The sequence below is a fragment of the Amycolatopsis sp. NPDC051128 genome (genome assembly GCF_040682715.1).
Taxonomy (GTDB): Bacteria; Actinomycetota; Actinomycetes; order Mycobacteriales; family Pseudonocardiaceae; genus Amycolatopsis.
The window spans coordinates 71,285-128,955 of record NZ_JBFBBN010000024.1 but is presented as its reverse complement, the minus strand read 5'-3'; the positions used below and the strand labels follow the sequence as shown (position 1 = coordinate 128,955).

Genomic DNA, 57,671 nt, shown 5'->3' with positions numbered 1-57,671 from the left:
TTTGACCGGATAGTAAAGGGCGCCGGGAGCAAGTCCCGGCGCCCTTTCCGTGTGGCCGTGCTCAGGGCGTGAGAATCGTGAAGCCGTTCGCCGGGTGGGTGCCGTCGGCCAGGCTCCGGAACACCGCCGCGACCGCCTCGGGACCGCTGCCGGCCTCGACGGTCAGCCAGGACTCGGTGGCGTCGATGAACTCGTCCTCCGCGGCGTGGTAGCGGGCGAAGAACGCGTCCTCGCCCTCCGCCTCGATCGTCGCGCCCTCGACCGCGGGGGTGAAGAACAGTTCCGGCGCGGGGTCGTTGAGCTCGGGGGGCGGCTGCGCGCCGTGGGTCCAGCCCAGCAGCGCGATGTGCGCCAGGCCGGCCCGGAACTTCCCGTGGATGGCGGTCAGCACCTCGGCGTCACCGGCGAGGTCGACGCACAGGACCGGACCGGCGGGCACCGCAGGCAGCTCGTCGTAGGTGGTCACCTCGTCGAACAGCCCGAGGCCGGTGAGGAAACCGGTGTGCTCGCCGGAGGTGAGCCCGATGGTGCGTACGTTCGCGTTGCCGCGCAGGCGGTGCGCGATCCCGATGGCCACCTTGCTCGACGCGGAGGTGATGAGCACGGTGAGCCCGTCATCGCCCGCCTGGCCGGCGATGAAGCCGGCGACGTGGAACGACGCGGGGTAGACGGGCCGCAGCAGGGCCCGGCGGTCGTCGCGGTGGTCGGCCGCGCCGGCCGGCTGGAACGTCTGGTACCAGGGGTGGGCGAAGTACCGGCCGGGCGTGGTGTCCACGAACCCGCGCGAGGCCGGCTCCGGCCGGACCACGTGGTGGCTCGACGACGGCAGGAAACCGAAGAACCGGTCGCCTTCCGCGTAACCGGGGTGGTTCGACCGCGACACCCGGGCGAAGCCCCACACCGGAAGCCGGCCCAGGACCGGGTCCGGGGCGGGGAACGCGCTCCAGAAGTTCAGCGGCGGGATGGCGCCCCACCGCGCGTAGGTCACGTTGTTCATGGTCAGCGCCAGCCGCTCGACCGCGAGCTCGACCTCGCCCGCCCCGAGCTCCGCCGCCTCGACCTCGCGCACCTCCTTGACCGTGAGGTCGTCGCGCTTGAACAGCAGTTCCCATCTTGCCGCTTCGGTCATGCGTGGGTCTCCTTGCTGGATCGTCAGGCCGCGGTGGCCATCGGTGGGGTACGAGGGCGGCGAGGCCGGCATCGGGCTCAATGGTGTCTTCGGGCTCGGCCGCGGCGCATCTTCCGCGATGCGATGCCCGCCGACAACCGATTCCGCCCGGCGAACCGAGGTTCGCCGGGCGGAATCGGATGGTCGGGCAGGTCCGGCCGGGTCAGGTCCCGGCCTGGGCCGTGATGAACTCGGTGACCGAGCGCGGGCGCAGATCCACCCAGTTCTCCCGGATGTGGGTCATGCACTCCTCGCGGCGGCCCGGCCCGTGCACGACGGTCCAGCCGCCGGGCGCCGGCGCGAACGCCGGCCACAGCGAGTGCTGGTTCTCGTCGTTGCGCAGGACGACGTAGTTGGCGTCCGGCTCTTCGAACGGGTTTGCCATCGGTCTCTCCCTCCGGCTCAGGCCGCCGCGGCGGCGTCGTCGATGTGGTCGGCCAGCCCGGCCACCGTCGGAATGTCGAACAGCACGTTGATCAGCAGGTCGGCGTCCACCTCGGCCCGGATCCGGCTGAGCAGCCGCATCGCCTGCAGCGACTGGCCGCCGAGGTCGAAGAAGCTGTCGTCGATGCCGACCTGGGACACCTCGAGCACCGAGGCGAAGATCGCGCACAGCTTCTCCTGCAGCGGCGTCTCCGGGGCCCGGTAGGCCGACGCGGCCTCGAAGTCGGGCTCCGGCATCGCCTTGCGGTCCAGCTTGCCGTTCGACGTCAGCGGAAGCGACTCGAGCTGGACGATCGCGGCCGGGACCATGTAGTCGGGCAGCGACTCCCTGGCGTGCGCGCGCAGGGCGCCCAGGTCGATGTCACCGGCCTCCGGCACGACGTACCCGACGAGCCGCTTCTCGCCCGACTCGAGCTCACGCACCACGACGACGACCTGCGCGAGACCGGGGTAGCTGCTCAGCGCCCCTTCGACCTCGGCGAGCTCGACCCGGAAGCCGAGGATCTTCACCTGGCTGCTCGCCCGGCCGACGTACTCGATCAGGCCGTCGTCGTTGCGGCGCGCCAGGTCCCCGGTGCGGTACATCCGGGCGCCCGGCTCGCCGAACGGGTCCGCGACGAACACCTCCGCGGTCAGGTCCGTGCGGCCGAAGTAGCCCCGTGCCACACCGCGGCCGGCGATGTAGATCTCGCCCTCGATGCCCCTCGGCACCGGGGTGAGCCGCTCGTCGAGGATGTGGATCGTGACGTCGTTGAACGCGTCCCCGACCGGCACCAGCGTGCCGGGCCGGTAGGACGCGGTCAGCGGGTGGTGCGCGGAGAACAGAGAGCACTCCGTGACCCCGTACATCGCCCGGATCACGATGTCCGGGCAGGCGTCCAGCACCCGGCGCACCGCGTTCGGGGCGATCACGTCGCCGCCGGTGAGGATCTCGGTCAGGCCGGTGAACGTCTCGAGCGACTCCTCCGCGAGCACCCGGAACAGACCGGCCGTCAGGTGGATCCCGGTGATCCCCTCCGCCGCGATCAGCTCGCGCAGGGAGGCCGGCGTCAGGTGCCCGGGCGGCGCGACGACGATCCGGCCGCCGTGCAGCAGGGGCATCCAGATCTCGTAGGTGGACACGTTGAACGCGTACGGCGCCACCATCAGCACCCGCGCGTGCCGCTCGACCGTCCACTGGGTGTTGAAGATCAGCCGCACCACGTCCCGCTGCGTCACCGCGACCCCCTTGGGGTGGCCGGTGGAGCCGGACGTGTGGATCACGTAGGCCAGCTGGTCCGGGTGGATCGGCACCGACGGGTCGGTGGCCGGCTGCCCGGCGGTCTCCGGATCGTCGTCGACGACCACGACCGGCACCCCGGTCGGCAGGCCGCCGGCCAGCGTGGTGGTGTCGGCCAGCAGCACCGTCACTTCCGCGTGGTCCACGACCCACTGCCGCCGGTCGGGTGGGTAGTCCTCGTGCACCGGGACGTAGACCCCGCCGGCCTTGACGGTCGCGAGGATCCCCACCACCAGGTCGATCGACCGCTCCTGCAGCACCGCCACCCGGTCGTCCTGGCGGACGCCGAGCCCGATGAGCCGGTGCGCGAGCCGGTTGGCCCGCTCGTCCAGTTCGCGGTAGGTCAGCGCGTCCGCGCCGGCGGACACCGCCACCGCGTCCGGCGTCCGCGCCACCTGCTCGGCGAACCGCGCGGAGATGACAAATGATTCCATGTCCGTGTTCCCCATCCCTAGCCTGCCAGCGTGTCCGGCACGTCCGGCGCGTCGCTGTCGCGGAACGCCCGCAGCGCCAGGGGTCCGTCGAAGATGTCGCGCATGCCGGAGACCCCGGACAGCATCCGGGCGAAGTCGATCTTGCGCGGCCGCAGGCGCTTCGGGTCGATGCTCTGCTGCGCCGCCTCGAAGTAGTCCTCTTTGGACTTCGTGCGGTCGTAGAAGAACCGGACGAACTCCAGCAGCGAGTTGAGGAACTCGCGGTAGTTGCGCTCGTAACGCTCGTAGAGCGCTTTCTCCTGGTCCGGGTTGCGCAGCGCGAGGTTGGCCGTCTCGAACAGGCCGAGCGCACCGCGCAGGGTCAGGCCGACGCCGGTGGACAGCAGCGGGTCGATGAACGCCGCGGCGTCGCCGACCAGCGCCCAGCCGGGGCCGTAGAACTTCTTGCAGGTGTAGGACCAGTCCTTGATCGTGCGGTACCCGCTGACCCGGGTGGCGGGCGCGGTGAGCGAGGTGATCTCGTCGGCCGCGGCCAGTTCGCTGGCGTGCAGCTCCTCGAGCGACTTGCCCGCCTTCTTGTACTCCTCGATGGGCGTCACGTACCCGACGCTCACCGTGCTGTCCGAAAGCGGGATGAACCAGAACCAGCCGTGCGGGCGGTTCTCGGTGAGCGTGTCGCCCCACCGCGTCCCGCTGTAGCGGTTGCAGTTCTGGAAGTACGCCCAGACCGCGATGTTGCGCAGGTCGTTGTGGTACTCGATGAGGTCGAGCTTGCGCGGGATCAGGTGCTGCTGGCCGGACGCGTCGATGACGAGCTTGGAGCCGACGGTCGTCGCTTCGGCGTCACCCTTGCGCTGGAACCGCACGCCGACGGCACGCTCACCCTCGAAGAGCACGTCCTGGACCGTGGCTTCCTCGATCACCAGCGCGCCGAGTTCGCGGGCCCGCCCCAGCAGGACCGAGTCGAAGTCGGCCCGGCGGACCTGGAAGGTGTACTCGTACTCCGACGCCTCGGTGAACCGGAAGTCCCACGCTCCCTGGTTGCGTCCCCACATCAGCGTGCCGCCGTACTTGCGGACGTAGCCCATCTTGTCCAGCCGCTCACGCAGGCCGAGGGCCTCGATCGTCGGCATCGAACCGGTGATGAGCGACTCGCCGATGTGGTACCGGGGGAACTTCTCCTTCTCCAGCACGAGCACCTTGTGCCCCTGCTGCGCCAGCAGCCCGGCTGTCGCCGAACCTCCGGGACCGCCGCCGATGACGACGACGTCGAAGTCTTCCTTGTCAGCCATTACCGTGCTTCCTCCGTCACGTCACGTGCTTCGGTTTCCCCCAGGGCGACGCCGCTGGTTCTCGACCGCTTCGTACTGGACCTTCGTCCACCGTGGCGGAAAGCGCGGCCGGCTCGCATCTCCCGGATTGTCGAGCCCGGCGAGCCGCGCCGGAGAGGAGAACAGCGCGCTCCAGAAGACGTGCTCCGCGGTGGAGACCCGAGAGCATTCCGGGAGCGGACCTTGCGGACACCAATACTCAGGCCGCGCTTCGCGCGTTTCAGAGAGCGGGTTCATGATGACTTTCAGTCCTGTCGCGTATGCCAAGGAGCATGTCCCGCCGCCGGGACCCCAGCGGGCGTACGTCCTGGGCTTCGCCATGGGCATGCTGGCCAATGGCGTCTTCCTGCCGATCTACGTGCTCTACTGCACGCAGATCGTCGGGATCTCGAATTCGGGGACCGCGCTGGCGATCGCGGTCGGCGGACTGGTCGGCCTGCCGCTCACCACCTATGCGGGCGATCTGGCCGATCGGCTGGGGCCCCGCCGGGTGGTGCTGTTCGGGCTGGCCGGACAGCTGGCCGGGATGGGCAGCTACGTGTTCATCCAGGGTTTCTGGTCGCTGATGATCCTCATCGTGTGCATGAACATTTTCGCGTTCACCTACATGGCTTCCGAAGGGGCGCTGATGCGCCGGATCGGCGGTGCGGAAACGATCACGTTCCGCAGCCAGGTCCAGTCGATCGGGAACATCGGCCTCACCGTCGGCGCGCTCGTCTCCGGCATCGGCATTTCGATCGGCACTCCCTGGGCCTACCGCGCGATGTTCCTGTTCTGCGCGGCCGCCTACCTGGTGGACGTCTTCATCACGCTCAAGATCCCCGACTACGAACCGCTGCCGAAGCCGGAAAGCACCGGGGAGGCGAAGGCCCGCCGGTTCATCGTGTTCCGGGACAAGCCGTTCATCGCCTTCGCGCTGGTCTCCGGTGCGCTGTCGATGTCGATGCTCGTGGACAACATGCTCCTGCCGGTGTGGATCGTGGTGTACACGTCCGCGCCGCCCTGGACGGTCGCCGTCGTCTACGTGCTCAACACCGCGATGGCCATCCTGCTCCAGATGCGGCTCAGCAGGAACGTCAAGACCCTGCGCCAGGGCGGCTCGGCACTGCTCCGCTGCGGCGTCACGCTGATCATCGGGTACCTGATGATGGCCCTGATGCCCGGGCAGACCCCGGTCCTGGCGACGGTCCTGCTCCTCGGCGGGGTCGCGGTGTCCGCCATCGCGCAGATCTGGCTGATCTCCGGCCGGTTCGTGTTCGAGTTCAACCTGCCGCCGGCACACGCCCAGGGGCAGTACGACGGATTCCTGAACATGATCACCACGCTGAGCATGACGGTGGCGCCGCTGGTGCTGCTCGGGGTCGTGGCCAACCAGGGTTTCGCCGGGTGGATGGGGCTCGGCGTGGCCTTCCTGCTGCTCGGGCTGCTGTGCCCGGCCATCGCGGCCTGGGGACTCCGCACGCGCCCGCCGGCGGTGACCCCCGAGGAGACGGTGGCCGGGTCCGGTGCGGAGGAGGAAATCATGGCGACAGCCGGAATGGACGACAGCAAATGACCATCGAACAGCAACGGCCGAGCACCGGCGAAGCGTCGGCCAGCCGCCCGCTTTCGGCCAACGAGGAATTCCTGTACGCCTTCGACCGTGGTGACGACCTCGGCGTGTTCGGCCCGCGGGGGCTGGTGCTCGGCGGCTGGCGCCTGCACGGGCAGCTGGACCTGTCGAGCGTGCAGCTCGCGTTGAACGACGTCGTCGCGCGGCACGAGGCGCTCCGCACCGCCATCATCAGGGACGAGGACGCGCCCTGTGCCTGCGTCTACCCGCCGGGCCCGGTGGACCTGACCGTCGTCGACCTTCCGTCGGCGCCGGGGCAGGCCGACCGCGAGCACCGGGCGCACGAGTTCATCGAGGAAGTCGACCAGGCCGGCAGGCTCGGCGCCACGCAACGGCCGTTGCTGCAAGCCAGACTGGGCCGATTCGACGACGAAGACGCGGTGCTCGTGCTCGTCACCCATCACACGGTCAGTGACGGCTGGTCCATGAACGTCCTCATGCGTGACTTCGTCATCTGTTACGCGACACGTCGCGGGCTGCCCGCACCCGAACTGCCGGCGATGCGCCAGTACGGCGAGTACGTCGCCTGGCAGCAGAAAGCCCGCCAGAGCGAGTCCACGGCCGTCGCGCACGAGTACTGGAAGACCAAGCTGGCGGGTGGGACGTTCCTCACCCTCCCCACCGACCGGCCCCGGCGGCTGGACGTCCCGCCGGTCTATTCGGCGTACCGGTTCCTGTTCGACCAGGAGCTGACCCGCGCCGTCACCGCACTGGCCAAGTCGCTGCACAGCTCGCCGTTCATGGTTCTCTACGCCTGTTTCAACCTGTTCCTCCACCGCCGGACCGGCGTGAGCGACATCGTCTCGCCGATCCTCACGTCCGGTCGCGGGGAGCCCGAGTTCGAGCAGACGGTGGGGGCGTTGTTCAACTTCCTGCCGATCCGGACCGACCTGTCCGGCTGTGCGGACTTCGCCGGCCTGGTGCACCGCACCCGGGCCGCGTTGCTGGAGGCGTACTCCTACGAGCTGCCGTTCAACGACGTCATCGCCCAGTCCGACCCGGAACTGATGCGCGGTCCGGCCTCCAATGTGGACAGTGTCATCACCGGGTTCCAGATCTCCCAGTTCCCGCCGGAACTGGAAACCGAGGGCATCGGCGACATCCGCTACACCGGGCTCCGCCGCCGCCTGATTTCGTCCGACGACATCTCGGAGATCCCGGACGGCAACCTGTGGGACTTCTACCTGGACCCGGCCGGGGACGTGGTGGGGCACGTGCGGTTCAACAGCCGCGATTTCGATCGGCAGACCATCATCGGGATGGTCGACGAGTACCGGGAGCTGCTGCGCGCGTCGCTGAGGTCCCCGCGGTCGGCGCTGCCGCGGTAGCAAACACAGCACCGGACATGACGAGAACCCCGGCCCGGACAGGGCCGGGGTTCTCGTTTCGGTTACCAGGAAAGAAAAGAGGCGCTTCTCGCCCTGTCGGACGAGAAGCGCCTCTGTGTGGTCGCCTTGCGGCTCAGTAGCTGTCGACCTGGTCGAGCACGTGCTTGGCCAGCTCCGGCGTGACGGCGTCGGGTCGTTCCGCCGGGGGCGGCGGGGTGATCCGGCACCGTCCCGGCACGGTCCCGGGCACCACGAAGCCGGGCTCGTCGGTCAGCACCGAGATCGCGACCGCGTCGGAGGGCACCTTCACGGGTTGGTCGTTGCGGCAGGCCAGCAGGAAAGCGAGCCAGGTCCGGTACGACACCAGCAGCTCGGAGAACGCCAGGGGCGCCTTGCTGAGGCCGAGCCGCTTCGCCAGCCCCGCCAGCCCGTCCTGCATGAGCTGTTCCATCGCGGCGACGCAGGACCACGGATCGCCGTCCAGGTCAGGACAGGGGCGGCTGCCCACGCCCAGCTTTCCCTGGAACTCGGCGAACCGCTCGGTGACGTGGTCCGTGCCGGGCCACGTCGGCTGAACCAGGATGGCGGTGACTTCCCGATCGCCGGCCAGCCGGTCGGCGATCTGCAGGGACAGCGCGGCGGCGCTGCAGTGACCCACGACGAACACCCGCCGGTCGGGTGCCCCGGAGGATTCGGCGGCGCGGAAGAGCGCCGCCGTCTCGTCCGCCAGTTCCGGCACGGCGGCGTAGAGCCGGTCGCCGGAGAGCGCACCCCGGGGATCCACCTGGTGGACCGGGTGACCGGCGGCCGCGTCGCTCACCAGCTTGCTGAGCCGCGGCGCCGCGGTGAGCGGCTGGAAGTCGGCAACCAGGATCGGCGCTCCGTCCCCGGAGCTGAGCCGGCTGCAAAGTGGTCTGGTACCCACGACGGCCTGCATCGATGTTTCCTTCCCTCGGGCGCTTCAGCCCTTCAGCAGCAGCGGGACTTCCGCGGGCCCGTTGAAGATGAACGTCGGCGCGGGCTTCAGCTCGGTGGCCGGGACGGCCAGCTTGAGGTCGGGGAACCGCTCGAACAGCGCCGGCAGCGCGACCATCGCCTCCATGGTGGCCAGCGCGGGGCCGAGGCAGCGGTGCCGGCCGTAACCGAAGCCGAGGCTGCTCTTGTCCTCGCGGGTGATGTCGAACTCGTCGGCGGTGTCGCCGTACTTCGCGGGGTCGCGGCCGGCCGCGAGGTAGTTGATGAGCACCAGGTCGCCCTTGGCGATGGTCACCCCGCCGATCTCGATGTCCTCGAGCGCGCAACGGAACGGCATCGAGCCGACGGCGCCGTCCTTGCGGACCTCCTCGTCCCACGCCGCTTCCCAGCTCGCTTCCCCGGAGAGGATCGCGGCGAGCTGGTCCGGGTGCGTGAGCAGGTCGACCAGCGTGTGGCACAGGACGTTGGCCGTGGTTTCGGTGCCACCGCCGATGAGCAGGTGCACCGAGCCGACGACCTCTTCGTCGGTGAGGGGCGCCTCGTCGTCTTCGGTCGCCTTGATGATGATGGTGGTGAGGTCGTCGCCCGGCTCGCGCCGTTTGGTTTCGACCAGCCGGCCGAGCGCCTCGTGCCACTGGTGGAGGTTGGCCTCGGCCTCCTCGGCGGTGTTGTCCGTCTTCGCGTTCACCTGGGCGCCCTGCAGCATGGCCTTCTGGTCCTCTTCGCGGATCCCCAGCAGGTCGCAGACGAGGATGGTCGACAGCGGGTAGAAGAACCGGCCCTTGATGTCCACCACCTCGTCGGCGGGCACCGTCGCGAGGTCGTCGAGGAGGCGGTTCACGATGCCTTCGATGATCGGCCGGGACTTCGCCACCTGGCGGCTGGTGAACGCCCGCGCGACGAGCTTGCGGAGGCGGTCGTGTTCCGCGCCGTCCCGGGTCTGCATGTTGTCCATGGCGACCCAGGTGAAGAGCTCCCAGTCCTGCGGCACCCGGCCCGCCTGGAACTCGGGCCAGTTGTCCTTGGTGTTCTTGGCGATCCGGGGGTCGACGAGCAGCTGCCTCGCCTCTTCGTAACCGGTCACCGACCACGCGGTGTATCCGCCGTGCAGTTCGACGCGGGTGACCGGGCCGCGGGCGCGCAGGTTCTTGTTCTCCTGGTGGAGGTCACTGCCGCTCCGGTCCAGTACGTACGGGCACTTGTCCATTTCTTACTCCATACTGCCGGCGAGCACAGGAATCTCTTGAATCATCCGCACGTTCCGCGCCGCTGACGTCTCGTAGGCTGCTCCGGATCGGCGCAACAGGGAGGTTGCCGGAACGGCCGCCGCCCGGTTCGGCAACGTGGGATACGCGGGTGCGGGGACGCGGCTGGTTGACTCGGTGGCACCGTCGTTTTACGAGCCCCGTGAGGAGAGTGCTGAGCCTTGTTCACCACTGAGGCGATTGCCGCACCGGCAGAAGGTGCCCCGCTCGGGGCGGCGACGATCGACCGTCGCGAGGTCGGGCCGCGGGACGTGCTGATCGACGTGGCGTACTGCGGGATCTGCCACACCGACATCCACCACGTGCGCGGGGAGTGGGGGCCGCAGCCCTACCCGCTGGTGCCCGGCCACGAGATCATCGGGACCGTCACCGCGGTCGGCGCGGAGGTGACGCGGTTCTCGCCCGGAGACCGGGCCGGGGTCGGCTGCATGGTCCGGTCCTGCGGGGAGTGCGCGAGCTGCCAGGCCGGGCAGGAACAGGACTGCGCGAGCATGGTCGGCACCTACGGCGGCACCGACGCCGACGGCACCGTCACCCAGGGCGGCTATTCCGGGAAGATCGTGGTCGGCGAGGACTTCGTCCTCCGCGTCCCGGAGGGCCTCGACCCGGCCGGGGCCGCGCCGCTTCTGTGCGCCGGCATCACCATGTACTCACCGCTGCGCCGCTACGGCGCCGGTCCGGGCAAGAAGGTCGCCGTGCTCGGGCTGGGCGGGCTCGGCCACGTCGGCGTCAAGCTCGCCGTCGCGATGGGCGCCGAGGTCACCGTGCTTTCCCAGACGCTGAAGAAGCTCGAGGACGGCCTGCGTCTCGGCGCGGCCCACTACCACGCGACCAGCGACTCCGACGCCATCGCCGGGCTCGCGGGCCGGTTCGACCTGATGATCAGCACCGTCACCGCACCCCCCGACCTCGCCACCCTGATGTCCCTGCTCGCTCCCGGTGGCACCCTGGTCAACGTCGGTCTCCCCGCGGAACCCCTGGCGCTGCCCGCCTTCTCCCTCGTCATGGGCCGCAAGACCCTCGCCGGCTCCCTGTTCGGCGGCATCGCCGAGACCCAGGAAATGCTCGATTTCTGCGCGGCTCACGACATCACCGCGGACGTCGAGGTCATCACCCCCGACGCCGTCAACGCCGCCTACGACCGCGTCCTGGCTTCCGACGTCCGGTACCGCTTCGTCATCGACACCGGCAGCCTTTCCTGATCCAGCCGGGGAAAGCCCTGGGTGAGCAAGCTTCTCGCTCGCGCGAGTGCCTTCACTCCAAGGGCTTTCCCCGTTCGCGTCTGCGCGGTACGTCACTTTCGGCGCTCGTCCGGGCACCCCACGCGTGCAATTCTAGAAGGCGTCGAGGTGTGTTCCACCGTGCGAAACTCCTGGTGCTGCCAATCACGAAAGCAGGAGCAGGGAGTAGATCCATGTCGCAGGAAGCAACCCAATCCCGTACGGGGCCGGCCCCGGCGCGAAATCTGACCACGCGTTTGCCGTCGTTGACCGGACTCCGTTTCGTCGCGGCTTTGATGGTTTTTGTCTTCCACGCGATCGTATTGGCCCCCTTCGCCTCGGAAGGCGCTCAGACCGTCACGAACACGCTGTTCGGTGGGGGCGGCTTCACCGGCGTGACCTTCTTCTTCATCCTGAGCGGCTTCGTGCTCACCTGCGCCCTGCGGCCGCGGGACACCGCCCCGAAGTTCTGGCGCAGAAGGTTCTTCAAGATCTACCCCAACCACCTGATCACCTTCGCGGTCGCGCTCATCCCGGTGACGGCGATCACCGGCACGGTGCTCCAGGGCGGCGTGCTGAACGCTCTGCTGCTGCAGAGCTGGAGCCCCAGCCTCGACGTCCGCACCAGCTTCAACCCGGTCGCCTGGTCGTTGTCGTGCGAGCTGCTGATGTACGCCACGTTCCCGTTCATCATCAAGCTGATCAACAAGGTCCGGCCGGAGCGGCTGTGGCTCTGGACGCTCATTTCGGCCGCTTCGGTGTTTTCGCTGCCGAGCTTCGCCAAGCTGCTGCCGGCCGGCACGCAGTTCCCGCAGGGCTTCAGCGACCTGGAGCTGTGGTTCGTCTTCCACTGCCCGGCGGGACAGCTGCTGACGTTCATCTTCGGCATTTTCATGGCCAAGGTCGTGCTCGCCGGGCGACGGCTCCCGCTGAAGCTCGGCGGAGCGGTCGCCCTGACCGTCGGCGCCTACTTCGTCACCCCGCTGTTCGGGCCGCTCTACCAGTTCAGCGCGGTCATGCTGATTCCGCTCGGTCTGCTCATCGCCGCCGGCGCGAGGGCCGACCTCGACCGGTTGCCGACGTTCGCGGGCAACCGGCTGATGGTCTGGCTGGGTGACATCTCGTTCGCCTTCTACATGTGGCACCACCTGGTGCTCGTCACCGGCCACAACCTGCTGGGCCAGGGGGAGAACTGGAGCACACTGACCTCGGCCGCCGTGCTGGCGCTGTTGTTCGCGGTGACCCTGCTGCTGTCCTGGGCGACCTTCAAGTTCGTCGAACAGCCCATCATGAAACGGTTCGCCACTTCCCGCCGCGGGCGTGGCATAGCCGTGGTCACGTCCGTCCCGACCGGTGACCAGGTCGACCGGGCCGCTTAGCGCGCGGCCGCACGGAAAGGGTGTCCGGAGCGATCCGGGCGCCCTTTTCGTCAGTCGCGGCCCGGCGCCGGGATCCCCGCGGCCACCAGCGCCGCGGTGATGGGTTCGAGCTCGGTCACCAGCTCGTCGACCTCGGCGCGAGAGAGGGCGTCGTACGGCGGTCCGGCGAGTTCGTCGGTCAGGGCTTCGATGTGCTGCTTGGTCTTGCGGCCGGCGTCGGTGAACCAGCCCTCGGGGTCGACGAGCCCGCGCTCGCGCAAGCCGTCCATGACCGCGGCCAGCCGGGCCTTCGGCAGGTGGTGGACGCGCCCGAACGACTCCGGCGGGTGGATGCCCATCTCCAGCGCGGACAGGATGTGGGCCTCCGTGCCGCCGATGCGCTCGCCGACGAGAGCGGCGATGTGCCCGTCACAGCGGTGCTCGCGCAGCATGGTCGCGGAATGCCACAGCCGGGCGACCGGGTCGCCCGGCACCGGGAGGGTGCGCATCCCGGCGTACATCATCCGGCCTTCGGTGGGCGCGCTCGTCGCGGCTTTGGTGGTGAGGTCGGCGGCGCGCACCAGACCGGGGGAGCCGGCCAGCTCGGCGCCGAGGATCCGCCGTACGGAGGCCGCGCTGCCCCGCTCCCGCGCGGCGACGGACGCCTCGGGCGGGATCGTTTCCCACGCGCTCGGAATGTGCCGCGCGGCTTCCCCGTCGGCGAAGCTGTAGAAGGCCGCGTGCACGACCTCCGCCGGCACTCGTCCCAGCGGCGCGGCACGGCTGGCGAAGTAGCCGTCCCAGTAGGTGCGGTGGCCGAGCGCGGCCAGTTCCTCGTTGCACTCGTCAGCGAAGAAGGTGACCAGGCAGATCGGCTCCAGGAGCTCGAACATCCGACGGGCAAGACAAGTCATGACGGACATCATGCACCCGGTCACGTTCCGTTGACCAGGTCGGCCGCCGGGATCCCGCCGATCGTGCATTTCGTGGCTGCCGCCATCTTCGACAGTGCGCAGTTTCTTGACATCGACGTGGATCGGCTTGTGCGGGGTCCGCCGCCACCGACGACAACGGTCCTTTCCCGGCGGATTCGCCAGGAAAGGACCGTTGGTGCGCGTCAGCCTGCCGAGAGGTCGTCCGGGGTCACGGGCGGGTAGGCGAGGGCCGCCGCGTTGTACCGGTCGAGCACCTGCTGGGCTTCCTCGGTCGCCGCGCGGAACCGGGCCGCCGGCTCCGCCCCCCTCAGCAGGACGTCCTCCGCCGCCTGGGTGAGGACGATGTTGATGCTGTTGAGGCTGCCGACCATCGGACCGGCCGCCGCCGGGGTGTGCCCCGCCGAGGTCACCTGCGCCGTCGCGCTGCGGAAGCCGGGGAACGGATCGGCCCAGTCGTCCGCCGTGGTCCGCTCGTACGCCGCCCGCGTGATCGGAAGTGAGGTCATCGGATTTCCGGGGGTGCAGATGCGTGCCACCCCGTGGTGCTCGTTGAGCTGGTGCTGGAGGAAGGCCAGGGCGCCGTCCTCCTTCTCCTTGGGCAGGCCCGCGGTCAAGAAGAGCGAATGGCCGGCGACGGGACCGCCGGGGGAGCACTCCTCGTCCGGACGCGGCAGCTGGCCCGCCGTGAGTTCGAAGCCGGCTTCGGCGGCCATGCCGACCATCATCTGGCCGACGGCCGAAGACGTGACGACGAACGCGATCTCCTGGCGCGCGAAGGCCTGCATGCAGGTGAAGTAGTGGAGTTCCTCGGTCGGCAGGTAGTAGCCGCTGTCGAGCATCTCCTTCCACCAGCCGACGTAGTTGAGCATCTCGGGCGAGTCCAGGAAGACCCGGGTGGCCCGGCCGGACCGGCCGTTGTCGCCGTTGGTGAGCAGCGCGCCCTGGCCGGCGAGCTCCATGTGGAACACCCAGCCGTAGTTGGGCCAGCTGACGCCGTGCCCCGGGCCGTCCGGCAGCTCGGCGATCTTGGCGCACGCGGCCGTGAGGTCCTTCCACGTCACGGGCAGCTGCTCGATCCCGGCCCGGTCGAGCACGGTCTTGTTCGCGTACAGGAGGTTGGTCGTCACCATGCTCGGCACGGAGACCAGCTCACCGCCGACGCTGTAGTACCGGCGCACGGTGGGCACGAGATCCTCGACCACCACCGGTTCCCCGAGGATCTCGGTCCGGCCCCCGATCGCGCGCTGGATCGGGACGAACAGCGGATCGCCGTTGGCGGCGCGCGTGTCCAGCGCGGTCTGCGTGGACGAGTACGTGTACTCCACGACGTCCGGGGGGTTTCCCTGGGCGACCGCCTGGGCGACCGCCTCGGGCATCAGATGAACCTCGACCTTGCGGATGCGCACCTCGAACCGCGGGTGGGCCCGGTTGAACGATTCGGCCGCGAGCACCAGCGGGTCGCCGAAGCCGGGAAGCGTGCTGTTGGGGCTTTCCGTGATCCATAGATCGATGACTGTCGTCACGAGAGTCCTCCGCCACTGTGCGGCTTTTCCGCCGTCTGCCCACGGTGCCAAGCCTGGTCCGGCCGGTCGGCCATCGCCAGGATCAGGTCGATGAAGTCGGCGCCCCAGCGATCGACCGTGCTCGCGTCGACCGCGTCGGGTTCGTACTCGACCACACATCGGAATTCGCCCGCCGGAACGACGAGGAAAGTCCAGATGAACGCGCCGCGGCGGAACGAGGCCGGCTGTTCTTCCTGCAGGGTCACCGGTTCGACGCTGGTGGTGAACTCGGTGTCCTCGTGGTCCGCCGGTGAACTGATGTAGTTGAACCCGGCCGGCAGGGCCAGCGGATCGCCGGAGCCCTTCATCAGGTCGGGGTACATTTCCAGGATCGACCCCAGCGGAAGCTGGTGTTGCTGGGCCAGGGCGCTTTCCTTGCGGGCGACGAGCATGAGGTCGCGGAAGCTCTCGCAGCCGCCGAACTCCAGGCGAACGGGAACGAGGTTGGCGAAGAACCCGATGGTGTTGTAGAACTCCCTGGCCGGCCGGCCGCTGTTCACGGTCAGCAGGGTGATGTCGGACCGGCCGGAGGCCTTCTCCACGAGCACCATGAACGCCGCCAGGAAGACGTGCCAGACACTGCACCGGTGCCGTGCCGCGCTCGCGGTGACCTTCGCGAGGGTGTCCGGATCGATCGAGAAGTTCCGCACCGCGGCCCGTTCCGTCCGGGTCTCGGGGCGGTGGGGCCGGTCGGTGGGCATCGTGCACATCTCGGCGCCGGCCAGCTTGTCCTGCCAGAAGCGACGGGCCGCCGTCGCCTGTTCGCCCCGCAGGAACTCCTGTTCCCAGGACGCGAACTCGCGGTACGGAACCGGTGTCGGCAGCGTGTGCGGAATCCCGGTCACCCTGGCCCGGTAGCAGGCCGCGATTTCGCGTTGGAGCACGCCGACCGACCAGCCGTCGCTGAAGAGGTGGTGGGTGAGGACGGTGAGCACGGCGTCATGGTCGTCGAACCGGTGCAGGGTGGCGCGCAACGACGGGACGACCAGGAACGACAGCGACTCCTCGTTCAACGCGGTGAGCAGATCGGCGGCGGCTTCGTCGCGGGACCGGCCGGGAGTCACCGGAATGTCGTGCACGGCCAGCGGGACCGGCATGGGCGGCAGCACCTCCTGAAACCCTACGGTGCCGTCCTGCTCGTCGTAGTCGAGCCGGGTGCGCAGAGCCTCCTGTCGTTCCACCACATCGTCGAGCGCGCCCTTGAGAGCGTCGACGCGCAGCTCTCCCTTGATGCGAAGAGCGAGCACGGTGACGTGCCTGGAGGTGCGCGCCAGGCCATCCGGGTCTTTCTGCCGAGAACTCAGCGGGTACAGGTCCACAGTGAAGCTCCATGATCTATCGGGCGAGGTCGGGTACCTGCCAGCCGTCCAGGTCGTACTCCGCGAGGCAGCGGTCGACGAACGCGCGGTAGCCGTCCAGCTTCCCGTCGCCGATCTGGCCTCGCAGCAGCTCGATCCTGGTGTTTTCGTGGTTTCCGGTGTAGTTGAGCTCGTAGAGTTCGTGCCGGCCGCCGAATTCGGTGCCGACCGCGTCCCAGAGCAGCTTCATCACCTTCACCCGCTCGACCGCGTCGACGCCGTGCGAGCCACGCAGGTAGGTGTCCAGGTACGGCCGGATGTCGGCGTTGTGGAAGTCCTGCGCGCCCGAAGGCAGGTAGATCAGCCCGCTCGCGACGTCCTGGAGCACGATCTCCTTGACCCTGGCGTAGCCGACCTGGGAGAACCACCGGTAGGCCATGATGTAGTCCGGGTTGGGCAGTACCGCGTTGTCCCGCCACGGCACCGGGTTGCGCGCCGCCGCGTCGGACAGGCCCCAGAACAGGTTCCGCCACGCGAGCACCTCGCCGAGCCTGGCCTGCACGCCGTGGAAGTCACCGGCCCCGGTGATGTCCAATGCCTTGGCCAGCAGCCCGGCGATGAACTCCAGCTTCACCGCGAGCCGGGTACAGCCGTGGAACATGGCCCGCTCGAAGAACCCGGAATGCCCGCTGAACATGCCGACCTTGGCGACGTCGCCGTAGATGAACACGTTCTCCCACGGGATGAGCACCTTGTCCATCACCAGGATGGCGTCGTTCTCGTCCATCCGGGACGACAGCGGGTAGTCGAACGGGCTGCCGGTCGCGTCCGCCGCGGCCGAGTACGACTGGCGGCAGATCAGCTTCAGCCCGGGCGCGTTCATCGGCACGGTGGCCACGATGGCGAACTTGCGGTCCTTGATCGGCAGACCGGTGTGGGCGATGAAGTTGTAGTGCGTGAGCGCGGAGTTCGTCGCGACGACCTTCGCCCCGCTCACGATCACGCCGCTGTCGGTCTCCCGCTCGACGTGCACGAACACGTCGCCGACCTTGTCCGGTGGCCGATGCCGGTCCACCGGCGGGTTCACGATGGCGTGGTTCCAGTAGAGGACCTTCTCCTGCGACTCCCGGTACCAGCGCCGCGCGTTGTCGGCGAACGGGTTGTAGAACTCGGCGTTCGCGCCGAGCGTGCCGAGCAGCGAGGCCTTGTAGTCCGGGCTGCGGCCCATCCAGCCGTAGGTCAGCCTGGACCAGGTGGCGATGGCCTGCTGGTCGGCGACCAGGTCGTCGGCGCTGTGCGGCGTGGTGAAGAAACGGTGCGTGTAGCCGCCGTGGCCGCCGCCGGAATGGATTTCGGTGGTCAGCACGTCCCGGTATTGCGGGTCGTGCAGCGCGTCGTAGAGCCGGGCGATCATCCGGGACGGGAGGCGGAACGCCGGATGCTCGGTGACGTCGTCGACCCGTTTGCCGTGGAGGTAGATCTCGCGCTCGTCGCGGATGCTCTCGAGGTACTCGTCGCCGGTCAACGGCCGGGTCGGACCGGTCATCAGGAGGCCGCCCTGGCCTGGTAAGCGCCACGCTTGGCGTCGGAAGGGGCTGTCACGTCATTCTCCGTTTCAGCTCGGCACATTCGACGGTTGTCAGGAACCAACATGCGCAGCATTCAAGAGATCGGTCCTTGCGCTCCTTGGCAAGTATGCTCCGGCGCCGGTCCTGGTCATCTTCGTCGTTGCTCGGCGGCCCGGTCACGGCTGTTCGCGCTGTCCGGCCCGCAACCCGGAAGACGTTGGCCGGTGGTCCTTCCGGCAATCATGGTTGAGATCGGCGGCCCGGAGACAGACTCGCTGCTTGCCGGCGCGCCCGCGACCGATCCGTGTCGCGCGGGGGCGCAGTGGTGGCCCGGAAAGACGTTCTCTCACGTCAGGAGTGACGAATGACCTACAACGACAACCGGACGGCGCCCGGCCGGCTGTCCGTGGCAGTGCTCGGCGCGGGCCTCATCGGCATCGATCTCATGGCCAAGGTCATTCGTTCGGATCACCTCGACCTGGGGCTCGTCGCGGGCCGGGACGAAGCCACTTCGGGGCTGCGGCAGGCGGCCCGGCTCGGGGTGCCGGTCTCGGCAGGCGGCATCCAGTCCCTTGTGGACGTCGAGCGTCCGTTCGACGTCGTGTTCGACGCCACCAGCGCGGCCTCCCACGCGGAGCACGTGGAGCAGCTCTCGCCCTTCGGCACGATGGTCATCGACCTGACGCCCAGCCGGAGCGGGCGGATGATCTTCCCGACCGTCAACCGGGCGGACATCTCCGCGCACCGTGACCTCAGCATGGTGAGCTGTGGCGGGCAGGCGGCGGTGCCGATCCTGCACGCGATCACGCGGGCCCACGAGATCGACTACATCGAGGTGGTGACGACCGCCGCCACCCTGAGCATCGGCCGCGGGACGCGGATGAACCTCGACGAGTACGTGGGCACCACGCAGGAAGCGGTCCGCGGCTTCACCGGGGTCGCCGACGTCAAGGCGATCCTCAACATCAGCCCCGCGCGGCCGCCGGCGACGTTCCGGGTCGCCATGTCCCTGCTGGGCAAGGACCTCACCACCGACTCGTTGCGCTCGGTCGTGCTGGGCGCCGCGGCCGAAGTCCGTTCCTTCGCCAGGGGTTTCGAAGTGAAGGCGTGCAGTGCGAACGACGGCAAGGGCTTCGTCGCCGTGGAGGTCACCTCGTCCGGCGACCGCATCCCGCGCTACGCCGGGAACCTCGACATCATCAATTCCGCCGCGCTCCTGGTCGCGGAGAGCTACGCGGCGGACCGGCTCTCGATGGCAGGCGTGGTGAACTCATGACCGAGGCAACGAGCCAGGACGTCGCCGGTGGCAAGCCGATCCAGATCCACGATCCGAGTCTGCGGGACGGCCACCACGCCGTTCGGCACAGCCTCGGCGCGGACCAGCTGCGCGCCTACGCGCTGGCCGCGGACGCCGCGGGTGTTCCGGTGGTCGAGGTCGGCCACGGCAACGGGCTGGGCGCCTCCTCGCTCCAGGTCGGCCAGGCCAGGCTCAGCGACACCGAGATGCTGTCGATCACCAGGGAAGCGCTGACGAACAGCAAGCTCAGTGTCTTCATGCTGCCCGGCTGGGGCACGATCGAGGACCTGAAGAACGCCATCGCGCACGACGTCGACCTGGTGCGCATCGGCACCCACTGCACCGAGTCCAGCCTGGCCGAACGGCACCTCGGTTTCCTGCGTGAGCAGGATGTCGAGGCGCACGCCGTGCTCCTGATGAGTCACATGGCCGACCCCGGCCGGCTCGCCGAGCACTGCGCGCGCCTGGTCGAGTTCGGGGCCACCGGCGTGGGCATCATGGATTCCGCGGGCCACTACCTGCCGTCCGACGTCACCGAGCGCATCACGGCCATGTGCGCCGCGGTCGACGTGCCGGTGATGTTCCACGGGCACAACAACCTCGGCATGGCGGTGGCGAACTCCATCGCGGCGGCCGACGCGGGAGCGTCCATTCTGGACGCTTGTGCCCGGGGTTTCGGCGCCGGTGCCGGCAACACCCAGCTCGAGGTCCTGGTGCCGGTGCTCGAACGCGTGGGCTACCGCACCGGCATCGACCTGTACCGGCTCCTGGACGCGGCGGACGTCGCCGAACGGGAGCTGATGCCCGCGCCGCCCAAGGTCGACTCCATCTCCATCGTCAGCGGCCTGGCCGGGGTGTTCTCCGGGTTCAAGACCCGGGTGCTCGACATCTCCGCCCGTGAGGGCGTCGACCCGCGTGACGTCTTCTTCGAGCTCGGCCGCCGCCAGGCGGTCGCGGGCCAGGAGGATCTCATCGTGGACGTCGCGCTGGCCCTGCGGGGCGCCGGGACCGGGGACCGGTCGTGACGGGTGCGACCGGGTCCGCGGACCGCGCGGTCCTCTGCGGTCTGGGGTACTTCCTGCCGGACCGGGTGGTCACCAACACGCAGCTGTGCGAGCGGCTCGACGTGTCGGAAGACTGGATCGAGGGACGGACCGGGATCTCCCGCCGCCGCTGGGTCGAGCCGGGGGAGGCGACCTCCGACCTCGCGGTCGAGGCGGGCCGGGCCGCGCTCAAGTCGGCGGGCAGCGGGCTGGTCGACGCCGTCGTGCTGGCGACCACGACCCCGGACTACCGCTGCCCGGCCACCGCGCCCGACGTGGCCGCGCGCCTCGGCCTGAGCGGCGTCGCCGCCTTCGACGTCTCCGCCGTGTGCACGGGGTTCGTCTACGGCCTGGCGACGGCGGCGGGCTTCATCGCGGCGGGGTTCGCCGAGCGCGTCCTGCTGATCGCCGCCGAGGCGTTCTCCACCCTGCTCGACCCGGACGACCGGACCACCCAGCCGATCTTCGGCGACGGGGCGGGCGCGGTGGTGCTGCGGCGTGGCCGGGCCGACGAGCCGGGCGCCATCGGCCCGCTGGTGCTGGGCAGCGACGGCGATCGCAGCGAGCTGATCACGGTCAAGGCCGGCGGCTCACGGCTTCCCTTCCGCGTGCCGGCGCCGGACGACGGGTCGCAGTACTTCCAGATGCGGGGGCGCGAGGTGTTCCGGCAGTCGGTCGAGCGGATGAGCGCCGCGGCGGCCGAGGCGCTGGAGGCGGCGGGCTGGCAGCTGAGCGACGTCGACCGCGTGGTCACCCACCAGGCGAACGCGCGCGTCAGCGCCGCGCTGGCCACCCGGCTCGGCCTGCGCCGGGACGCGGTGACGCAGAACATCGCCGACGTCGGCAACACCGCCGCCGCTTCGATCCCGGTCCTGCTCGCCCAAGCGGCGTCGAACGGGACCCTCGAGCCCGGCCACCGGGTGCTGCTCGCCGCCTTCGGTGGCGGCCTCACCTGGGGCGCCACCACGCTGACCTGGCCCGAACTCGAAGTCCACGACACATAAGGACAACCAGCCAACGGTTACCGGGAGGACGCAATGTACGAGCTGCTGAAGTCAGTCATGGCCGAGGTTCTGCTGCTGGACGTCGACGAGGTGCGGCCGGACGCGAGCCGCGAAGACGCGGGTCTGGACTCACTCGCCGTCGTCGAGCTGTCCATGGTGCTCAGCCAGCACCACGGCATCGAGATCACCGACGACGAGCTGCTCGAACTCGAGACGGTGGCGGAGATCGTCGCGCTCATGGAGCAGCGGAAGCGACCCGCCGCCGCCTGAATTCCCCATCGCCGCTACCTGGTCAGGTCCGCAGGTAGGAGGCGCCGTTCAGGTCGAGGATGGTGCCGCTGGCCCACTCGGCCTGGGCGGAGGCCAGGTAGAACACGCCCGCGGCGATCTCGTCCGGCTCGGCGACCCGGCCGAACGGGCTCTGCGCCCTGATCTCTTCACCGCCCGGCGGCTTGAGCCAGTCCGTGGTCATGTCCGTGGCCACGAACCCGGGTGCCACGGCGGAGACCGCGATCCGGTACGGCGCGAGCGCGATCGCCAGTGACTGGGTCAACGAGTTCAGGCCCGCCTTGCTGGCCCCGTAGGCCGGCACCTCCGGCTCGCCACGGAACGCCCCCCGCGACGAGACGTTGACGATCCGCCCACCGCGTCCCTGCTCTTTCATGTGCTTGACCGCACACCAGGTCACGTTGGCCGCGCCGACCAGGTTGACCCCCAGCGTGGCTTGCCAGTGCTTCTGCCAGGTCGCGTAGTCCACCTCGGTGATCGGGTGCGCGGTGAAGATGCCGGCGTTGTTGACCAGGACGTCAAGGCCGCCCAGCTGCCCGGCAGCCGAATCCACCGCCGCTTCCACGGCCTCGGCGTCCAGCAGATCGGCTTCGACGGCAACGTGCCCGCTGCCGTCGAGCCCGGCCGTCAGTTCCCCGGCGGCACCACCCGGCACCCGGTCCAGGATCGCCACCCGGTCACCGGCCGCCGCGAACCGCTTCGCGATGGCCCACCCGATACCCCGGGCCGCCCCGGTCACGAGAACCGCGCGCCCGCCGGCCGGCTCGCTCACGTTTTCAGCCATGGGTCAGCACCCCGTTCGCCAATCTGTCGACAGCTTCGGCAATTACGTCGTCCGGCAGGGAGAAACAGGCGCGGACGTACGGACGATCCGGCGGCTCCAGGTAGAACGCCTCGCCGGGCACCGTTCCGACGAGGTTGTTCTCCAGCAGGAGCTCGGCCGCTTCCACCCCGGTCGCCACGCCCATCCGCGAGCAGTCGACGAACAGGTAGTAGGCGCCCTCCGGTTCGTTCGGCGACAGCCCGGCGGCGGCGAAGCCGTCCGCCAGGGTTCGGCGCTTCCGGTCGTACATCGCGCGGAAGTCGCGGTAGTAGTCCTCACCCAGATTCAGCGCCCGCGCGCCGAGCGCCTGCAGCGGAGCCGGTGCGCACACCACGAGCGAGTCGGCCGCGACCCTGATCGCGCCGACCAGCTGTTCCGGGCCGCAGGCGTAACCCAGCCGCCAGCCGGGAATGCTGAACGATTTCCCCAACGACCCCAGCGTCACCGTGCGTTCGCCGAGGTTCCCGACCGTTGCCGCGGCGAGGTGCGGGGCCGAGCCGAAGTAGATGTCTTCGTACACCTCGTCGGTGATGACGAGCAGATCGTGTTCTTCCGCGACGGCCGAGACGATCTTGAGCTCCGCCGCGGTGAGCCGGCGCCCGCTCGGATTGTTCGGCGTGCAGATGATCATCGCGCGCGTCCGCCCGGTGACCGCCGCCCGCAGCGGTTCCTCGGTGATCTCGAAACCCGGTCCGGCCAGCCGGACCGGCTCCGGGCGCAGGTTCAGCATCCTGATCGAGGAAAGGTAATAGCCGTAGAAGGGTTCGAACACGATGACGCCGTCTCCCGCGTCGAGCAGCGCCGTGAGCGTCGCCATGAGAGCGCCGGTCGCGCCCACCGTGGCCACGACCTGGGTCGCGGGCTCGACGCTGAGCCCGCCGCTCCTCTTCACCTTGTCGGCGACAGCTTCGCGGAAGACGGCAAGGCCTTCGGGCTGGCTGTACGAATGATCGATCTTCTCGAAGTCCCGCGCGCCCTCCGCCAGCAGTGAGGCAGGCGGCGGAACCCGGCTGAGTCCTTGCGCGAGATTGACGGCGCCGATCTCCTGGCAGCGCACCGTCATGGCCCCGATGGCGGACGCCTGCAGGCCCCGCATCCGGTGGGCAACCTGGACCATCGTCAGCCTCCGGTGGTGCTCAGCCGGTCCAGAAGCTGGTCGAGCTCCGCGACGGTGGGCGCGTCGAAGAGTTCGTTCATCGAGATCTCCAGGCCGAACGCCGGGCCGACCCGGCTCGCGATCAGCATGGCGTCGATCGACTCGCCCCCCATGATGAAGAAGTCGTCGTCGACGCCGCACCGGGTCCTGGCGAGCACTTCGGCGAAGATCGTGCACAGGGCTTCCTGGCGGGGGGTGTCCGGTGATCGGTAGGGCAGCAGGCCACGCAGGTCGGGTGCGGGAAGTGCCTGCGGCTCCGGCGTTCCCTCGGAGTTCACCGGGATGGCGTCGACGACCATGATGGCGGCCGGCACCGCGCTGCCCGGCAGCGTCTCTCTGGCGTGCTTGTGCAGCGCGGCCACGTCGAGGCCGGGGCCGCTGGGCACGACGTAGGCCACCAGGACCTCGCCGACGGGTTCCTGGACATGCGTCAGGACCGCGACGTCCGAGAGTTCGGGGTAGGCGGCCAGTACGTCTCGCACGTCCTGGATCGCAGTAACAGCCATCAGCCGCTCACCTTCCGTTCGGGCTCCGGGAGTCTCCCCAGACAACCTTCGCAGGCCAGGCCTGGCCGGCAACCTTCCACATTGCTCAGATTCCGGCCACGGTCCGGCAATTGAAGAGATGCTGCCGTAAGGCATCGCGCAGCGTAATGTCTCTGTCCGGAAAGGACGGAATCATTTCCGGATGGGCGGGACTCGGCAACGCAGGAGATGTGCGGCATTCCACGTGGCGCGAGGATGGGTTTCGGTCGGACCTCGCGGACACCATTCCGGGCGGTTCCACAACAGCCGCGATTGCACCGATGTGAGGCGAGCATGCAGCCGTACCGAGTCGAAATCCCGCAGGCAGCCATCGACGATCTACGCGAGCGGTTGGCCAACACCCGCTGGCCGGAGGAACTGCCCGACGCGGGGTGGGCCCGGGGCGTGCCGCTCGCCTACCTGAAGGAACTCGCCGAGTACTGGCGCACCTCCTATGACTGGCGCGCCACCGAAGCGGCGCTGAACAGCCACCCGCAGTTCGTCACCGAGATCGACGGCGCACCCGTCTATTTCATGCACGTGCGCTCACCGGAGCCGAACGCCCGCCCGCTGCTGCTCACGCACGGCTGGCCCGGCTCCGTCGCCGAGTTCCTCGACGTGATCGGCCCGCTGTCCGACCCGCGCGCGCACGGCGGCGACCCGGCGGACGCCTTCCACCTGGTGATCCCCGCGCTGCCCGGCTACGGCTTCTCCAGCCCGCTGCGCGCGACCGGCTGGGACGTGCCGCGCATGGCGCTGGCCTGGGCCGAGCTGATGCGCCGCCTCGGCTACCGCGACTACATCACCCAGGGCGGCGACGCCGGCGCGGTGATCTCCTTGGCACTGGGCACTTTGGACCCGCACAACTGCGCGGGTGTGCACGTCAACATGCTGATCACCTTCCCGAGCGGCGACCCGGCCGAGCTGGCTTCGCTCGGCGAGAACGACCTGGAGCGCCTCGGCCGGCTCGGCCGGTTCGACCAGGAGCAGTCCGCCTACATGAAGCTCATGCAGACCCGGCCGCAGACGGTGAGCTACGGGCTCACCGACTCGCCGGTCGGCCAGCTGGCCTGGATCGTGGAGAAGTTCAAGGAGTGGACCGACTCCGACAAGGTGCCCGAGGACGCGATCAGCCGCGACAAGATCCTCGACTCGGTCTCGATCTACTGGCTGACCGCCACGGCCGCCACGGCCGCGCACTTCTACTACGAGGGTGCCCCCGCGCTGCGCGCCCTCGCCGCCGGCGAGCAGCCGCCACCGCCCACCGTCCCGGTCGGGGTCGCGGTCTTCCCGCACGACATCTTCCTGCCGATCCGCAGCTTCGCCGAGCGCGACCTGCCGACGCTCACGCACTGGACGGAGTTCGACCGCGGTGGCCACTTCGCCGCGCTGGAGCAACCCGACCTGCTCGTCGGCGACATCCGTTCCTTCGCCCGTTCTCTCCAGCCCTCGAAAGGTGAAGCGATGGAAAGCCGTTGCCCGGTCCTGGACACGTCAGGCCGTGACATCCACGGGGAGGCCGCCCGCCTGCGCGCGCTGGGCCCGGCGACCCAGGTCGAACTGCCCGGTGGGGTGCTCGCCTGGTCGGTCACCCGCGCGGACGTGATCAAGAAGCTGCTCGCCGACCCGAGGGTCACCAAGAACGCGCGCAACTACTGGCCGAAGTTCATCAACGGCGAGATCCCGCCCGACTGGGAGATGATCAGCTGGGTCGCGATGGACAACATGGTCACCGCCACCGGCAAGGACCAGGTGCGGCTGCGCCGTCTGGTCGGAAAGGCCTTCACTCCCAAGCGAACCGAGGCCATCCGCCCGCGGATCGAGGCGCTGACCACCATGCTGCTCGACGCGCTCGACGCCGCCGGTCCGGACGAGGTGGTCGACCTGCGCGAGCGGTTCGCCTACCCGCTGCCGGCCATGCTGGTCGCCGAGCTGATCGGGATGGACGAGCAGGCCCGCGCGGCCACCGCCAAGGTGATCGACATGATGGTGGACACCACCGTCACCCCCGAGCAGGCACAGGCCACCCTCGCGGGCTGGCGTGGCTCGATGGCCGAGTTGATCGCGGCCAAGCGCGCCAACCCCGCTCAGGACATCACCAGCGACCTGATCGCCGCCCGTGACGAGGACGGCTCGCGGCTGTCCGAGCAGGAGCTCTCCGACACGATCTTCGCGATCCTCGGCGCCGGCTCGGAGACCACGATCAACTTCTTCGACAACGCGATCACCGCGCTGCTCACCCATCCCGACCAGCTGGCGCTCGTCAAGTCCGGCGAGGCCACCTGGGCCGACGTCATCGACGAGACCCTGCGCGTCGAGTCCCCGCTCGCCTCGCTCCCGCTGCGCTACGCGATGGACGATCTCGACCTCGGCGACGGCGTCACCATCCCCAAGGGCGACCCGATCCTGGTCAACTACGCCGCCATCGGCCGCGACCCGGCCCTGCACGGCGAGTCGGCCTGCGAATTCGACATCACCCGCGCCGACAAGGAGCACCTCTCCTTCGGCCACGGCCCGCACTTCTGCCTCGGCGCCGGCATCGCCCGCCTCGTGGCCACCGTCGGCCTGTCCACCCTTTTCGGGCGGTACCCCAACCTGGCCCTGGCCGTCGACCCCGCCGACCTCGTGCCCCTGTCCACCTTCATCATGAACGGCCACCGCGCTCTCCCGGTGCGCCTGAACGCGCCCGCCACGACCCGGTGATTCACCGCCGCTGAGGAGGACGGCTTCTGTCTGCGGTTGCCAGGCGGAAGCCGTCTTCCGTGCGTCGGCGACCGGTCCGGCACCGCCTCGTCCGCCGGCGGGAACGTGATCCACAGAGGACCGTTCGATGTCAGGCTGCCTCCGATGTGGACGGTCCCGGGTCGCCGGTGCCCGATCCTGCTGTCCGGGACGCGGTGGGGTGAGCCGGCTGCGGACGGTTGCGTGCGGTGACGCCGCCGATGCCGGCGGGTCCATGGCGCCGGCCGGGACGCGGGGGCGGATCGGTGAGCCGGGTGGCGCCGTTTGCCCACCGGCCGGGTCTGGGCAACGGTCCGGGCGGGGCGTTCGGCGACGTGGTGAGTGATCGAGTGGTCAGGTAGCGCAGCTTCGTCAGGTGCCAGCGAACCAGCCCCGCCCGCCGGGCTTCGTCGAAGACGGCGCTGTTCGTGCGTCGACGATGCTGTCGTGGTGAGGGTTCGTGGTGCGTCTCGATGGTGTCCTCCACAGGGTGTGCCGGGTCGGGTCGGCGCGTCGGGTTGACCGGACCATTGCTCGACGTGATCGCGCGGTCGCGGGGAGCACGGCGGGCGGGTCCGCCGGTTCAGGTAACAAGGTTGTCTCGACCAGAACTCGACAAGGGCCGTTGCGCCACTTGGCCGCTTACGGGATGCGGCTTCCGGACCTGTGCGCCGGGGGAGGCATCGATCGCCCACTGTGCACAGCACCGTCCACAGTGGGGGCCCGCCAACGGCGGGAAAGGGCGGCGGATGTGGCGCCCGACACGTGGCCAGGAGGCGTCGTGCGCAGCCGCGCACGACGTCTTCCCTGGTGGCGCCCCCGGCAGGACTCGAACCTGCGACCTAGAGATTAGAAGGCTCTTGCTCTATCCAGCTGAGCTACGAGGGCCCGCGCCGACGGCTGCTGCCGGTCGCGCCGGTCGCCCGGCACCGGCAGTTTAGTCGTCGCCAACCTCTCGATCGTTCGACACCGGCGAATCGTTTCAGGTCTCGTTCGACGTAATTCGAGAGATCGGTGCAGGCGCCCGTCGTGACCGGCTGTGATCTCCGAGGGGGCGGGCGGTCTGGACCTCCTTCTGTGTCGGGCGTGATGCTGAGGGTGACGAGCGGCTTTCGCGCGGGGCTCGAACCTGTAATCTGGTGATCAGAAGGCTCTTGCTGTGTCCAGCCCGACCCTGCGTGCCCTGCGGTGGGCAGGCAGCGCCGCGAGCGTCCGCACGCCGCTGCCTGCCCGCCGCAGCGGTCTGGCCGGTCTCCCCTCCCCGCCCGCCGTCACGGCGGAACTCGCGGGAGTGCTGAGGCGGTTGAGTGGTCGTACGTCATGTCTCTCCTGCTCGGTGTGATGGCTGCTGCTGGTCCCCTCGAGCGGTGGGCGGCCGCCGTGGCACCCAGGAGGCTGCGTGCCACGCCGTGGCCCCGACGTCGCAGCGGGTGCCCGACCGGTCGGGCACCCGGCCGTAGGGAGCCCGTGGGCGCGCCACGCCGGAGAGGCGCGCCCACGGGTGGGGCCGCTGGCGGGGGAGCGGCCCCGGACGGGCCCGGCCGCCGCCGCGAGCCGGCTCCGCCCTGGGAGCGGACGGCGGGCTCGGGCCCAGCTCAGGGCGTCACTCCCAGATCTGGATCCCGCGGACCAGGAAGGGCGCGTCCGGCACGAAGGTGCCGCCACCCGGGTAGGTGACGAAATCTCCCTCGGTCGAGCATTCTTCACTCTGGTACACCGTGACGTCCCGGCTCAGCAGATTCGCGAACGACGATCCGTCGAATCCTTCCGGAAGAGGAATGCATTCCCCGGGATTCGCGGTGCGCAGGTCGAATCGCTGGGCCTCGCCGCCGTAGTCGTCGGCGGGCCACAGGCAGAATTCGTCCTTCCGGCAGCCCGGATCCGCCTGGGACGGCGCGGCCTGGGCGACTCCGGCACTGGTCAGGAGCCCGACCACGGCCAGGACCAGCAAGTGCGGCAGGCGGGCTCGAAGACGACGTGAAGACATGGTGGATTTCCCCTCTGGAGGTGCGGCTCTCGCGGGCCGCGGTGAACGTGTGATTCCAGATTGGCGGGTGGCCGAGGGTTTGTCAGCCCGCGATTTCATTTCTGTGGACAAGTGCCCGGCGCAAGAATGGTTGTCCACAGATCCGCGAGCGGTCTTGCCGAAAAGGCGTGGCAGTGCTATGCGGGGCCGGTGCTGCCGCGCACCACGAGCGAAACCGGCACCTCGGCCGGCGCCGGGACCTCGCCGCCGTCCAGCAGGCGCAGCACGAGCTCCCCGGCGATCCGGCCCTTGGCCGCGAGGTCCTGCCGGATCGTGGTCAGCGGCGGTGCGGACCACCCGGCCGGCGGGCTGTCGTCGAAGCCGACCACCGAAAGCTCACCCGGCACGGCGATCCCGAGCTGCCCCGCCGCGGAGACGACCGCCAAGGCGAGCTGGTCGGTCATGCACAGCAGCGCGGTCGGCCGCGGTGTCCGCCCGAGCAGCGCGAACGCGCCGGCCATGGCGCTGTCAGTGCTGAGCCCGGCCGCCTCGTGGACGACCACCTCGGCCCCGCGCGGGCCCAGCTCGCCGAGGTATCCGGCGAGCCGCTCCCGGACGTCGTGGAGCGCCGCGGCCCCGGCTTCTTCCGTCGTCAGCTCACCGCCACCAGGCGTGATGCGGCTGTGCGCCGCGAAGATCCCGAACCGCCGGTGCCCCAGGTCCAGGAGGTGCCGCGCGGCCAGCGCCGCGCCAAGCCGGTCCTGGCAGCCGATCCGCGCCACGCCGGGCAGCAGGGGCTGGTCGATCACCACGAGCGGCAGTCCCCGCGCGCGCACCGAATCCAGCGCCGGGGCGCCGTCGGCCAGCGAATACGCGACCGCGATGTCGGCCTGCGCGCCCAGCACCTGCGCGGCGGGCGGCCCGCCCGGCGAACCGCCCGGCAGGAGCAGCAGGGCGTGCCCGTGCGGGTCGACCACCTGCGCCAGCGCGTCCAGCGTCACCGACAGCGCCGGCTCGGAGAACGCCATCGACAGCGAGGTGTCCAGCAGCACGGCGATCGCCCCGGTGCGGCTGGTGGCGAGGCTTCGCGCGGTCGGGTCGGGACCGGGGTAGCCCAGCTCCGCCGCCACCCTCAGCACTTGTTCCCGCAGCCGGGCGGACAGCTGGTCGGGCCGGTTGTACGCGTTCGAGACCGTGGCTCGCGAGACGCCGACGGCGTCGGCGACGTCGTCCAGCGTCGGACGACGGCGCCGGGTCCTGGTCATCCGCGCAGTCTAGCCGGACCCCGATGGACTTTCTGAAGCGCTTAAGTCAAGCTGGGACAACGGAAGGGGGGAACGATGCCGGACCGGATCGCGGTGTTCACCGTGTTCGCCCTCAATGGGCTCGCGGTGGGCTCGTGGGCGACGCGCACGCCCGCGCTGACCGCGCAGGTGCACGCTTCACCAGGGGTTTTCGGCCTCGCCCTGCTCGCCGCCAGCACGGGGCTGCTCGCCGCCGCGAGCCTCTCCGGACGGCTGGTCGAACGGGTCGGGGCCCGGGCGGTCGTCGCCGGGAGCACCGCGCTGGCCGCCGCGTCGCTGGGGCTGATCGGGTTCGCGCCCACCGTGCCGCTGCTGGCCGGCGCGCTGTTCGTGATGGGCGTGAGCATCGGGATGCTCGATGTCGCGATGAACGTCGCCGCCGTGGCCGTCGAACGCCGGACCGGCAAGTCGATCATGGTGGTGTTCCACGCCGGGTTCAGCGTCGGCGCGCTCGCCGGCTCGCTGGCCGCCGGCCTCGCCGCCGGTCACGGCTGGTCGCCCGCGCGCCACCTCACCGTGGCCGCCGTCTTCACCCTCGTGGTGCTGCTGCTCGTGGTCCGCGCCGTGCCCGGGATCCGCCCCGTGCACGCGGGCACGCCCGTCGTGACGCCCAGCCGGGCGCCGATCCGCCGTCCGGTGCTGTGGCTGCTCGCCGCGGTCGCGATGTGCTCGGCCATCGCCGAGGGCGCGTCCTCGGACTGGTCCGCGCTGCTGATGACGGCCGAACGTGGCGTCGGACAGGGCGCCGCGGCGCTGGCGTTCGCCGCGTTCCAGCTGGTCATGGCCGTGACCCGGCTCGTGGGTTCGGCGGCGCAACGCCGGTTCGGCCCCACCCGCTGCCTGGTCGGGGGCTCGGCGCTGGCCGCGGCGGGGCTGCTCGCCACGGCCACGGTCCCGGTCGCCGCCGTCGGCTATGTCGGCTTCGCGCTCGCCGGGGCGGGGCTCGCCGCGTCGTTCCCGCTCTCGCTCAGCCTCGCCGGGGACGCCGGAAAACGCGGCGACGGCACCGGCGGCGAGCGCGAGATCGGCTTCGTCACGGCGATCGCCTACACCGGGTTCCTCGGCGGCCCGCCGATCATCGGCGGCATCGCGCAGGCGACGGACTACAGCGTGGCGTTCGTGTTCGTCGCGCTCGTCGCCGCGCTGATCCTGCCCGCCGCCGTCGCCGCGCGCCGGTCGCGTCGGCGCGAAGAAACGGCCGCGATGGTCGGCCGCTAGTCCTTCCGGGTACGAATTCCGTGCCGCGACCGGGTTTCCGCCACGGGCCGGGCGTTGACAGGCTCGCGGTGTGCCAGGCAAGCTGATCCCCGTCGGTAAACTGAAATGAATACGGCGACGTTTCAATTTCAGGTCGGCTGATCAAGCTGGGGCCTTGATCCGGGGAGGACGTCGTGAGGGTTGTGCTGCTCGGCGGCGCGGGGGCGCTCGCCGGCTGGAGCGGGCGGTTCGGCGGCAGCGGGCTGTCGCTGGTGCAGGGCGCCGTGCCGCGGCTGGTGCTCGTGCCGGTCGTCTTCCGGCTGGCGCTGTTCCTGCAGGCGATCTGGTCCGCCGGCACCCTCGGGGGTCCCGCGCTCTGGCTCGTCGTGGCCCTTTACGTGGTCCCGAACCTCCTCGAGGTGGCCTGGGTGTTCCGCCGGAGCACCGGCATCCGGCCGCTGCTGGCCGCGGACACCGCGTACACCCTCGTCACGAGCCTCGCCGCGGCGGCGTTCGCCGCGCGGTCGCCCGAACTGCTCGCGCTGACCTGGCCGAACATCATGGGCGCGGTCATGGTCTGGACGCTGCTGCGCGGCGCGCCGGCCGGCGCGGTGGCGATCGCCGGCGCCGTGCTCCTGCGGTACGGCATGGCCGCGGTGTCGGGCACTTCGGCGCCCGCGACGGGGATCCTGCTCGCCCTGGTCGCGAGCGCGGGGACGGCGCTGGCGATCGTGCTGCTGGTCGCCGGGGCGATGCGGTACGCGCACGGGCTGGGCGAGCAGCGCGGCCGGGCCGCCGAGCGCGAGCGGCACCGCCGGGACGTGCACGACACCGTGCTGCAGGTGATGGAATCCCTCGCGCTGCCGGCGCCGGGGGACGTGCTCGACCCGGTCGGGAGCCTCGACCAGGTCCGCCGCACCGCCCGCGCGCAGGCGCTGCGCCTGCGGTTGAGCCTCGACGGCGACGCGCCCGCCGAGCCGGGCGGTCTCGAGCACCGCCTCGGCGCGCTGACGGTCGAGATGACGGCCGACGGCCTGCGCGTCGATCTCGTCGTGCTCGCGAAACTCACCGACGTTCCCGAAGGCGTCGTCAACGCGCTGCACGACGCGACCCGCGAAGCGCTGCGAAACACCTTGAAGCACGCGAAGACGACTCGAGCCGTCGTGTGCCTCGAAGAGCGCGAAGGCGTCGTCACGGTGACCGTGCGCGACCACGGGACGGGCTTCGACCTCGGCGCGCGGCGCGCGGGGTTCGGCATCGAGAACTCGATCCACGCGCGGCTGGCCGAAATCGGCGGGATCGCCCGCATCGACACGACGCCCGGCCACGGCACCCGCGTGGTGCTGACCGCGCCGCTGGAGCCGTCAGAACTGCGTTTCCCCGTCGGGTGACTCTCGCCACCGAGCGAACGGGCGGTCGAGCGTCCACTTGCCGTCGTGTTCTTCGAGGCTCGCCCGACGCCTCGATGTCCAGCAGCTCCGGACGCCGCCGCCCCATCCCATCCTGACCGTCACACGGGCCTGACCGGGGCGGGGCATACCCTCTGGGACGTGTCCAGCGAGCCCGTGCCGAAAACCGAGGTCCCCACGCAGCGCCGGGCCAGTGTGCTGCCCTTGCTGGCGGTCGGCTTCCTGCTGGCCGCCGTGGTCGCCATCGGGCTGATCGCGCTCACCGGCGGGGCCGGGTACGTCATCGCCGGCCTGCCCGACCCGGGACTGGTCACCAAGTACGGCATCACCGTCATGCGCGTGCTGTCCGAGGCCGCCTCCGTGATCTGCGTCGGATCGCTGCTGCTGGCCGCGTTCCTGGTGCCGCCGCAGAAGTCCGGCACGCTCGGCCCCGAGGGCTACGGCGCGCTCCGCGCGGCGGGGATCGCCGCCTGGGTGTGGTTCGCCGCGGCCCTGCTCTCGGTCGCCTTCACCGCCGCCGACACCGCCGGGAAGCCGTTCGGCGACGTCCTGGATCCGCAGACGCTGCTCGACCTCGTCGGCGCCATCGAGCAGCCGAAGGCCTGGCTGTGGACGGCGCTGATCGCGATCCTCGTCGCGCTCGGCTGCCGGCTCGCGCTGTCCTGGGGCTGGACCGCGGTGCTGTTCTTCCTGGCCATCGGCGGCCTCGTCCCGGTTGCGGTGACCGGGCACTCCGCCAGCGGCGGCTCGCACGACGTCGCCACGAACAGCCTCCTGTTCCACCTCGGCGCCGCGGCGCTGTGGGTCGGCGGGCTGGTCGCGCTGCTCGCGCTCGGCTACCGGCGCGGGAACCACCTGAGCCTGGCCGCGCGGCGGTTCTCGCGGCTGGCGCTGGTCTGCTGGATCGTCATGGCGCTCTCCGGCGCGGTCAACGCGCTGGTCCGGATCGGCCTGAACGACCTGTTCACCACCGACTACGGCCTGCTCGTCGTGGCCAAGACCGTCGCGCTGCTGCTGCTCGGGGTGTTCGGCCACCAGCAGCGGCAGAAGGGTGTCGCCGACGTCGTCGACGGCAAGGGCGGCCGCCAGCTGCTGCGCCTGGCCTCGGTCGAGATCCTGATCATGTTCGTCACGATCGGCATCGCCTCCGGCCTGGCCAGGACGCCGCCGCCGGCGGACGCGATCACCCAGCCGTCCACCACCGAACTGCTCATCGGCTACAACCTCGACGGCCCGCCGACGGTGTGGCGGCTGCTCTTCGATACCCGTTTCGACCTGATCTACGGCACCATCGCGGTCATTCTCGGCGGGTTGTACCTCGCCGGGGTCCAGCGGCTGCTGCGCCGCGGCGACACCTGGCCGGTCGGCCGGACCGTCGCCTGGATCGCCGGCTGTGTCGCGCTGCTGGTCGCGACGTCGTCGGGCATCGGCCGGTACTCGCCCGCGATGTTCAGCGTCCACATGGGCAGTCACATGCTGCTGTCGATGGTCGCGCCGGTGCTGTTCGTGCTCGGCGGGCCGGTGACGCTCGCGCTGCGCGCCCTCCCGGCCGCGGGCAAGGACGCCCCACCGGGGTCGCGCGAATGGCTCGTCGCCTTCGTGCACTCCCCGGTGTCGCGGTTCCTCACCCACCCGGTCGTCGCGCTGCTGCTGTTCGTCGGCTCGTTCTACGCGCTGTACTTCTCCGGAATCTTCGACAACGCGCTGAACTACCACTGGGCGCACCTGGCGATGAACGCGCACTTCCTGCTCGCCGGGTACGTCTTCTACTGGCCGGTGATCGGCGTCGACCCGGCGCCGCGGCGGATCCCGTACCTCGGGCGGCTCGGCATGATGTTCGCCGCGATGCCGTTCCACGCCTTCTTCGGCGTGATCCTGATGAGCAAGCAGACCGTCATCGGGGAGGCGTTCTACAGCCGGCTGCACCTGCCGTGGGTCGGCGACCTGCTCACCGACCAGCGGCTCGGCGGCGGCATCGCCTGGGCCTCCGGCGAGATCCCGGTGCTGCTCGTGCTGGTCGCGCTGCTGGTGCAGTGGGCGCGCCAGGACGAGCGTGAGGCGAAGCGCCGCGACCGGCGCGAAGCGGTGACCGGCGACGAGGAGCTCAACGCCTACAACGCGATGCTGAAGAACCTCGCCGACGGCAAGCGGGCCGACTGAGTCTCGACTTCTGGTTGAGGTCGAGCCCGCGTCCGGATGCCCGGAAACGGCCATTCCGGTGATGCTGGGCTGACATTCGGTAGTGCGACGGTGACCGGCGTCGAGCCGCGATCACGTGCGCTCTACGATCGTGGACATGGCCGAGTTCATCTACACCATGAAGAAGGTGCGCAAGACCGTCGGGGACAAGGTCATCCTCGACGACGTCAGCACCGCGTTCTACCCCGGCGCCAAGATCGGCGTGGTCGGGCCGAACGGTGCCGGTAAGTCCACCGTTCTCAAGATCATGGCGGGGATCGAGCAGGCCAGCAACGGCGAAGCCTTCATCCAGCCAGGAGCGACCGTCGGCATCCTCATGCAGGAGCCGGAGCTCAACGAGGAGAAGACCGTCCGCGGGAACGTGGAAGAGGGCCTCGGCGAGATCAAGACCAAGCTCGACCGGTACCACGAGGTCCTCCGGCTGATGGAGACCGAGTACACCGACGAACTGGTGGAGGAGATGGGCCAGCTCCAGGAGGAGCTGGACCACGCCGACGCCTGGGAGCTCGACTCGACCGTCGAGCAGGCCATGGACGCGCTGCGCTGCCCGCCGCCCGAGGAGGGTGTCTCGCACCTGTCCGGTGGTGAGCGCCGCCGGGTCGCGCTGTGCAAGCTGCTGCTGTCCGCGCCGGACCTGCTGCTCCTCGACGAGCCCACCAACCACCTGGACGCCGAGAGTGTCCTGTGGCTGGAGCAGTTCCTCTCCCGCTACGCCGGCGCCGTCCTCGCCGTCACCCACGACCGGTACTTCCTCGACAACGTGGCCCAGTGGATCATGGAGATCGACCGCGGCCGCGTCGTCGGCTACGAGGGCAACTACTCCACGTACCTGGAGAAGAAGCGCGAACGTCTCGAGGTCCAGGGCAAGAAGGACCAGAAGCTCGCCAAGCGCCTGAAGACCGAGCTCGAGTGGGTGCGCTCCAACGCCAAGGCGCGCCAGACCAAGTCCCGGTCGCGGCTCGACCGCTACGAGGAGATGGCGGCGGAGGCGGACAAACACCGCAAGCTCGACTTCGAAGAGATCCAGATCCCGCCGGGCCCGCGGCTCGGCAGCGTCGTGGTCGAGGTCGAGAAGCTGCGCAAGGGCTTCGACGAGCGCGTCCTCATCGACGGCCTGTCGTTCGACCTGCCGCGCAACGGCATCGTCGGCGTGATCGGCCCGAACGGCGTCGGCAAGACCACGCTGTTCAAGACCATCGTCGGGCTCGAGGAGCCGGACAACGGCGTGGTCAAGATCGGCGAGACGGTCAAGCTGTCCTATGTGGACCAGAACCGCGGCGGCATCGACCCGAAGAAGACCGTCTGGCAGGTCGTCTCGGACGAGCTGGACTACATCCACGTCGGCCAGACCGAAATGCCGTCGCGGGCGTACGTCAGCGCGTTCGGGTTCAAGGGCCCGGACCAGCAGAAGCCGGCGGGCGTGCTGTCCGGCGGTGAGCGCAACCGGCTCAACCTGGCGCTGACGCTCAAGCAGGGCGGGAACCTGATCCTGCTCGACGAGCCGACCAACGACCTGGACGTCGAGACCCTGGGGTCGCTGGAGAACGCGCTGGAGCAGTTCCCCGGCTGCGCCGTCGTGATCTCCCACGACCGGTGGTTCCTCGACCGGGTCGCGACGCACATCCTGGCCTGGGAGGGCACGGACGAGAACCCCGCGCAGTGGTTCTGGTTCGAGGGCAACTTCGAAGGGTACGAGAAGAACAAGGTCGAGCGCCTCGGCGCCGAGGCGGCCCGGCCGCACCGTGTCACCCATCGCAAGCTGACCCGCGACTGAGGGGGCGGGTTTCCCCGTGGAAGCCAGCGAACACCGGACGGGCCCGGCCACTCGGCTGAACGCCGCCTCCGCCGGAGGGCGTACGCCGGCGGCAGTGGAGGCCGGGCGCTCCGTCAATGCCGGGGGAACCCTCTCCGCAGTCGGACGGCTCATCGAGCGAGCGGACGCGCTGCACCTGCGGGCGCCCGAGCTCGCCTTGGTGCTCGGCGAGCGCGCGGCCGCGCTGTCCGAGGCCGCCGGAGCCGACGAGCAATGGATCCGGGCCGAAAGCCTGGTCGTGTCCGCGCGCGTCCGGCTCGGCGAGCGACCGGGCACGGTCGGCCGGGCGGTCGCGGCGCTGCGCGCGGCCGAGCACGCGGGCTACGGCGACATCGCCGCGCGGCTGCGCATCGACCTCGCCGTGTGCGCCCGCAGCCTCGGCGTGCCCCTGACCGGGCTCGCCGCGCTGCGGCCGGTGCTCACCGACCCCGTCGTCTCGCCGGTGCACCGCGCCGAGGCGCTGTGCCACCTCGTCGGCTGCCTCGCGCAGCTCGGGCGGAAGGCGGAACTGGACCGCGTGCTCGTCGAAGCGGACAAGCTCGTCCTCGCCGACGACACGCTGGGCGCCGACACCCAGCTGCTGATGCGGGCGCTGCTGCGCGTCGGCACGGCCGCGCACCGGCGCCGCCACGGTGACCTCACCGCGGCCGCCGACGCCGCCCGGACCGGACTGGGATTCCTGGAGAAGCTCGACAACCCGGCCGACGACGGCGGCCTCGTCCGGATCCGGCTCGTGCTGCTGCTGGTCAGCACGCTGCTCGACCGGGGCGACACCGAAATGGCGTACGAGATCGCGGAGCCGGTGCTGGCCGAACCCGTCCGGGCGGCGGGCGTCGCGCCGGCGGGCTGGCTGCGGCTGGCCGTCGCGACGCGGATCCACCTGCCCGCCGGATCGGGCGAGGCGGCGATCGAGCTCGTCCGCGAAGCCGTGGCGAGCACCGACCGGCACGGGCTGTCGGCGATCACCGCCCGGTTGTGGCTGGAGCTGGCGCAGCTGCAGGAGCGGTTCGGCCAGGCCGAGGAGGCCATCGCGTGCCTGTACCGCTCGCGCGCGGCCGACCAGCTCCACGCGCGGGCCCGGCGGCAGGCGTGCAGCGTGCTGGCCGGCGAGTTCGGGACCGGCGAACCGGCCTCGGTCGACCTCGACGAGGTGCTGAAGGCGGTGCCGTCACGGCCGGCCGCCGCGACCGGGCCGGCGCTGGTCGAGCGGGAACCGGCCGCCGCCCCGGCCGCCCCGAAGCCCGAGCCTGCTCCGGAGCCGGCACCGCGGACGCCCGCTTGGTCGTTCGGCCGCGAAGAAGCACCCGGGCCGCGGAAGCCGGCTTGGTCGTTCGAACGGCCGCGCGTGACCGCGGACGCGGCCGAGACGGCGCTGATGCCGGCGGTGCGCGACGACGCGCCCCCGCCGCCCCGGCGCCAGGAGCCGGTCGTCGCCGAGCGGCGCCCGGAACCGCCACCGGCCCGCCCGGAACCCGTCGAGGTCCGGTCCGAGGCGGTGCGTTCGGCGGTGCCGGAGCGCCGTGCTGAGGCTGCTGAGCTTCCTGCGCCGGAGCGCGGGCGGGAGCCAGAGCGCCGTGCCGAAGCTACCGAGGTTCGGCCTGTGTCAGAGCGCGGGCAGGAGCCGGAGTCTCGGTCCGAGGCAGTGCGTTCGGCGGTGCCGGAGCGCCGTGCCGAGGCTGCTGAGCTTCCTGCGCCGGAGCGCGGCCGGGAGCCGGCGCACCGGTCCGAGCCGTCCGAGGAGCGTTCGCCCGAACGCCGTCCTGAAGCCGCCGAGGTGCGGCCCGCGTCACCGGAACGTCGTGCCGAGCCGGACCGGCAGCCCGCCCAGCCGGTGGCGGGCACCGAAATCGGGAAGACCAAGTTCTCCTGGGCCGCGCTCGCCGAAGCGCGGCTGCGCGAGACCGCCGCCGAACGTGAGTCGGCGCCCACCCGCGTCACGCCGGCGCTGCCGCTCGCCCCCGAGCCGGCCGCCGAGCGGGAGCCGTGGGCGCCGGAGGAGCGGCCTCGCCGCGAGCCGCAGCCGTCGACCCGGCACGACGCCGAGCACGGCTCCGTGGCGGCCCGGTCGGTCCTGGACCGTCTGGGGATCTCCGCGTCGGGTGGCACCGGCCGCCGTCGCCGGGCCGAAGACGCCGAAAGCCCGCGTGAGACCCGTGCCGAGGAGCCCTCGCGGCCCGAGCCGGAGCTCGCCCCGCCGCCGCGGCCCGAGGACGAACCGCCGCCGGTGCGGGACTACCGGGACGAAGTCGAACCCTGGCTGCCGCGGCTGCGCATGCCGCCGTCGCTGGAGCCGATGGAGGACTTCGGCCACTGGACGCCGGCGACGGCGCCGTTCCCGGAGAGCTACGCGCGAGCCATCGCGGAGGACGAGCCACCGCCGGACGCCGGCCTCGCCGACCTGCTCGCCCGCGCGCTCGCCGAGCACCAGGCGGGCACCGCGAGCGCGGCCGCGCTCGTCAAGAAACTGGGCTCGCAGGACACCGGCCGCCGCAACGGGCACGGCCGCAACGGCCACGGCGCCGAGGTGCCGGACTCCCGCCGCCGCGGCTCCGGCGACTGACCCCGCCGGACCACCGGACGGTGCCTTCAGCACATGTCCGTCCCGCCCGTCCGAACCCACCGTGGGACGCCCCGGTGAGTTCGGCCCGACCGGCGTCCGGTCGGTGAGATACCCGGTTTCGTCGCCGACTCGCCGGGAGCCGTGAGCAGTGGGCTCCGTCGCAGTCCGGGGTCGCCGACCGGCCGACATCGTTCGCCGAACGGCCCCGTACCCACTGGCGCCCCGGTCAGCTGAACCGATCATGTAGCCCCCGTGCCGCGTAACGCACGCCCAGCCGGGCTGGTCAGCGACGCGCCGACGCCCGGAACGCAACCCGTCAGTAGCTTGACCGATCCCGCGAATTCCCTGCCCGGGAAGGGTTTCCGCACGCTCGGGAACCTTCGGGTCTTCGTGTGATCCTCGACCTCGGCGCATTAGTGTGGGGTGGCCGGAGTTCAACGCCGAACCGGCGCGGTACCACCTCACGCAAACTGGAGAGTTGCCTCAAATGAGCTCGACCGGAGTCTCGTCCCTACCCGGAACCGGAGCCGTCACCGAACCCGAATTCGGCGCTCCGCGCTCCTCGGCCAGCCCGGAGCAGATCAGGGACGACCTGATCGACGCCGCCGCCGGCCTGGCGCCGGAGATCGGGGAGCTCATCCGGCTCTACTACCGGCACATCCCGGCGGAGGAGATCGTCGGCGACGAGCCCGTCAACCTGGTCGGCGCGGTCCGCTCGCACCTGCAGCTCGCCCAGCACCGGATGCCCGGCCGCCCGGCCGTGCGGCTGCTGAACCCGACCGTCGCCGAGGACGGCTGGGCCCGCGAAGCCACCGTCGTGCAGGTGGTCACCGACGACATGCCGTACCTGGTCGACTCGATCGCCGCGGAGTTCGCGCGTGACGGCGTGCAGGTGCAGCGGATCGTCCACCCGATCGTCGTGGTCAGCCGCGACCTGACCGGCGAGCTGCTGGAAGTGCACGTCGACGCGGACCCGGCCGAGCCGCCCGCGAACTCGGCCGCCGAGTCGTGGATGTACATCGAGATCGACTTCGTCACCGACCGCAACCGCGCCCGTGAGCTCGACAACCGGCTGGCCAGCGTGCTGGGCGACGTCCGCGAGGTCGTCGAGGACGCCGACAAGATGGGCCAGACCGCCTGCCAGCTCGCCGAGGAGCTCGAGACGGACCCGCCGCGGCTGCCCGAGGACGAGGTGGCCGAGGGCGCCCGGCTGCTGCGCTGGCTGGCCGACGGGCACTTCACGTTCCTCGGCTACCGCCGCTACGAGCTGGTCGACAACCCGGACGCGGACTCCGCTGACCCCACTGTGTCGACTCTGCCTGCGTTGCGCGCGGTGCTCGCCTCCGGCCTCGGCGTGCTGCGCCAGGACAGCCTGGCCGCCCGTGGCCTCACCGCCGGCCCGGACACCGCCGCCACCGCGCTCGCGCCGTCGCTGCTGGTGCTGACGCAGGCGAGCGCGCCGTCGACCGTGCACCGGCCGGTCTACCCCTACTACGTCGGCGTGAAGACCTTCGACGCCGAGGGCAAGGTCACCGGCGAGCACCGCTTCCTCGGCATGTTCACCACCACCGCGCTGCACGAGAACGTGCTCGACATCCCGGTGGTGGGCAAGCGGGTCCGGGAGGTCATCCACCGCGCCGGCTTCCCGATGGAGTCGTTCTCCGGCCAGCGGATGCTCGAGGTGCTGCAGAACTGGCCGCGGGCCGACCTGTTCTCCGCCGACACCGACTCGCTGTACTCGACGACGACCGGCGCGATCACGCTGTCGGACCGCCGCCGGCTGCGGTTGTTCCTGCGCCGCGACCCGTACGGCCGCTTCTACTCCTGCCTCGTCTACCTCCCGCGTGACCGCTACACGACGCGCTCGCGGCTGGCCATGCAGGAGGTGCTGCTCGAAGAGCTCGAAGGCACCCAGCTCGAATACAGCGCGCGAATCGGCGAGACCGTGCTGGCCCAGGTGCACTTCGTCGTGCACACCGACCCGGCGCGCCGGCTCGAGCCGGACACGCTCAAGATCCAGGACCGGCTGAACCACGCCGTCCGCACCTGGGACGACCGGATGGTCGAGGCGATCCTCGACGAACGCCGTGAGCGCGCCGACGGCGGCGTCGCGGTCGGGATCGTCGGCGAGGAGTCGGCCACCGAGCAGGGCCAGCGCTTCGCGACGGTGTTCCCCGAGGGCTACAAGGAGGACTTCACCGCCGAAGAGGCGCTGGCCGACCTCCGTTCGCTCGACTCGCTCACCGACGAAGGCGACCTCGCGCTGTCGTTCTACCGGCCCGCCGACGCCGAGCCGGGCGAACGGCGCTTCAAGCTCTACCTGCGCGGCGAGGGCGTCACGCTGTCGAAGGTGCTCCCGGTGCTGCAGGCGATGGGCGTCGAGGTGGTCGACGAGCGGCCGTACGAGCTGCACCGCGAGGACGGCGGCGCGTGCTGGATCTACGACTTCGGCCTGCGCGTCGACCAGAAGATGCTCGACGAGTCGGACGGCGAGGCCGTCGCCGAGCTGCGTGGCCGGTTCCAGGAGGCGTTCGAAGCCGCCTGGCGGGGCGACGCCGAGGTCGACGGCCTGAACGGCCTCGTCCTTCAGGGCGGGCTCACCTGGCGCCAGGCCGCCGTGCTGCGCGCCTACTCGCGGTACCTGCGCCAGGCCGGCAGCGCGTTCTCCCAGGACTACATCCAGAACACCCTGCTGCAGCACACGCAGGTCGCCACCAAGCTGCTGCGGCTGTTCGAGTCGCGGTTCGACCCGCACCTGGCCGACGCCGACCGCGAGTCGGCCACCGAGGCGCTGGCCGCCGAGCTGAACATGATGATCGACGAGGTCACCAGCCTGGACGAGGACCGGATCCTGCGCCGCCTGATGGCCGTCATCCAGGCCACGTCGCGGACGAACTACCACGTCACCGACGCCGACGGGAAGCTGCGGCCGTACCTGGCGATCAAGCTCGACCCGGCCGGCGTGCCCGACCTGCCCGAGCCGCGGCCGAAGTTCGAGATCTTCGTGTACTCGCCGCGCGTCGAGGGCGTGCACCTGCGCTTCGGCGAGGTCGCGCGCGGTGGCCTGCGCTGGTCGGACCGGCGGGAGGACTTCCGCACCGAGATCCTCGGCCTGGTCAAGGCGCAGGCGGTGAAGAACGCGGTGATCGTCCCGGTCGGCGCGAAGGGCGGCTTCGTGGTGCAGCGCCCGCCGGCCTCGAGCGGCGACGCGAGCATCGACCGCGACGCCCAGCTGACCGAGGGCATCGCCTGCTACCGCATGTTCATCTCCGGCCTGCTCGACCTGACCGACAACCGGATCGAGGGCAAGACCGTGCCCGCGCCCGGCGTCGTCCGGCACGACGCCGACGACTCCTACCTGGTCGTCGCCGCCGACAAGGGCACCGCGAAGTTCTCCGACATCGCGAACGAAGTGTCGGCGCAGTACGGCTTCTGGCTGGGGGACGCCTTCGCGTCCGGTGGCTCGGTCGGCTACGACCACAAGGCCATGGGCATCACCGCGAAGGGCGCCTGGGAGAGCGTCAAGCGGCACTTCCGCGAGCTGGGCAAGGACACCCAGACCGAGGACTTCACCGTCGTCGGCATCGGCGACATGATGGGTGACGTCTTCGGCAACGGCATGCTGCTGAGCGAGCACATCCGGCTGGTCGCCGCGTTCAACCACATGCACGTGTTCCTGGACCCGAACCCGGACGCGGCGGCCTCGTATGCCGAGCGCCGCCGGCTGTTCGACCTGCCGCGCTCGTCGTGGGACGACTACGACCGGTCGCTGATCAGCGAAGGCGGCGGCATCTACTCGCGCTCCGCGAAGTCGATCCCGGTCAGCCCGCAAGTCCGCGAAGCACTCGGCCTCGACGAGAGCGTCACGGCGCTGGCGCCGATGGACCTCATCCAGGCGATCCTGCTGGCGCCGGTCGAGCTGCTGTGGAACGGCGGCATCGGCACGTACGTCAAGGCGGAGACCGAAACCCACCAGGCGGCCGGTGACAAGGCCAACGACGCCATCCGCGTCGACGGGAAGCAGTTGCGCGTCAAGGTGTTCGGCGAGGGCGGCAACCTCGGCCTCACCCAGCTGGGCCGGATCGAGTTCGCGCGCGCCGGCGGCAAGATCAACACCGACGCGCTGGACAACTCGGCCGGCGTCGACTGCTCCGACCACGAGGTCAACATCAAGATCCTGCTGGATCACCTGGTGCAGACCGGCAAGCTGGAGCGCGAGCAGCGCAACGAGCTGCTCGAAGAGATGACCGACGAGGTCGGCGCGCTGGTGCTCAAGGACAACTACCGGCAGAACGCCGTCCTCGGGGTCAGCCGGGCGCACGCCGCGCCGATGCTGTCGGTGCACGCGCGGCAGGTCCAGGCGCTGGTGTCCGCGGGTGCCTTCGACCGGAAGCTCGAAGCGCTGCCGAGCAACTCCGAGTTCCGCGAGCTGGAGAAGGCGGGCAAGGGCCTCACCTCGCCGGAGCTGGCGACCCTGCTGGCCCACGTCAAGCTGGACCTCAAGGACCAGCTGCTGGCCAGCGAGCTTCCCGACTCGAAGGTGTTCGCGGACCGGCTCCCGGAGTACTTCCCGAAGCCGCTGCGCGAGCGGTTCGCCTCGGCCATCGGCGAACACCCGCTGCGCCGCCAGATCATCACCACGCTGGTCGCCAACGAGGTGGTCGACGGCGGCGGCATCTCGTTCGTCTACCGGCTGATGGAGGAGATGAACGCGACCGCGACCGACGCGGTGCGCGCGTACGCCGTGGTGACGCGGGTGTTCGACCTGCCGGCCCTGTGGGCGGAGATCGACGCGCTCGACAACGTCGTGCACACCGACGTCGCCGACGAGATGGTGCTGGAGACGCGGCGGCTGCTCGACCGCGCCGCACGCTGGTTCCTCACGAACCGGCCGCAGCCGCTGGCGCTCCTGTCGGAGATCAACCGCTTCGGCCGCGTGCTCGGCGACCTCGTCCCGAAGATCGGCGACCTGCTCCGCGGCCGCGAGGCCGAGTCGGTGCAGACACACGCGGACGGGCTGATCGCCGCGAACGTGCCGCCCGGGCTCGCCCGCCGCGTCTCGCACCTGCTGCACACCTTCGGCCTGCTCGACGTAACCGAGGTCGCCGAGCTCGCCGAGCAGCAGATCGGCGTGGACGCCCCGCACAGCCCGTCGGAGACGGCGGAGCTGTACTACGCGCTTTCGGACCACCTGGACGTCGACAAGATGCTCACCGAGATCAGCAAGCTCGAACGCGGCAACCGCTGGCACGCGCTCGCCCGGCTTTCGCTGCGCGACGACGTCTACGGCTCGCTGCGGGCGATCACGCTGGACGCACTGAAGCACAGCGATCCCGGGTCGTCCGGGGACGCCAAGATCGCCCAGTGGGAGAAGACGAACGCGTCCCGGCTGCAGCGGGCGCGCGTCGCGCTGGACGAGATCACCAAGTCCGGCCGGCTCGACCTGGCGACGCTTTCGGTGGCGGCCCGCCAGATCCGGAGCACGGTTCGGTGACCTACGTTTCGCAGGTCCGCCCGCGCTGGACGGACATGGACGTCTATGGCCACATCAACCACGCGAAGATGGTGACGCTGCTCGAAGAGGCGCGGATCCCGTTGCTGTTCGAGAAGGCCGTCGAGGCCGGGCTGGACCAGCTGCCGAAGGGGATCGTCGTGGTCCGGCTCGAGGTGGCCTACAAGGCGCCGATCGTGGTGTCCGGGCGGGCATTGCGCGTCGACATCGACCTGACCGAGCTGCGCGCGGCGAGCTTCACCCTCGCCTACCGCGTCCACTCGGGGCCGGCCGGGACGGACCCGGTCGCGGTCACCGCGGAGACGGTGCTGGCGCCGTACGACACGGTCGCGCTGCGGCCGCGTAGGCTCAGCCCGGCCGAGTCGGAGTTTCTGAAGCAGGGGTTCGTGGATGCCTGAGTTGTTCGTGCCGGAGGCGGCCGACCGCGAGACCCTCGGCGCGTTCGTCGCCCGCGCGGTCCGGCTGGACGGCCAGACGGCCGTCCGGCTGCGGCAGCGCGGCGACGGCGTGGTCGAGGCCTGGACGGCGACGCCGTTCGAGTGCCTGGCCACCCGCGCGGTGGCCGGTGACGTCACCCCCGGCGACGTCACGGTGTCCGGCAACGAGCTGCTCGCCGCGCTGACCGTGGCGGGCGGCCCGAAGATGGACCCGGGCCCGGCCCGCGACCTGCTGTGGCACGGCGAACTGCCGCCGTCCGGCCGCTGGCCACTGGTCGACGAGCTCCCGGTGCACGTCGTCGCGGACCTCGCCGACCGCGGCGTGACGCTGGCCAGGGACAACGCCGGCCCGCACGGCAACCCGCCGGCGTCGCTGATGGACCAGGCGGTGCTGACGGTGACCGGCGGCTCGGTCGAGGTCAAGGTCCAGATGCGGTGCCTGTTCGCGTTGTCCGGCATGGGGTTCGTGGATTCGGATGTGCCGGGCGACGTCGTCCGCGTGTCGGCGACGGACTCGTGGCTGCGCCTGGACGCCCGCTACGGCGCGATCCTGCGCCGCCGGCACGCGCTGCTGCCGCTGCTGTTCTGACGGGTTCCCAGGCCTGGGGAACCAGGGTCAGACCAGCCAGACGGCCGAATCCGCCGGAAGCTTCCCGTCCACCAGCGGGCTGCTCGACAACAGCACCTCACCCGGCGGGAGCGCGATCGGGCTCGCCGAAGTGTTCAACGCGCACACGAGACCGCCGCCTTTGCGGCGGAAGGCGAAACACCCCGCGGGCGCGCCGTACCACTCCAGCTCGTCGCCGCTGAACGCCGGATGCGTCTTTCGCAGCTCGATCGCCTGCCGGTACAGCGAAAGCGTCGAGTCCGCGTCCTCGATCTGCTCCTCGACCGTCAGCCCGGCCCACTCGGCGGGCATCGGCAGCCACGTGCGCGGGTTGCGGGAGAAGCCGAACGGCGGCCGGTCGCCCTCCCACGGCAGCGGCACCCGGGAAACGTCGCGGCCGAACTCGGCGCCGCTCGTCTTCGCGCGCGGGTCGGCCATCTCCGACTCCGGGATATCCACGTTGGCCAAGCCCAGCTCTTCGCCGTTGTACAGGTAGACCGCGCCGGGCAGGGCCAGTTCCACCAACGCCATCGCCCGCGCGCGGCGCACCCCGGCAGCGCCGCCGCCGTAGCGGCTGACCTGGCGCCAGACGTCGTGGTTGCCCAGCGTCCACGTCGCCGGCGCGCCGGTGCGGGCCGGCACGGTCAGGGACCGCTCGATGGCCGTGCGCATCGCGTCGGCGTCGAAGTGGGTCAGCACCAGCCGGAAGTTGAACGCCAGGTGCAGCTCGTCGGGCCGTAGGTAGCGGGAGAGGCGCTCCTCGTCGGTCACCCAGATCTCGCCGACCGCCATCGCGTCCGGGAACTCGTCGAGCACCTTGCGGATCATCTGGTGGATCTCGTGGACGCCGTCGTGGTCCCAGCGCGGGTCGTAGTAGTGGCTCGGCCCCAGCGGGTCCGCGCGCGGGTCCATGTCCGGCAGCCCCGGCGGCTTGGCCATGCCGTGCGCGACGTCGATGCGGAAGCCGTCGACCCCGCGTTCGAGCCAGAAGCGAAGGGTGCGTTCGAGGTCGGCGGCGACCTCCGGGTTGGTCCAGTTCAGGTCCGGCTGCTGCGGCGCGAACAGGTGCAGGTACCACTGACCGTCCGGCACCCGGGTCCAGGCCGGGCCGCCGAACGCGCTGACCCAGTTGTTCGGCGGGTCCTCGCCGCGCGGGCCGACGCCGTCGCGGAAGATGTAGCGGTCGCGCTCCGGGCTGCCCGGCGCGGCCGCCATCGCCGACTTGAACCAGGCGTGCTGGTTGCTGGTGTGGTTCGGCACCACGTCGACGGTGACCTTGATGCCGCGCTTGTGCGCCTCGGTGAGCAGCACGTCGAAGTCGCCGAGAGTGCCGAACATCGGGTCGACGTCGCGCGGGTCGGCGATGTCGTAGCCGTGGTCGGCCATGGGGGAGCGGTAGAACGGGGTCAGCCACAGCGCGTCGATTCCCAGCAGTTCCAGGTACCCGAGCCGGGAGTGGATGCCTTCCAGGTCACCGACGCCGTCGCCGTCCGAATCGGCGAACGAGCGTACGTAGACCTGGTAGAAGACGGCGTCCTGCCACCAGGCTTCCCGTCTCATCAGACGAAGCTGTTCATCATGCTGTGCGCGGCCATCTCCAGATAGGCCCAGAGTTGCCCGCGGTAGGGCTCTTCGAGGTTCTCTTCGTCGACGGCGATCCGGATGCAGCGCAGCCAGGCGTCCCGCTCGATCGGCCCGATCTTGAACGGCGCGTGCCGCATCCGCAGCCGCGGGTGCCCGCGCTGGTCGGAGTAGGTGTGCGGGCCACCCCAGTACTGCATGAGGAACAGCCGGAAGCGTTCCTCGGCCGGGCCGAGGTCCTCCTCGGGGTACAGCGGGCGGAGGATCTCGTCGCGCGCGACCTCTTCGTAGAATCGCCCGACGATCCGGCGGAAGGTCGGTTCGCCGCCGACCGCTTCGTAGAGGTTCGCCGGTTCGCTCACTGCAGACACGCCTTCCATTTTGCCCTTCGGGTCCGGGGTTCCCGACGCCCGGTCCCGTTCGTCCCGGACCGTCGTGAACCCGTTTCCCAGCGTAACGGCGCTACTTTTCGATGGCCTGAGCCTTCATGCCGGTGAACATCCTCCCGAGCGGCGGCTCGAAGCCGGCTTCCTCCAGCGCCGCCAAGAGCTGGGCCCGCAGAGCCCGCTGCACGGCCCACTGCTTGCCCGGCCGCACCTTCACGGTCAGGCGCAGCTGGAGTCCCTCCGGTGTGACGCTTTCCACACCGAGCATCTCCGGCGGCTCGAGGACGTTGTCCTTCAGCAAGTCGCTCTCCGTCGCCGTGGAGGCGGCCGTCGTGAGCACCGTGGACGCGCGCTCGACGTCGGCGGAGTAGCCGAGCGGGACGTCGACGACCGCGACCGCGAAGCCCTGGCTCGAGTTGCCGACGCGCAGCACCTCGCCGTTGCGGACGTACCAGACCGTGCCCTTGAGGTCGCGCAGCGTGGTGATCCGGAGGCCGACCGCCTCGACGGTGCCGGTCGCCTCGCCGATGTCGACGACGTCGCCGACGCCGTACTGGTCCTCGATCATCATGAAGATGCCGGAGAGGAAGTCCCGCACGAGGTTCTGCGCGCCGAACCCGATGGCGACGCCGATGATGCCGGCCGAGGCGATGATCGGGCCCAGGTCGATGCCGAGTTCGCCCAGCACGAGGATGAACGCGAGGCCGTAGATCAGGAACGTCGCCATCGACTTCAGCACCGAGCCGATGGTCTTCGCGCGCTGGCGGCGCCGTTCGATGACGGCGGAGCCGAGCACCTCGGGGGCCCGCTCGCGCAGGGGTCTCAGCAGTGCCGGGATCCGGCCGTTCGACTTCGGGAGCGTCGTGACCCGGTTGATCACGCGCCGGAGGAGCATCCGCACGAGGAACGCGATCACGATGATCATCAGGATCTTCAGCGGCTTGGTCAGCAGCCAGTTCGCCGAGCCGGCCAGCCACTCGTTGTTCGTGACCGTGTACACCTGGTGACAGAAGGTACTCAGGTCTTCGGTGCACGGCGTCTTGGCTGTGGAGAGCGAGGGGAGCACGGGGGTTCGATCATCCTTCCGATCGGGTCGGTCAGCCCAACATCGAGTGGATGTCGGGTCGCGCGGATGTGACACGTCTTGTAACACACGTGCGCTGGGGGCCTGTTCTGTGGTCGACTATGCCTACGCCCCTGGAGGTGGTCGAGTGCCAGACCGACAACCCAGCCCCCGCGGCGTCTCCGGCCAAGCCATGGCCGACGAGACGCCAGAGGTGGTTCTGCGCGCCTATCCGGGGGGGTCCGCATCCGGCGGAGCCGTCCCGGCCGGGCCGGGGACCCGCCCAGGGGGAGTGACCCGCCCGCCCGGACAGCGTAGTAGAGGCCGTGATCCGGCTGCCCCGGCCTGGGGCCGGCGCCGGGTGCTCCTGCTCAACGCCACCTTCGAGCCGCTGACCGCGTTGCCGCTCCGGCGCGCGGTCGTGCTCGTGATGTGCGGCAAGGCCGAAGTGGTGCACGGTGACCCCGGCGGTATCGAACTGCATTCGGCGAAGGTTTCCCTGCCGGTGCCCTCGGTGATCCGCCTCAGCACGTACGTGCGGGTGCCCTATCGGGCGAAAGTGCCGCTCACCCGCGCCGGGCTGATGCACCGCGACCGGTACCGCTGCGCCTACTGCGGAGGCCGGGCCGAGACGATCGACCACGTCATCCCCCGCAGCCGGGGTGGTCCCCACAGCTGGACCAACTGCGTCGCCTGCTGCGCCCGGTGCAACCACCGCAAGGCGGATCGGCTGCTTTCGGAGATCGGCTGGCGGCTGCGCGTCGTCCCGCGTGCCCCCCACGGCCCGCACTGGCGGCTGCTCGCGCATTCCAAGGAGGCCGACCCGCTCTGGCGGCCGTATCTCGGCTCCGCCGCCTGACTGCATGCTTTTCGGGGGTTCCGGGTGGCGGAGCCCCCGGCCCGGGGCGAAGCCCCGGAACAGCACTGCTTGCTTTCGGGGGTTCCGGGTGGCGGAGCCCCCGGCCCGGGGCGAAGCCCCGGAACAGCACTGCTTGCTTTTCGGGGGTTCCGGGTGGCGGAGCCCCCGGACAAGCCGGCGCCCCGGCTGCCTTGCGGCGGCCGGGGCGAGCCGGGTGCTTGCGCGCGATGTTCTCAGGTAGTGCGTGCGGCCCTGGTCGAACAGGCGTCGGCGAGCTCAGGCGGCGAGCGCGTAGTCGCTCTGGCAGGTGACGCGGGTCCCCATGGTGACACGAGTGCCGCAGGTGACGCGGGTGCCGGCCGTCACGCGCGTGCCCATCGTGACACGAGTGCCCCTGGTGACCCGGGTGCCACGGGTGACTCGCGTCCCGGCCGTCACCCGAGTGCCCATGGTGACGCGGGTTCCCGCGGTCACCCGGGTACCGCGAGTGACACGTGTACCCCGCGTAACCCTTGTGCCCGCCGTCACACGCGTTCCGGGCACGAATTCGGTGTCGCTGGGTGACGAGACGGTCTCGGTGATCGCCTGTGCGGCGGTGTGGGCGCGGTTCATGGCAAGGCCTCCTGGGACCGGTGCGTTACCTGCTGGGGTTGGAGAGCGGGGCGCAAGGCCCGTACAGGTGAAAAAGCTACGAGGATTTCAAGGCTGCGACAAGATGACAGCGGCGGGTGCGGCCGCCCGTACGTTGAGTTGCAACCTTTCGGCCCGACGGTCTTCGCCCCAACGTTCCAGTGCCCGCGAGCCAAGCGGCGGACGGCGTCCGGCTTACGACGAACGGTCGAATGCGGCGGGCGCGGTGGCCGTGGAGGTCATCGGATACGCTCACCGCCGTGAACGTTGTCGAGACGATCGTGGTGTTCGCCGTGATCCCGCTGGCCATCTACGGCCTCGCCGGGCTGCTGACGCTCCGGCGCAGGTCCGGTGGTGCCTCACGGCACCGGTCCGGCCAGGCCTGGGACTACCCGGCCATGTGGTGGAGTGCCAACCCCGAAGGGGTCGGCGAGGGGCACCGGCACGCCGGAGTCCAAAGCAGCGCCCCCGAGGGCGCCCCGACCGCGGCAGGAGGCGCTCGTGGCAACTGGTGAGCTCACGAAGCGCGTCGACGAGTCCGAGCTGGGCTTCGGCGAGGCTCTCACGTCCAGCGGCCGCGTGTCGGCCGCGAAGATGTACGAGCCGGCCGCGCCGGTGGGACCGTTCACGACCCGCCAGCTGGCCCGCCTCGACGAGGCGCTGACGTTCGCGAGCCGGGAGACCGGCCTGGACTTCAGCCTCTACCTCGGTGAGCTGGGCGAGGACAGCCGCCCGGCGGCGGAGAAGCTGCACGCGACGACGGCGGACCCGGCGAACTCGGTGCTGATCGCGGTCTCGCCCGGCGAGCGGAAGATCGAGATCGTCACGGGCAAGGCGGCGCACCTGCGCCTGCCCGACCGCGGCGCCAAGCTGGCGGTGGCCAGCATGGTGGCGTCCTTCAAGGAGGGCGACCTCGTCCGTGGGCTGGTCAACGGCCTGGCGAACGCGCTGCGCATGCTGTCCGACCAGGCGGGCCCCGCCCCCCGCTGACCCGAAGCCACGAAAGGCCCCGCACCCGGTTGGGCGCGGGGCCTTTTCGCGTCCGGCACCGGTCTCAAGCGCCCCAATGTGGCGTTCGGTGCGTCCAACGCACCGAACGCCACATTGGGTGCGTTGGACGCAACCAAAGCCACATTGGGGCGCTTTGATCAGGCCTGGGCGTCGAAGTCCCGCGCCGCGAGAGCCCGGACGATGCCCGCCCGGCCCTCCGACACCAGCCGGCGCAACGCCTGCGGGTGATCACCGGTCAGCCACTCGTCCGACGCCGTCACCGTTTCCGGTGCCACCGCCCACGACGGGTACAGCCCGATCGCGATCGGCTGCGCGCGCTCGCTGGAGCGCCGCTGCCACACCTCGTCGATCACCTCGAAGTACTTGGCCACGTACGAGCCGAGCAGCGACTTCTGGCCCGGGTGCGAGAAGCCCGAGATGAGCGAGTCGCTGACCGCGTTCGGCAGCTCGTCGTCGTACACCGCGCGCTGCCACGCGTCGGCCTTGGCCTCCGCCGATGGGCGCAGAGCCCGGCCGCGCTCCGCCTGGCGGCGGCCCGTGGCCGTGTTGTCGCGGGCCAGCTCGGCGTCGATCTCCGCCGTGGCCGCCTTGCCGTGCGCCACCAGCGCGTGCAGCAGCCGCCAGCGCAGGTCGGTGTCCACCGTCAGGCCTTCAAGCGGCGCCGACCCGTCCAGCCAGCCGGCGACGATCGCCAAGGACGAGGAGTCCAGCACCGACCCGGCCAGGGAGTTCACGAACGCCAGCTGGTGGTCCGACCCCGGCTCGGCGCCGCGGACCAGCTCCAGCAGCCGCCCGGTGAACGCCGGCCAGCCGGTCGAAGCCGCCCAGTCCTGCTCGGCGTAGGAGTTCAGCGCGGTCTGGGCCTGCAGCAGCAGCCGCTGGACGACGCCGACCTCGCTCTCGGTGTGGATGCCGCGCTGCACCAGCGTGACGAAGTCGCGGGCCTTCAGCTCGGCTTCGCGGGTCATCTCCCACGCCGCCGACCAGCACAGCGTCCGCGGCAGCGACTCGGTGATGTCGGCGACGCGATCGATCAGCGTGGTCAGCGACGCCGGGTCGAGCCGCATCGTGCAGTAGGTCAGGTCGTCGTCGTTGACCAGCACGAGCTTGCCGGCGGGCCGGCCGACGAGGTCGGGTACCTCGGTGCGCTCGCCGTCGACGTCCAGCTCGACGCGCTGGGTCCGGACGATCTTGCCGGAGCCGTCTTCGTCGTACACGCCGACGGCGACGCGGTGGGTGCGCAGCTCACCGGCGCCCGGCTTCGCGCCGGACTGCATGACGGCGAACGACGTGAACGTCCCGTCCGCGCCGACCTCGTAGCGCGGGCTCAGCGAGTTGAGCCCGGTGGTCTCCAGCCACTGCGCGCTCCACCACGACAGGTCGCGCCCGGACGCCTCCTCCAGCGCGCCCAGCAGGTCGGCCAGCGTCGCGTTGCCCCAGGCGTGCTTGCCGAAGTAGACCTTCAGGCCGTCGAGGAAGTGGTCCAGCCCGACGTAGGAGACGAGCTGCTTGAGCACACTCGCGCCCTTGGCGTAGGTGATGCCGTCGAAGTTCACCTCGACCGCGTGCAGGTCGACGATGTCGGCGGCGATCGGGTGCGTCGAGGGCAGCTGGTCCTGGCGGTAGGCCCACGACTTCTCGATGTTCGCGAAGCTGGTCCACGCGTTCTTGTACTCGGTGGCCTCGGCCTGGGCGAGGACGCTCGCGAAGGTCGCGAACGACTCGTTCAGCCACAGGTCGTCCCACCAGCGCATGGTGACCAGGTCGCCGAACCACATGTGCGCCATCTCGTGCAGCAGCGTCTCGGCGCGCCGCTCGTAGGCGTAGCGGGTGACGCGGCTGCGGAAGACGTAGTCCTCCAGGAACGTCACGGCGCCGGCGTTCTCCATCGCGCCCGCGTTGAACTCCGGCACGAACAGCTGGTCGTACTTGGAGAACGGGTAGGGCGTGCCGAACTTCCGGTGGTAGAAGCCGAAGCCCTGCTTGGTCTCGGTGAACAGCCGGTCGGCGTCCATGTGCTCGGCCAGTGACGCGCGGCAGTAGATGCCGAGCGGGATGGTCCGGTGCTCGTCGGCGTACTCGTCGCGCCACTCCGCGTACGGCCCGGCGACCAGCGCGACCAGGTAGGTGGAGAGCCGCTCGGACTGCTTGAACACCGTCCGGACGGCGCCTTCCGGCGTCTCCTCGGTGGATTCCACCATCGTGTTCGAGACGACTTTCCAGTCCTTCGGCGCGAGCACGGTGAGCCGGTAGACCGACTTCAGGTCGGGCTGGTCGAAGCAGGCGAACATCCGCTTGGCGTCCGCGGTTTCGAACTGCGTGTACAGGTAGACGCCGTCGTCGACCGGGTCGACGAACCGGTGCAGGCCTTCGCCGGTGTTCATGTACCGGCAGTCGGCGCTCACCGTGAGCTCGTTCGCCTCGGCCAGTCCGGCCAACGCGATGCCCTTGTCCTCGACGTAGGCGCTGACGTCGACGTCAGCGCCGTTCAGGGTGGCCGAGTGCACGCGGTCGGCGACGAGGTCGACCCACGTCTTCTCGCCGGCGCGGGCGCTGGAGAACCGGACGGTCGTCGTCGACGCGAAGGTCTTCTCCCCGGGACCGCCGTGGCCGTCGGTCAGGTCGAGCTCGATGTCGTAGCCGGTGACATCGAGCAGGTCCGCGCGCAGCTTGGCTTGGTCGCGGGTCAGGTTGGGGGCGGGCACAGGCACCTCTGGTCGTGGGATCGGTTTTCAACTCCTCGCATCCAATCATGGGGACGGGGTGCCGGGCGACGGGGAACAACCCCGGGTTGCCCGGTGTTGGTCCGCGTTGGGGGTCCGTCCCCCCGTTATCCGTCTTCCGACTTCGCACAGGAGTGCCCTGATGACTGCTGCCGAGCAGCCCACGAAGGTCGAGTTCTACTTCGATCCGATCTGCCCGTTCGCGTGGATCACCTCCCGCTGGATCCTGGAGGTGGAGAAGCACCGCAACCTGGATCTGCACTTCCGGATCATGAGCCTGTCGGTGCTGAACGACGGCCGGGACGAGCTGCCCGAGCAGTACAAGGAGCTGCTGGCGAAGGGCTGGGGCCCGGTGCGCGTGGCCGTCGCGTTGTCGCAGCTCAAGGGCGAAGAGATGCTGCGGGAGTACTACACCGAATTCGGCACCCGCCACCACAACCAGGGCAACAAGGACTACGACGAGGTCATCAAGCAGGCGCTGGAAGCGATCGGCGCGCCGGCCGAGCTGGCCGACGCCGCGCACTCGACCGAGTACGACGAGGCGCTGAAGAAGAGCCACCACGAGGGCATGGACCCGGTCGGCACGGACGTCGGCACCCCGACGATCCACATCGACGGCGTGGCGTTCTTCGGTCCGGTGCTGACCTCGATCCCGCGGGGCGAGGACGCGCTCAAGGTGTTCGACGGCGCGGTCGCCCTGGCGAGCTTCCCGAACTTCTTCGAGCTCAAGCGCACCCGCACGGGCGAGCTGAACTTCGACTAAGGCGTCGCGAGGGCGGCCAGGGTGACGTCGCTGGGATAGCGCGACGCCGCCACGGCCGCCACCTCGGTCGTCTCGCCGCGGCCGACGCCCGCCTTGAGCGTGATCAGCTCGTGCAGGCCGTGGCGGTGGTAGCGGACGAAGTCGGCGTCGACCGGCTCGCCGTGGCCGGGCACGACCACCCGCGGCTCCAGCCCGAGGAGCGTGTCGAGGGTGTCCGGCCACGCGGTCAGGTCCGATTCGGCGCTGAAGGAGAACGCGCTGAAGCCGTGTTCGGCGTTCTCGACGATGTCCCCCGCGAAGAGCACGCCCGCGTCGGGCACGTGCACGATCACGTCGTGGTCGGTGTGGGCGCGGCCGGGGTGCAGCAGGACGGCCGTCCGCCCACCCAGGTCGAGCTCGGTCCGGTCGGTGAACAGGTGGTCCGGCACGACGAACGTCGTGCGCGCGATGGCGTCCGCGGTCTCGGCCTTGCCCTGTTCGCGGTAGTAGGCGATCCACTTGGCCCGCGCGTCCTCCGCGTACTCGGTCAGCTCGGCGCGGCAGCCTTCGTGCGCCCAGACGGCGCAGGGTGTGAAGGGCTCGGTGCCCCAGGTGTGGTCGAAGTGCGCGTGGGTGTACACGACCGACCACGGCAGGGGCGTCAGCTCGCGGACCGCCGCCGCCAGCTCGGCACCCTGCTCGAGGTCGCCGCGGGTGTCGACGACCAGGCATCGATCGGCGCCGACGACCAGCCCGACGGTCAGGTCCAGTTCCTCGTAGCGGCGCGCGTACACGCCGTCGGCGACGTCGATCCAGCGGCCGGTCATGCCAGTACTCCTTCGCTCAGCATCGGAGCAGCATCGCTCACGTCGAGCTGCGCGGCCAGGGTGACGTCGCCGCCGTGGCCCGATTCGGTCAGTTCGCGCCCGGACACGCAGCTCGCCAAGGCCGTGACGTCGACGGTGCGCACGGCGAGGTCCGCTTCCGGGGACAAGGACAGGCCTCGCCCGGCCAGGGCTGCGCCGATCGCGCCCGCGCCCATCTGGTCCTCGGCGCACGGCCGCAGCGGCCCGAACGTCTCGCCGTCGCCGAAGATGTTCACGCCCCAGCGTTCCCCGGCCGCGATCAGGCCGATGGGCCCGCCGATTTCGCGCGCCTTCGCGGCGACGGCGGACGCGTTGCGCAGGCACCCCGCGAGTACCCGGGCACCGGTCTCCGCGGCGGCTTCGCACAGGGTCGCGCCGTTGGGTGAGGGGAGCGCGAGCAGCGTTCCCGGCGGGATTTCCGTCACAGAAGAGGGCCGCAGGGTGAATTCGTCTTCACCCGCGATGACCGCGCCGGCCGCCCGTGCCCGCGCCACCCCGCGTGCGTCGCGCCACCGGACCGGCAGCACGCGGCCGCCGCGGCCGACCACGAGATCCGTGGTCGTGCTGAAGGAAAGCACGTCGACGATGATCAGGACCGCGCATTCCCGGCCCAGCACCGCGACGCCCTCGGCACCCCAGTCGAGCCGGACGTCGTACCCCGTCTGCTCCCAGATCCCCACCCCCGGAGCATGCCCGAATCCGGCCGTGGTGGCAGACTTCCCGCCGTGCGTGTCTATTTGGGATCCGACCATGCCGGTTACGAGCTGAAGAACCACCTGGTGGCTCACCTGGAGAGGCAGGGCCACGAGGTGACCGACATCGGTCCGCACGTCTACGACGCGGCCGACGACTATCCGGCGTTCTGTGTCGAGGCGGCGCGGCGCGTGGTGGCCGACGAGGGCAGCCGGGGCATCGTCGTCGGCGGCTCCGGCAACGGGGAGCAGATCGCCGCGAACAAGGTCCCCGGCGCGCGCGCCGGCCTGGCCTGGAGCGTCGAGACCGCCAAGCTGTGCCGGGAGCACAACCACGCCCAGCTGATCGGCGTCGGCGCCCGGATGCACACCGCCGAGGAGGCCGTCGAGATCGTCGAGGCCTTCCTGGCGACGGAGGTTTCGCCGGAGGAGCGGCACGCCCGCCGCGTCCAGCAGCTGCTGGACTACGAGCGCACGGGCACCCCGCCGCCGCTGCCGGAGGCCTGATGCCGGAGGGGCACACGCTCCACCGGCTCGCGCGGCTGCACAAGCGCCGGTTCGCCGGGGCGCCGGTCGAGGTGAGCAGCCCGCAGGGCCGGTTCGCCGCCGAAGCGTCCCGTTTGGACGGTCAGGTGTTCGTCGGCGCCGAGGCGTACGGCAAGCACCTCTTCCACGACTACGGTCCACACGGGATCGTCCACATCCACCTGGGGCTCTACGGCACCTTCGGCGAGTTCCCGCTGCCCGCGCCGGAGCCGGTGGGCCAGGTCCGCCTGCGGCTGGCCGGCCGGACACATTGGACGGACCTGCGCGGGCCAACCCGGTGCGAGCTGCTGGCCCCCGAGCAGGCCGACGCGATCAAGGCGCGCCTCGGCCCCGACCCGCTGCGGCGCGGCGCGAAACCCGACCTGGCCTGGGCGCGGATCTCGCGTTCGAAGGTCTCGATCGCGGCGTTGCTGATGGACCAGGCGGTCCTCGCGGGGGTCGGCAACGTCTACCGCGCCGAGGTGCTGTTCCGCCACGGCGTCGCCCCGCTCACGCCGGGGCGGGCGCTGGACCGGGCGTTGTGGGACGACATGTGGGCCGACCTGGTGACCCTGATGCGCGCCGGCGTCCGCGTCGGCCGGATCGACACGGTCCGCCCGGAGCACCTGCCGGAGGCGATGGGGCGGGCGGCGCGGATCGACCGCCACGGCGGCGAGGTGTACGTCTACCGCCGCGCCGGTGAGCCGTGCCTGGTGTGCGGAACGCCGGTGGCGACGTCGGAACTGGTGGGGCGGAACCTCTACTGGTGCCCCACCTGCCAGCCCGCCTGAGCGCCCCAATGTGGCGTTGGTTGCGTTCAGCGCACCCAATGTGGCGTTCGGTCAAGGCCAGGTAGTTAAGGATTCCTCTGCCGCGCAAGCGGTCAACGGAACGGCCGTGAATGTCGCATTGAGGGACTCTATGTCCCTCAACCGGAGCCGACGCCGCAGTCGGGC

The 57,671-nt window shown here is 70.5% G+C and carries 45 protein-coding genes, 1 tRNA gene and 1 pseudogene; 24 read left to right on the top strand and 23 right to left on the bottom strand.

All coding sequences use genetic code 11. The features are described from left to right. Nucleotides 1–61: 61 nt before the first annotated feature. The 4 genes from AB0M82_RS24200 to AB0M82_RS24185 all read right to left on the bottom strand — a co-directional run bounded on the left by AB0M82_RS24200 (nt 62) and on the right by AB0M82_RS24185 (nt 4,617). Entirely contained in the window at nt 62–1,129 is a 1,068-nt protein-coding gene (locus tag AB0M82_RS24200; RefSeq protein WP_364725782.1) for a DUF2855 family protein, read from the bottom strand. A gap of 202 nt (nt 1,130–1,331) precedes the next feature. Further along, a complete protein-coding gene (locus tag AB0M82_RS24195; protein ID WP_364725779.1) occupies nt 1,332–1,553 on the bottom strand; it encodes an MbtH family protein in 222 nt (73 codons plus the stop codon). Nucleotides 1,554–1,570: 17 nt separating this feature from the next. Beyond that, complete coding sequence (locus tag AB0M82_RS24190) at nt 1,571–3,325, bottom strand: non-ribosomal peptide synthetase (RefSeq protein ID WP_364725776.1); 1,755 nt, start codon at nt 3,323–3,325, stop codon at nt 1,571–1,573. Nucleotides 3,326–3,342: 17 nt separating this feature from the next. After that, a complete protein-coding gene (locus AB0M82_RS24185; RefSeq protein WP_364725773.1) occupies nt 3,343–4,617 on the bottom strand; it encodes an NAD(P)/FAD-dependent oxidoreductase in 1,275 nt (424 codons plus the stop codon). Between the two features lie 274 nt (nt 4,618–4,891). On the opposite strand from AB0M82_RS24185, the gene AB0M82_RS24180 reads away from it, so the two are divergent. Both AB0M82_RS24180 and AB0M82_RS24175 read left to right on the top strand, forming a co-directional pair. Then, complete coding sequence (locus AB0M82_RS24180) at nt 4,892–6,211, top strand: MFS transporter (RefSeq protein ID WP_364725770.1); 1,320 nt, start codon at nt 4,892–4,894, stop codon at nt 6,209–6,211. Next, nucleotides 6,208–7,596 (top strand): condensation domain-containing protein, encoded by a 1,389-nt coding sequence (locus tag AB0M82_RS24175; protein ID WP_364725767.1) that lies wholly within the window; start codon nt 6,208–6,210, stop codon nt 7,594–7,596. Before AB0M82_RS24180 ends, AB0M82_RS24175 begins: the two co-directional genes overlap by 4 nt. A gap of 133 nt (nt 7,597–7,729) precedes the next feature. On the opposite strand, the gene AB0M82_RS24170 is transcribed toward AB0M82_RS24175, so the two are convergent. Continuing rightward, complete coding sequence (locus AB0M82_RS24170; protein WP_364725764.1) at nt 7,730–8,533, bottom strand: hypothetical protein; 804 nt, start codon at nt 8,531–8,533, stop codon at nt 7,730–7,732. Nucleotides 8,534–8,557: 24 nt separating this feature from the next. Continuing rightward, nucleotides 8,558–9,778 carry a cytochrome P450 gene (locus tag AB0M82_RS24165; protein ID WP_364725762.1) on the bottom strand — a complete coding sequence of 407 codons (1,221 nt, stop codon included), beginning with the start codon at nt 9,776–9,778 and terminating at the stop codon, nt 8,558–8,560. A 219-nt stretch (nt 9,779–9,997) separates the two neighbouring features. On the opposite strand from AB0M82_RS24165, the gene AB0M82_RS24160 reads away from it, so the two are divergent. Continuing rightward, nucleotides 9,998–11,038, top strand: coding sequence for an NAD(P)-dependent alcohol dehydrogenase (locus tag AB0M82_RS24160; RefSeq protein WP_364725759.1), 1,041 nt, complete (start codon nt 9,998–10,000; stop codon nt 11,036–11,038). 212 nt (nt 11,039–11,250) lie between these two features. Then, entirely contained in the window at nt 11,251–12,435 is a 1,185-nt protein-coding gene (locus tag AB0M82_RS24155; RefSeq protein WP_364725756.1) for an acyltransferase, read from the top strand. A 50-nt stretch (nt 12,436–12,485) separates the two neighbouring features. On the opposite strand, the gene AB0M82_RS24150 is transcribed toward AB0M82_RS24155, so the two are convergent. The 4 genes from AB0M82_RS24150 to AB0M82_RS24135 all read right to left on the bottom strand — a co-directional run bounded on the left by AB0M82_RS24150 (nt 12,486) and on the right by AB0M82_RS24135 (nt 17,755). Next, on the bottom strand, nt 12,486–13,328 hold the full coding sequence (locus AB0M82_RS24150; protein WP_364725753.1) for a MarR family transcriptional regulator: 843 nt from the start codon (nt 13,326–13,328) through the stop codon (nt 12,486–12,488). A gap of 203 nt (nt 13,329–13,531) precedes the next feature. Continuing rightward, nucleotides 13,532–14,872, bottom strand: a complete 1,341-nt coding sequence (locus AB0M82_RS24145; RefSeq protein ID WP_364725750.1) for an extracellular solute-binding protein — start codon at nt 14,870–14,872, stop codon at nt 13,532–13,534. Next, nucleotides 14,869–16,230 carry a condensation domain-containing protein gene (locus AB0M82_RS24140; RefSeq protein WP_364725747.1) on the bottom strand — a complete coding sequence of 454 codons (1,362 nt, stop codon included), beginning with the start codon at nt 16,228–16,230 and terminating at the stop codon, nt 14,869–14,871. The genes AB0M82_RS24145 and AB0M82_RS24140 overlap by 4 nt, the downstream gene beginning before the upstream one ends. A 16-nt stretch (nt 16,231–16,246) precedes the next feature. Continuing rightward, complete coding sequence (locus AB0M82_RS24135) at nt 16,247–17,755, bottom strand: 4-hydroxyphenylacetate 3-hydroxylase N-terminal domain-containing protein (RefSeq protein WP_364725744.1); 1,509 nt, start codon at nt 17,753–17,755, stop codon at nt 16,247–16,249. Nucleotides 17,756–18,141: 386 nt separating this feature from the next. Here AB0M82_RS24135 and AB0M82_RS24130 point away from each other — a divergent pair, with 386 nt between their 5' ends. From AB0M82_RS24130 to AB0M82_RS24115, 4 genes are read left to right on the top strand one after another with little or no spacing between them, the layout of a single operon-like run. Further along, nucleotides 18,142–19,053: a hypothetical protein gene (locus AB0M82_RS24130; RefSeq protein WP_364725741.1), complete on the top strand. Its 912-nt coding sequence runs from the start codon at nt 18,142–18,144 to the stop codon at nt 19,051–19,053. Next, on the top strand, nt 19,050–20,099 hold the full coding sequence (gene dmpG, locus AB0M82_RS24125) for a 4-hydroxy-2-oxovalerate aldolase (RefSeq protein WP_364725738.1): 1,050 nt from the start codon (nt 19,050–19,052) through the stop codon (nt 20,097–20,099). Before AB0M82_RS24130 ends, dmpG begins: the two co-directional genes overlap by 4 nt. Then, nucleotides 20,096–21,121, top strand: a complete 1,026-nt coding sequence (locus AB0M82_RS24120) for a beta-ketoacyl-ACP synthase III (protein ID WP_364725735.1) — start codon at nt 20,096–20,098, stop codon at nt 21,119–21,121. Before dmpG ends, AB0M82_RS24120 begins: the two co-directional genes overlap by 4 nt. A 33-nt stretch (nt 21,122–21,154) precedes the next feature. After that, a complete protein-coding gene (locus AB0M82_RS24115) occupies nt 21,155–21,391 on the top strand; it encodes an acyl carrier protein (protein WP_364725732.1) in 237 nt (78 codons plus the stop codon). 22 nt (nt 21,392–21,413) lie between these two features. Here AB0M82_RS24115 and AB0M82_RS24110 read toward each other — a convergent pair whose 3' ends face one another. The 3 genes from AB0M82_RS24110 to AB0M82_RS24100 are packed head-to-tail and all read right to left on the bottom strand — an operon-like array spanning nt 21,414 to nt 23,894. Beyond that, nucleotides 21,414–22,193 (bottom strand): SDR family oxidoreductase, encoded by a 780-nt coding sequence (locus AB0M82_RS24110; protein ID WP_364725729.1) that lies wholly within the window; start codon nt 22,191–22,193, stop codon nt 21,414–21,416. After that, complete coding sequence (locus AB0M82_RS24105) at nt 22,186–23,349, bottom strand: pyridoxal phosphate-dependent aminotransferase (protein WP_364725726.1); 1,164 nt, start codon at nt 23,347–23,349, stop codon at nt 22,186–22,188. The genes AB0M82_RS24110 and AB0M82_RS24105 overlap by 8 nt, the downstream gene beginning before the upstream one ends. A gap of 2 nt (nt 23,350–23,351) precedes the next feature. Next, nucleotides 23,352–23,894 (bottom strand): phosphopantetheine-binding protein, encoded by a 543-nt coding sequence (locus tag AB0M82_RS24100; RefSeq protein WP_364725723.1) that lies wholly within the window; start codon nt 23,892–23,894, stop codon nt 23,352–23,354. A 312-nt stretch (nt 23,895–24,206) separates the two neighbouring features. Between AB0M82_RS24100 and AB0M82_RS24095 the strand changes: the two are divergent. Beyond that, nucleotides 24,207–25,358 (top strand): annotated as a pseudogene (locus AB0M82_RS24095) (epoxide hydrolase family protein); the annotation flags it as partial. Nucleotides 25,359–25,376: 18 nt separating this feature from the next. Further along, the gene (locus tag AB0M82_RS24090) at nt 25,377–26,615 is read left to right on the top strand and encodes a cytochrome P450 (RefSeq protein WP_364725798.1); all 1,239 of its coding nucleotides are present in this window, start codon (nt 25,377–25,379) and stop codon (nt 26,613–26,615) included. A gap of 829 nt (nt 26,616–27,444) precedes the next feature. Here the strand turns inward: AB0M82_RS24090 and AB0M82_RS24085 are convergent. The 3 genes from AB0M82_RS24085 to AB0M82_RS24075 form a co-directional block, all read right to left on the bottom strand. Continuing rightward, a tRNA-Arg gene (locus AB0M82_RS24085) sits at nt 27,445–27,521 on the bottom strand. Between the two features lie 715 nt (nt 27,522–28,236). After that, the gene (locus tag AB0M82_RS24080) at nt 28,237–28,620 is read right to left on the bottom strand and encodes a peptidase inhibitor family I36 protein (RefSeq protein ID WP_364725720.1); all 384 of its coding nucleotides are present in this window, start codon (nt 28,618–28,620) and stop codon (nt 28,237–28,239) included. Nucleotides 28,621–28,796: 176 nt separating this feature from the next. Beyond that, on the bottom strand, nt 28,797–29,864 hold the full coding sequence (locus tag AB0M82_RS24075; RefSeq protein ID WP_364725717.1) for a LacI family DNA-binding transcriptional regulator: 1,068 nt from the start codon (nt 29,862–29,864) through the stop codon (nt 28,797–28,799). Between the two features lie 75 nt (nt 29,865–29,939). Here AB0M82_RS24075 and AB0M82_RS24070 point away from each other — a divergent pair, with 75 nt between their 5' ends. The 8 genes from AB0M82_RS24070 to AB0M82_RS24035 all read left to right on the top strand — a co-directional run bounded on the left by AB0M82_RS24070 (nt 29,940) and on the right by AB0M82_RS24035 (nt 45,619). Next, entirely contained in the window at nt 29,940–31,121 is a 1,182-nt protein-coding gene (locus AB0M82_RS24070) for an MFS transporter (RefSeq protein WP_364725714.1), read from the top strand. A gap of 173 nt (nt 31,122–31,294) precedes the next feature. Further along, the gene (locus AB0M82_RS24065; RefSeq protein WP_364725711.1) at nt 31,295–32,491 is read left to right on the top strand and encodes an ATP-binding protein; all 1,197 of its coding nucleotides are present in this window, start codon (nt 31,295–31,297) and stop codon (nt 32,489–32,491) included. A 159-nt stretch (nt 32,492–32,650) separates the two neighbouring features. Continuing rightward, the gene (locus tag AB0M82_RS24060; RefSeq protein WP_364725709.1) at nt 32,651–34,669 is read left to right on the top strand and encodes a cytochrome c oxidase assembly protein; all 2,019 of its coding nucleotides are present in this window, start codon (nt 32,651–32,653) and stop codon (nt 34,667–34,669) included. Between the two features lie 136 nt (nt 34,670–34,805). Beyond that, entirely contained in the window at nt 34,806–36,482 is a 1,677-nt protein-coding gene (ettA, locus tag AB0M82_RS24055) for an energy-dependent translational throttle protein EttA (protein ID WP_364725706.1), read from the top strand. A 16-nt stretch (nt 36,483–36,498) separates the two neighbouring features. Further along, nucleotides 36,499–39,081 (top strand): hypothetical protein, encoded by a 2,583-nt coding sequence (locus AB0M82_RS24050; RefSeq protein WP_364725703.1) that lies wholly within the window; start codon nt 36,499–36,501, stop codon nt 39,079–39,081. Nucleotides 39,082–39,568: 487 nt separating this feature from the next. After that, nucleotides 39,569–44,575, top strand: a complete 5,007-nt coding sequence (locus tag AB0M82_RS24045; RefSeq protein WP_364725700.1) for an NAD-glutamate dehydrogenase — start codon at nt 39,569–39,571, stop codon at nt 44,573–44,575. After that, the gene (locus tag AB0M82_RS24040) at nt 44,572–44,991 is read left to right on the top strand and encodes a thioesterase family protein (protein WP_364725697.1); all 420 of its coding nucleotides are present in this window, start codon (nt 44,572–44,574) and stop codon (nt 44,989–44,991) included. Before AB0M82_RS24045 ends, AB0M82_RS24040 begins: the two co-directional genes overlap by 4 nt. Further along, a complete protein-coding gene (locus AB0M82_RS24035) occupies nt 44,984–45,619 on the top strand; it encodes a hypothetical protein (RefSeq protein ID WP_364725694.1) in 636 nt (211 codons plus the stop codon). Before AB0M82_RS24040 ends, AB0M82_RS24035 begins: the two co-directional genes overlap by 8 nt. Nucleotides 45,620–45,646: 27 nt before the next feature. On the opposite strand, the gene AB0M82_RS24030 is transcribed toward AB0M82_RS24035, so the two are convergent. From AB0M82_RS24030 to AB0M82_RS24020, 3 genes are all read right to left on the bottom strand, one after another. Further along, the gene (locus tag AB0M82_RS24030; protein WP_364725691.1) at nt 45,647–47,197 is read right to left on the bottom strand and encodes a glycoside hydrolase family 13 protein; all 1,551 of its coding nucleotides are present in this window, start codon (nt 47,195–47,197) and stop codon (nt 45,647–45,649) included. Further along, nucleotides 47,197–47,598 carry a globin gene (locus AB0M82_RS24025; protein ID WP_257920085.1) on the bottom strand — a complete coding sequence of 134 codons (402 nt, stop codon included), beginning with the start codon at nt 47,596–47,598 and terminating at the stop codon, nt 47,197–47,199. The genes AB0M82_RS24030 and AB0M82_RS24025 overlap by 1 nt, the downstream gene beginning before the upstream one ends. Nucleotides 47,599–47,680: 82 nt before the next feature. Further along, on the bottom strand, nt 47,681–48,670 hold the full coding sequence (locus tag AB0M82_RS24020; protein ID WP_364725688.1) for a mechanosensitive ion channel family protein: 990 nt from the start codon (nt 48,668–48,670) through the stop codon (nt 47,681–47,683). A gap of 358 nt (nt 48,671–49,028) precedes the next feature. Here AB0M82_RS24020 and AB0M82_RS24015 point away from each other — a divergent pair, with 358 nt between their 5' ends. Continuing rightward, nucleotides 49,029–49,526 (top strand): HNH endonuclease, encoded by a 498-nt coding sequence (locus tag AB0M82_RS24015; RefSeq protein WP_364725685.1) that lies wholly within the window; start codon nt 49,029–49,031, stop codon nt 49,524–49,526. 276 nt (nt 49,527–49,802) lie between these two features. Here the strand turns inward: AB0M82_RS24015 and AB0M82_RS24010 are convergent, their stop codons facing one another. Then, a complete protein-coding gene (locus tag AB0M82_RS24010; protein WP_364725682.1) occupies nt 49,803–50,138 on the bottom strand; it encodes a hypothetical protein in 336 nt (111 codons plus the stop codon). A gap of 278 nt (nt 50,139–50,416) precedes the next feature. Here AB0M82_RS24010 and AB0M82_RS24005 point away from each other — a divergent pair, with 278 nt between their 5' ends. Further along, nucleotides 50,417–50,671, top strand: coding sequence for a hypothetical protein (locus tag AB0M82_RS24005; protein ID WP_364725679.1), 255 nt, complete (start codon nt 50,417–50,419; stop codon nt 50,669–50,671). Continuing rightward, entirely contained in the window at nt 50,658–51,146 is a 489-nt protein-coding gene (locus AB0M82_RS24000) for a DUF5130 family protein (protein ID WP_364725676.1), read from the top strand. Before AB0M82_RS24005 ends, AB0M82_RS24000 begins: the two co-directional genes overlap by 14 nt. A gap of 158 nt (nt 51,147–51,304) precedes the next feature. Here AB0M82_RS24000 and pepN read toward each other — a convergent pair whose 3' ends face one another. Then, the gene (gene pepN, locus AB0M82_RS23995) at nt 51,305–53,872 is read right to left on the bottom strand and encodes an aminopeptidase N (protein WP_364725674.1); all 2,568 of its coding nucleotides are present in this window, start codon (nt 53,870–53,872) and stop codon (nt 51,305–51,307) included. A 160-nt stretch (nt 53,873–54,032) separates the two neighbouring features. Here pepN and AB0M82_RS23990 point away from each other — a divergent pair, with 160 nt between their 5' ends. Next, nucleotides 54,033–54,653 (top strand): DsbA family protein, encoded by a 621-nt coding sequence (locus AB0M82_RS23990; protein ID WP_364725671.1) that lies wholly within the window; start codon nt 54,033–54,035, stop codon nt 54,651–54,653. Here AB0M82_RS23990 and AB0M82_RS23985 read toward each other — a convergent pair. Continuing rightward, on the bottom strand, nt 54,650–55,459 hold the full coding sequence (locus AB0M82_RS23985; RefSeq protein ID WP_364725667.1) for an MBL fold metallo-hydrolase: 810 nt from the start codon (nt 55,457–55,459) through the stop codon (nt 54,650–54,652). The genes AB0M82_RS23990 and AB0M82_RS23985 overlap by 4 nt on opposite strands. Next, on the bottom strand, nt 55,456–56,172 hold the full coding sequence (locus AB0M82_RS23980; RefSeq protein WP_364725795.1) for a 2-phosphosulfolactate phosphatase: 717 nt from the start codon (nt 56,170–56,172) through the stop codon (nt 55,456–55,458). Before AB0M82_RS23980 ends, AB0M82_RS23985 begins: the two co-directional genes overlap by 4 nt. 51 nt (nt 56,173–56,223) lie before the next feature. On the opposite strand from AB0M82_RS23980, the gene AB0M82_RS23975 reads away from it, so the two are divergent. Then, nucleotides 56,224–56,697, top strand: coding sequence for a ribose-5-phosphate isomerase (locus tag AB0M82_RS23975; protein WP_364725664.1), 474 nt, complete (start codon nt 56,224–56,226; stop codon nt 56,695–56,697). After that, nucleotides 56,697–57,506 carry a DNA-formamidopyrimidine glycosylase family protein gene (locus tag AB0M82_RS23970; protein ID WP_364725661.1) on the top strand — a complete coding sequence of 270 codons (810 nt, stop codon included), beginning with the start codon at nt 56,697–56,699 and terminating at the stop codon, nt 57,504–57,506. The genes AB0M82_RS23975 and AB0M82_RS23970 overlap by 1 nt, the downstream gene beginning before the upstream one ends. Nucleotides 57,507–57,671: the final 165 nt, after the last annotated feature.

Bases quoted from the DNA above. Each gene is read 5' to 3' on its own strand.
- AB0M82_RS24200 (WP_364725782.1), bottom strand. From the start codon at position 1,129: ATGACCGAAGCGGCAAGATGGGAACTGCTGTTCAAGCGCGACGACCTC.
- AB0M82_RS24195 (WP_364725779.1), bottom strand. From the start codon at position 1,553: ATGGCAAACCCGTTCGAAGAGCCGGACGCCAACTACGTCGTCCTGCGC.
- AB0M82_RS24190 (WP_364725776.1), bottom strand. From the start codon at position 3,325: ATGGAATCATTTGTCATCTCCGCGCGGTTCGCCGAGCAGGTGGCGCGG.
- AB0M82_RS24185 (WP_364725773.1), bottom strand. From the start codon at position 4,617: ATGGCTGACAAGGAAGACTTCGACGTCGTCGTCATCGGCGGCGGTCCC.
- AB0M82_RS24180 (WP_364725770.1), top strand. From the start codon at position 4,892: ATGATGACTTTCAGTCCTGTCGCGTATGCCAAGGAGCATGTCCCGCCG.
- AB0M82_RS24175 (WP_364725767.1), top strand. From the start codon at position 6,208: ATGACCATCGAACAGCAACGGCCGAGCACCGGCGAAGCGTCGGCCAGC.
- AB0M82_RS24170 (WP_364725764.1), bottom strand. From the start codon at position 8,533: ATGCAGGCCGTCGTGGGTACCAGACCACTTTGCAGCCGGCTCAGCTCC.
- AB0M82_RS24165 (WP_364725762.1), bottom strand. From the start codon at position 9,778: ATGGACAAGTGCCCGTACGTACTGGACCGGAGCGGCAGTGACCTCCAC.
- AB0M82_RS24155 (WP_364725756.1), top strand. From the start codon at position 11,251: ATGTCGCAGGAAGCAACCCAATCCCGTACGGGGCCGGCCCCGGCGCGA.
- AB0M82_RS24150 (WP_364725753.1), bottom strand. From the start codon at position 13,328: ATGACTTGTCTTGCCCGTCGGATGTTCGAGCTCCTGGAGCCGATCTGC.
- AB0M82_RS24135 (WP_364725744.1), bottom strand. From the start codon at position 17,755: ATGACCGGTCCGACCCGGCCGTTGACCGGCGACGAGTACCTCGAGAGC.
- AB0M82_RS24130 (WP_364725741.1), top strand. From the start codon at position 18,142: ATGACCTACAACGACAACCGGACGGCGCCCGGCCGGCTGTCCGTGGCA.
- dmpG (WP_364725738.1), top strand. From the start codon at position 19,050: ATGACCGAGGCAACGAGCCAGGACGTCGCCGGTGGCAAGCCGATCCAG.
- AB0M82_RS24115 (WP_364725732.1), top strand. From the start codon at position 21,155: ATGTACGAGCTGCTGAAGTCAGTCATGGCCGAGGTTCTGCTGCTGGAC.
- AB0M82_RS24110 (WP_364725729.1), bottom strand. From the start codon at position 22,193: ATGGCTGAAAACGTGAGCGAGCCGGCCGGCGGGCGCGCGGTTCTCGTG.
- AB0M82_RS24105 (WP_364725726.1), bottom strand. From the start codon at position 23,349: ATGGTCCAGGTTGCCCACCGGATGCGGGGCCTGCAGGCGTCCGCCATC.
- AB0M82_RS24100 (WP_364725723.1), bottom strand. From the start codon at position 23,894: ATGGCTGTTACTGCGATCCAGGACGTGCGAGACGTACTGGCCGCCTAC.
- AB0M82_RS24090 (WP_364725798.1), top strand. From the start codon at position 25,377: ATGGAAAGCCGTTGCCCGGTCCTGGACACGTCAGGCCGTGACATCCAC.
- AB0M82_RS24080 (WP_364725720.1), bottom strand. From the start codon at position 28,620: ATGTCTTCACGTCGTCTTCGAGCCCGCCTGCCGCACTTGCTGGTCCTG.
- AB0M82_RS24075 (WP_364725717.1), bottom strand. From the start codon at position 29,864: ATGACCAGGACCCGGCGCCGTCGTCCGACGCTGGACGACGTCGCCGAC.
- AB0M82_RS24070 (WP_364725714.1), top strand. From the start codon at position 29,940: ATGCCGGACCGGATCGCGGTGTTCACCGTGTTCGCCCTCAATGGGCTC.
- ettA (WP_364725706.1), top strand. From the start codon at position 34,806: ATGGCCGAGTTCATCTACACCATGAAGAAGGTGCGCAAGACCGTCGGG.
- AB0M82_RS24045 (WP_364725700.1), top strand. From the start codon at position 39,569: ATGAGCTCGACCGGAGTCTCGTCCCTACCCGGAACCGGAGCCGTCACC.
- AB0M82_RS24035 (WP_364725694.1), top strand. From the start codon at position 44,984: ATGCCTGAGTTGTTCGTGCCGGAGGCGGCCGACCGCGAGACCCTCGGC.
- AB0M82_RS24030 (WP_364725691.1), bottom strand. From the start codon at position 47,197: ATGAGACGGGAAGCCTGGTGGCAGGACGCCGTCTTCTACCAGGTCTAC.
- AB0M82_RS24025 (WP_257920085.1), bottom strand. From the start codon at position 47,598: ATGGAAGGCGTGTCTGCAGTGAGCGAACCGGCGAACCTCTACGAAGCG.
- AB0M82_RS24010 (WP_364725682.1), bottom strand. From the start codon at position 50,138: ATGAACCGCGCCCACACCGCCGCACAGGCGATCACCGAGACCGTCTCG.
- AB0M82_RS23990 (WP_364725671.1), top strand. From the start codon at position 54,033: ATGACTGCTGCCGAGCAGCCCACGAAGGTCGAGTTCTACTTCGATCCG.
- AB0M82_RS23985 (WP_364725667.1), bottom strand. From the start codon at position 55,459: ATGACCGGCCGCTGGATCGACGTCGCCGACGGCGTGTACGCGCGCCGC.
- AB0M82_RS23970 (WP_364725661.1), top strand. From the start codon at position 56,697: ATGCCGGAGGGGCACACGCTCCACCGGCTCGCGCGGCTGCACAAGCGC.